The 57,671-nt window shown below is 57.7% G+C and carries 47 protein-coding genes and 1 tRNA gene (1 of these 48 running past the window's edge); 20 read left to right on the forward strand and 28 right to left on the reverse strand.

The annotated features are described in order from the left end of the window. Nucleotides 1–98 precede the first annotated feature (98 nt). The 6 genes from AB1772_03490 to AB1772_03515 all read left to right on the forward strand — a co-directional run bounded on the left by AB1772_03490 (nt 99) and on the right by AB1772_03515 (nt 3,451). Nucleotides 99–404, forward strand: a complete 306-nt coding sequence (locus tag AB1772_03490; GenBank protein MEW5795404.1) for a hypothetical protein — start codon at nt 99–101, stop codon at nt 402–404. A gap of 205 nt (nt 405–609) precedes the next feature. After that, on the forward strand, nt 610–1,080 hold the full coding sequence (locus AB1772_03495; GenBank protein ID MEW5795405.1) for a cyclic nucleotide-binding domain-containing protein: 471 nt from the start codon (nt 610–612) through the stop codon (nt 1,078–1,080). Between the two features lie 270 nt (nt 1,081–1,350). Continuing rightward, complete coding sequence (locus AB1772_03500; GenBank protein MEW5795406.1) at nt 1,351–1,845, forward strand: hypothetical protein; 495 nt, start codon at nt 1,351–1,353, stop codon at nt 1,843–1,845. A gap of 272 nt (nt 1,846–2,117) precedes the next feature. Beyond that, nucleotides 2,118–2,531: a hypothetical protein gene (locus tag AB1772_03505; protein ID MEW5795407.1), complete on the forward strand. Its 414-nt coding sequence runs from the start codon at nt 2,118–2,120 to the stop codon at nt 2,529–2,531. A 152-nt stretch (nt 2,532–2,683) separates the two neighbouring features. After that, nucleotides 2,684–3,340, forward strand: coding sequence for a cytochrome c biogenesis protein (locus AB1772_03510; protein ID MEW5795408.1), 657 nt, complete (start codon nt 2,684–2,686; stop codon nt 3,338–3,340). Continuing rightward, nucleotides 3,341–3,451, forward strand: coding sequence for a CcmD family protein (locus AB1772_03515; protein ID MEW5795409.1), 111 nt, complete (start codon nt 3,341–3,343; stop codon nt 3,449–3,451). It begins immediately after the preceding gene. A 158-nt stretch (nt 3,452–3,609) separates the two neighbouring features. Here the strand turns inward: AB1772_03515 and AB1772_03520 are convergent, their stop codons facing one another. From AB1772_03520 to AB1772_03550, 7 genes are all read right to left on the reverse strand, one after another. Beyond that, nucleotides 3,610–4,977, reverse strand: a complete 1,368-nt coding sequence (locus tag AB1772_03520) for a DUF4340 domain-containing protein (protein MEW5795410.1) — start codon at nt 4,975–4,977, stop codon at nt 3,610–3,612. Between the two features lie 3 nt (nt 4,978–4,980). Next, nucleotides 4,981–7,689, reverse strand: coding sequence for a Gldg family protein (locus AB1772_03525; protein MEW5795411.1), 2,709 nt, complete (start codon nt 7,687–7,689; stop codon nt 4,981–4,983). Then, entirely contained in the window at nt 7,686–8,429 is a 744-nt protein-coding gene (locus AB1772_03530) for an ABC transporter ATP-binding protein (protein ID MEW5795412.1), read from the reverse strand. The genes AB1772_03525 and AB1772_03530 overlap by 4 nt, the downstream gene beginning before the upstream one ends. 366 nt (nt 8,430–8,795) lie before the next feature. Next, entirely contained in the window at nt 8,796–9,266 is a 471-nt protein-coding gene (locus tag AB1772_03535; GenBank protein ID MEW5795413.1) for a hypothetical protein, read from the reverse strand. A 183-nt stretch (nt 9,267–9,449) separates the two neighbouring features. After that, nucleotides 9,450–11,750: a fibronectin type III domain-containing protein gene (locus AB1772_03540; GenBank protein MEW5795414.1), complete on the reverse strand. Its 2,301-nt coding sequence runs from the start codon at nt 11,748–11,750 to the stop codon at nt 9,450–9,452. A gap of 306 nt (nt 11,751–12,056) precedes the next feature. Further along, the gene (locus tag AB1772_03545; protein MEW5795415.1) at nt 12,057–12,641 is read right to left on the reverse strand and encodes a flavin reductase family protein; all 585 of its coding nucleotides are present in this window, start codon (nt 12,639–12,641) and stop codon (nt 12,057–12,059) included. Continuing rightward, nucleotides 12,638–12,991, reverse strand: coding sequence for a n-acetylglutamate synthase (locus AB1772_03550; protein MEW5795416.1), 354 nt, complete (start codon nt 12,989–12,991; stop codon nt 12,638–12,640). The genes AB1772_03545 and AB1772_03550 overlap by 4 nt, the downstream gene beginning before the upstream one ends. A 181-nt stretch (nt 12,992–13,172) precedes the next feature. Between AB1772_03550 and cysK the strand changes: the two genes are divergently transcribed. Next, nucleotides 13,173–14,090, forward strand: coding sequence for a cysteine synthase A (gene cysK / locus AB1772_03555; GenBank protein ID MEW5795417.1), 918 nt, complete (start codon nt 13,173–13,175; stop codon nt 14,088–14,090). 29 nt (nt 14,091–14,119) lie between these two features. After that, a complete protein-coding gene (gene epsC, locus AB1772_03560; GenBank protein ID MEW5795418.1) occupies nt 14,120–14,683 on the forward strand; it encodes a serine O-acetyltransferase EpsC in 564 nt (187 codons plus the stop codon). Nucleotides 14,684–14,698: 15 nt separating this feature from the next. Here the strand turns inward: epsC and AB1772_03565 are convergent, their stop codons facing one another. The 8 genes from AB1772_03565 to AB1772_03600 all read right to left on the reverse strand — a co-directional run bounded on the left by AB1772_03565 (nt 14,699) and on the right by AB1772_03600 (nt 26,814). Continuing rightward, the gene (locus tag AB1772_03565) at nt 14,699–17,635 is read right to left on the reverse strand and encodes a M14 family zinc carboxypeptidase (protein MEW5795419.1); all 2,937 of its coding nucleotides are present in this window, start codon (nt 17,633–17,635) and stop codon (nt 14,699–14,701) included. 211 nt (nt 17,636–17,846) lie between these two features. Continuing rightward, nucleotides 17,847–21,014, reverse strand: a complete 3,168-nt coding sequence (locus AB1772_03570; GenBank protein ID MEW5795420.1) for an efflux RND transporter permease subunit — start codon at nt 21,012–21,014, stop codon at nt 17,847–17,849. Next, on the reverse strand, nt 21,011–22,066 hold the full coding sequence (locus tag AB1772_03575) for an efflux RND transporter periplasmic adaptor subunit (GenBank protein ID MEW5795421.1): 1,056 nt from the start codon (nt 22,064–22,066) through the stop codon (nt 21,011–21,013). Before AB1772_03575 ends, AB1772_03570 begins: the two co-directional genes overlap by 4 nt. Further along, complete coding sequence (locus AB1772_03580; GenBank protein MEW5795422.1) at nt 22,063–23,436, reverse strand: TolC family protein; 1,374 nt, start codon at nt 23,434–23,436, stop codon at nt 22,063–22,065. The genes AB1772_03575 and AB1772_03580 overlap by 4 nt, the downstream gene beginning before the upstream one ends. Beyond that, nucleotides 23,423–24,040 carry a TetR/AcrR family transcriptional regulator gene (locus AB1772_03585; protein MEW5795423.1) on the reverse strand — a complete coding sequence of 206 codons (618 nt, stop codon included), beginning with the start codon at nt 24,038–24,040 and terminating at the stop codon, nt 23,423–23,425. The genes AB1772_03580 and AB1772_03585 overlap by 14 nt, the downstream gene beginning before the upstream one ends. 119 nt (nt 24,041–24,159) lie before the next feature. Next, nucleotides 24,160–25,164 (reverse strand): NAD(P)-dependent alcohol dehydrogenase, encoded by a 1,005-nt coding sequence (locus tag AB1772_03590; protein ID MEW5795424.1) that lies wholly within the window; start codon nt 25,162–25,164, stop codon nt 24,160–24,162. Between the two features lie 13 nt (nt 25,165–25,177). Further along, nucleotides 25,178–26,395 carry a hypothetical protein gene (locus tag AB1772_03595; protein MEW5795425.1) on the reverse strand — a complete coding sequence of 406 codons (1,218 nt, stop codon included), beginning with the start codon at nt 26,393–26,395 and terminating at the stop codon, nt 25,178–25,180. Next, on the reverse strand, nt 26,395–26,814 hold the full coding sequence (locus tag AB1772_03600) for a hypothetical protein (GenBank protein MEW5795426.1): 420 nt from the start codon (nt 26,812–26,814) through the stop codon (nt 26,395–26,397). Before AB1772_03600 ends, AB1772_03595 begins: the two co-directional genes overlap by 1 nt. Nucleotides 26,815–27,088: 274 nt before the next feature. Between AB1772_03600 and AB1772_03605 the strand changes: the two genes are divergently transcribed. Beyond that, a complete protein-coding gene (locus AB1772_03605; protein MEW5795427.1) occupies nt 27,089–28,153 on the forward strand; it encodes a 4Fe-4S binding protein in 1,065 nt (354 codons plus the stop codon). Between the two features lie 486 nt (nt 28,154–28,639). Here AB1772_03605 and AB1772_03610 read toward each other — a convergent pair whose 3' ends face one another. From AB1772_03610 to AB1772_03620, 3 genes are all read right to left on the reverse strand, one after another. After that, the gene (locus AB1772_03610) at nt 28,640–30,844 is read right to left on the reverse strand and encodes a S46 family peptidase (protein MEW5795428.1); all 2,205 of its coding nucleotides are present in this window, start codon (nt 30,842–30,844) and stop codon (nt 28,640–28,642) included. Between the two features lie 153 nt (nt 30,845–30,997). Beyond that, a tRNA-Leu gene (locus tag AB1772_03615) sits at nt 30,998–31,081 on the reverse strand. Between the two features lie 118 nt (nt 31,082–31,199). Beyond that, nucleotides 31,200–33,368 carry a PBP1A family penicillin-binding protein gene (locus AB1772_03620; protein ID MEW5795429.1) on the reverse strand — a complete coding sequence of 723 codons (2,169 nt, stop codon included), beginning with the start codon at nt 33,366–33,368 and terminating at the stop codon, nt 31,200–31,202. A gap of 189 nt (nt 33,369–33,557) precedes the next feature. Between AB1772_03620 and tyrS the strand changes: the two genes are divergently transcribed. From tyrS to AB1772_03635, 3 genes are all read left to right on the forward strand, one after another. Further along, nucleotides 33,558–34,820, forward strand: coding sequence for a tyrosine--tRNA ligase (tyrS, locus tag AB1772_03625; protein ID MEW5795430.1), 1,263 nt, complete (start codon nt 33,558–33,560; stop codon nt 34,818–34,820). Nucleotides 34,821–34,898: 78 nt separating this feature from the next. Continuing rightward, nucleotides 34,899–36,524, forward strand: coding sequence for a tetratricopeptide repeat protein (locus tag AB1772_03630; protein MEW5795431.1), 1,626 nt, complete (start codon nt 34,899–34,901; stop codon nt 36,522–36,524). Beyond that, nucleotides 36,521–38,257, forward strand: a complete 1,737-nt coding sequence (locus AB1772_03635) for an Ig-like domain-containing protein (protein ID MEW5795432.1) — start codon at nt 36,521–36,523, stop codon at nt 38,255–38,257. Before AB1772_03630 ends, AB1772_03635 begins: the two co-directional genes overlap by 4 nt. 225 nt (nt 38,258–38,482) lie before the next feature. Here the strand turns inward: AB1772_03635 and AB1772_03640 are convergent, their stop codons facing one another. From AB1772_03640 to AB1772_03655, 4 genes are all read right to left on the reverse strand, one after another. Beyond that, the gene (locus AB1772_03640) at nt 38,483–39,067 is read right to left on the reverse strand and encodes an OmpA family protein (protein MEW5795433.1); all 585 of its coding nucleotides are present in this window, start codon (nt 39,065–39,067) and stop codon (nt 38,483–38,485) included. A 106-nt stretch (nt 39,068–39,173) separates the two neighbouring features. Then, nucleotides 39,174–40,001 carry a carbohydrate ABC transporter permease gene (locus AB1772_03645; protein ID MEW5795434.1) on the reverse strand — a complete coding sequence of 276 codons (828 nt, stop codon included), beginning with the start codon at nt 39,999–40,001 and terminating at the stop codon, nt 39,174–39,176. After that, nucleotides 39,995–40,861, reverse strand: a complete 867-nt coding sequence (locus AB1772_03650) for a sugar ABC transporter permease (protein MEW5795435.1) — start codon at nt 40,859–40,861, stop codon at nt 39,995–39,997. Before AB1772_03650 ends, AB1772_03645 begins: the two co-directional genes overlap by 7 nt. After that, nucleotides 40,861–42,126: an extracellular solute-binding protein gene (locus tag AB1772_03655; protein ID MEW5795436.1), complete on the reverse strand. Its 1,266-nt coding sequence runs from the start codon at nt 42,124–42,126 to the stop codon at nt 40,861–40,863. Before AB1772_03655 ends, AB1772_03650 begins: the two co-directional genes overlap by 1 nt. A gap of 106 nt (nt 42,127–42,232) precedes the next feature. On the opposite strand from AB1772_03655, the gene AB1772_03660 reads away from it, so the two are divergent. The 8 genes from AB1772_03660 to AB1772_03695 all read left to right on the forward strand — a co-directional run bounded on the left by AB1772_03660 (nt 42,233) and on the right by AB1772_03695 (nt 49,535). Then, nucleotides 42,233–43,048 (forward strand): DUF6754 domain-containing protein, encoded by an 816-nt coding sequence (locus tag AB1772_03660; protein MEW5795437.1) that lies wholly within the window; start codon nt 42,233–42,235, stop codon nt 43,046–43,048. Next, nucleotides 43,045–43,671, forward strand: a complete 627-nt coding sequence (locus AB1772_03665) for a hypothetical protein (protein MEW5795438.1) — start codon at nt 43,045–43,047, stop codon at nt 43,669–43,671. Before AB1772_03660 ends, AB1772_03665 begins: the two co-directional genes overlap by 4 nt. Then, on the forward strand, nt 43,668–44,477 hold the full coding sequence (locus AB1772_03670; protein MEW5795439.1) for a hypothetical protein: 810 nt from the start codon (nt 43,668–43,670) through the stop codon (nt 44,475–44,477). Before AB1772_03665 ends, AB1772_03670 begins: the two co-directional genes overlap by 4 nt. Continuing rightward, the gene (locus AB1772_03675; protein ID MEW5795440.1) at nt 44,477–45,091 is read left to right on the forward strand and encodes a hypothetical protein; all 615 of its coding nucleotides are present in this window, start codon (nt 44,477–44,479) and stop codon (nt 45,089–45,091) included. Before AB1772_03670 ends, AB1772_03675 begins: the two co-directional genes overlap by 1 nt. Nucleotides 45,092–45,291: 200 nt before the next feature. Then, nucleotides 45,292–46,095 (forward strand): DUF72 domain-containing protein, encoded by an 804-nt coding sequence (locus AB1772_03680; GenBank protein ID MEW5795441.1) that lies wholly within the window; start codon nt 45,292–45,294, stop codon nt 46,093–46,095. 268 nt (nt 46,096–46,363) lie between these two features. Then, entirely contained in the window at nt 46,364–47,296 is a 933-nt protein-coding gene (locus AB1772_03685; GenBank protein ID MEW5795442.1) for an ATP-binding cassette domain-containing protein, read from the forward strand. Continuing rightward, nucleotides 47,289–48,611, forward strand: coding sequence for an ABC transporter permease (locus AB1772_03690; GenBank protein ID MEW5795443.1), 1,323 nt, complete (start codon nt 47,289–47,291; stop codon nt 48,609–48,611). The genes AB1772_03685 and AB1772_03690 overlap by 8 nt, the downstream gene beginning before the upstream one ends. A 21-nt stretch (nt 48,612–48,632) precedes the next feature. Then, a complete protein-coding gene (locus AB1772_03695) occupies nt 48,633–49,535 on the forward strand; it encodes a serine hydrolase (GenBank protein ID MEW5795444.1) in 903 nt (300 codons plus the stop codon). An 11-nt stretch (nt 49,536–49,546) separates the two neighbouring features. Here AB1772_03695 and AB1772_03700 read toward each other — a convergent pair whose 3' ends face one another. The 6 genes from AB1772_03700 to AB1772_03725 form a co-directional block, all read right to left on the reverse strand. Next, nucleotides 49,547–51,052, reverse strand: a complete 1,506-nt coding sequence (locus AB1772_03700; GenBank protein ID MEW5795445.1) for a tetratricopeptide repeat protein — start codon at nt 51,050–51,052, stop codon at nt 49,547–49,549. Nucleotides 51,053–51,098: 46 nt separating this feature from the next. Further along, nucleotides 51,099–52,631, reverse strand: a complete 1,533-nt coding sequence (locus AB1772_03705; protein MEW5795446.1) for a tetratricopeptide repeat protein — start codon at nt 52,629–52,631, stop codon at nt 51,099–51,101. Between the two features lie 322 nt (nt 52,632–52,953). Continuing rightward, the gene (gene leuS, locus AB1772_03710; protein MEW5795447.1) at nt 52,954–55,455 is read right to left on the reverse strand and encodes a leucine--tRNA ligase; all 2,502 of its coding nucleotides are present in this window, start codon (nt 55,453–55,455) and stop codon (nt 52,954–52,956) included. 94 nt (nt 55,456–55,549) lie between these two features. After that, nucleotides 55,550–56,329 carry a polysaccharide deacetylase family protein gene (locus AB1772_03715; protein ID MEW5795448.1) on the reverse strand — a complete coding sequence of 260 codons (780 nt, stop codon included), beginning with the start codon at nt 56,327–56,329 and terminating at the stop codon, nt 55,550–55,552. Between the two features lie 14 nt (nt 56,330–56,343). Continuing rightward, complete coding sequence (locus tag AB1772_03720) at nt 56,344–57,627, reverse strand: pitrilysin family protein (protein ID MEW5795449.1); 1,284 nt, start codon at nt 57,625–57,627, stop codon at nt 56,344–56,346. A gap of 20 nt (nt 57,628–57,647) precedes the next feature. Further along, on the reverse strand, nt 57,648–57,671 hold the final stretch of the coding sequence (locus AB1772_03725) for a polyribonucleotide nucleotidyltransferase (GenBank protein ID MEW5795450.1). Its footprint extends 2,136 nt past the window's final position; only the last 24 of its 2,160 coding nucleotides appear in the window; its start codon lies beyond the right edge, outside the window — the gene reads right to left on this strand; the stop codon is at nt 57,648–57,650.

Here is a 57,671-nt window from a genome sequence, read left to right on the forward strand (position 1 = left end):
CGGGGTCTGGTATCCGAGCCGGGCCAGTGGCGATGGTCGAGTTACAATTGCTATTGTGGTCGAGACGATGTAGCTTTGCGGATAGACAAGATTGAGCTATGAGGGATCTGCCCGTGAATGGAACGACTGGTGAAGTACTTGAGCATATGGGAGCCGGGTGCCCCAGCCGCTTGCAGTGGGTTGAGATTGTGCCGCAGGTGCCGGGCTTCTCGGCACCCGCCTTAGGCGATGATTTAGGCACTTCGACCTACTTCGGGGTAGACGAGGACACCGGATCATGTCCGGGGCAAGCGTCTGCCGCCCACCAGGCGGAGATCGCCATGTCCGCAAAAGGCGGACTCGTGATGACGTTTTGGAGCGTGCTCAACAAGCCTCAAGGGGCGGGCATTCTGGATGGTCCGTAACAACAAATGTCTTGTATGTAAGTGTCGACCACCTTATCTTCTTAATGAAGGATGCCTTTATTCACCGGTGACCTTTCGTCACTGACCCGACAACGGCAATTGCCCGCACCTCGGATCACCACGCCTCTGCGTGTATATAAAGGTATCCTCGAGAAGGATGCAAACGAATGGGATAAAAACTACTCCGGAGAAAGGAAGGAAGACCATGAGCCTTGATGGAATATTGAAGGGTCACGACCTGTTCCGGTCGCTTAGCGTGGACCAGGCGCACGGAATAAGTGACTTTTCGACGGTGAAGAAATTTGACGCCGATGACGTGATCTTCTCGCATAATGACCCGGCCGGTCACATCTACATGTTAATGGAAGGAGCAGTCGATCTCCGCCTTCCATCTGAAGGTCAGGACTTCAGCCTCGTGATATCGAAGATTGAGAAGGGAGAGCTGTTCGGTCTATCACCGTTGCTTGATTCTCCTCGCTACACGGCTACAGCGCAATGTGTCGAGGCAACAGAGGTTCTCTCAATAGAGGCCAAGCCCCTCCGGGAGCTGCTCAAGAGGAACTCTCTTGTCGGCTTCGAGATAATAAACCAGGTTGCCCACATTTATTTCAAGCGCTATATCGAAATACTCAAGAGGCTACAGGGGGTGGTGGGGCAAGTGTCTTTGATCCGCTGAGAGACCGGCAGCAAGAACTTAATGTCTGCGGTACATTGAGCAGTCAATTCTTCGCTCAAGGCGATGCCTGGTGCCCCGCCCCTCGCGATGGGTTGAGACTGTAAAAAGACCCAAGGGGTGGGGCACCAAGTAGATGACTCCGCTAAAGTCCTTGCGCTCTGATTCAGCAATGGCATAAGTTAGACAGAAAAGTACAGGATAATCCTCGCGGGACGGGGAAGCGTCGTCCGCAAGATCGAAGATGGCTCAAACCCATAAGGAGAGAGACAGATGCGTAAAGCGATGTTCGTGTTGCTACCGTTGGCGGTTTTCACCCTGATCGGTTTCGCGATTCAGGCCGAGGAACCCGCTGCTACCAAATGGCTGGACATGACCAACTGCTACTTCTGTCAGCCGCTGCCCCAGTCCGAAGGGTTGATGGAAAACCTGGCTTGGGAAAGCCTCAAGATTAAGAATGGTATCGTCCAGGTGGTTACGTATAAGCCGGAGTGGGAAGAGAAATACAGGGCCGCCTGGGCCGAGTCGCAAAAGCGCCGGAAGGAATTCGATCCTGCCAAGCAGCTGTATGTGTGCGGGCTATGTCAGGCATGGCAGCAGATACCGTTGGACAAGGTAAGGTGGGAGGATGTGAAATTCAGCGGCGGTGAAATAAGCATCGGTGAATCCGAGGACTCCGCGATCGTGGTTCAGATACACACGATTGTTGAAAAGACCGGCGCCGCCATGGACGAGATGAAGAAGGCGGAGGAGATTCAGAAGGAATAGCATGCCCGCTGCTCACTCCGCCTTCGGTGGACGCAGGAATTATTTTTCGAGTCATCGTTAGCCGGGTACCGCATCGGCTTGCGATGTGGTGAGATTCTGATATGAATGTCGGGTTTCTCGGCCCGCCTGTGGCTGGCCTCGGAACACCGACCTACCTGTCTGTGGGGCCTCCGGTGCGGTGACCACGCTTCGGGCGGTCTCTCGGCGCTCAAGCGATAACTCCCGTTGACTAATTTGGTCGCGCTCGGTATATTGGTTTCAGGAGGCCCATTATGGCTGTCCAAATCAAGCGTGTCGAATACTATTACTGTGCGGTCGAAGATAAGCACGGCACCGGCTACTGGCTGCTGGAACACCTTCGCCAGAAAAATGTCAACCTCATTGCCTTCACCGCCTTTCCGACCGGCGGCGGTCGATCTCAACTCGACTTCGTGCCCGACGACCCCAAGGCGCTGGTTGCCGCGGTCAAAGAGGCAGGCGTTAATCTGGTCGGTCCCAAGTGGGCGTTTCTCGTGCAGGGGCAGGACGATGTCGGTGCGATCGTGGAGCTACACCGTAAACTGGGCGTTGCAAGCATAAACGTTCACGCGGCCAACGGGGTTGCGGACGGCAGCGGGCGCTTCGGCTATGTCCTCTGGGTGAAGCCGGAGGATTACCAAAGAGCGGCGCAGGTCCTGGGCGCATAGCTTAGGCGAGTGTCCACAGCTGCGGCGGACCGGATTTCGAGCGGGTTTCGCCGCCCCTTGAGTGCACCGGTCTGGTCGTCCCCAAATCTTGTTGCTTTTCTCCGCTCCCCGAATACCTTCCTGAATCGACTGAAGCGGTCGATGATTCGATCATGTGGTGGAAACTGCTCATATACGTGGCGATGTCGGCGATGATTGTCGCCAGTTTTGTCACGCCCGCGCCGCAAAGGCAGATCGGCGAGGCCAGCCGTATCTTCTACTACCACATCCCCCAGGCGTGGGTCTGCGTGATCGCCTTTGCGCTGTCGATGATTTTCTCGATCCGGTTTCTACGACGCCGTCAGATAGTCGAGGACGATCGGGCCGTAGTTGCGGCATCGCTGGGCTTCATCTACTGCTTCCTGGCGACTGTGACGGGCGCGACTTTTGCCAAGGTCACTTGGGGATCATTCTGGAACTGGGACCCACGAGAGACTTCGATTTTCGTGCTGCTGCTCATCTACGCCGCGTATTTCGCGCTGCGCAACGCGATTGACGAACCGGAAAAGCGGGCGGCGCTCTCGGCAGTCTATTCGATATTCGCCTTTCTGACCGTGCCGTTTCTGATCTTTGTTGTACCAAGGATTATGCCGTCGCTGCACCCCGCCGACTCGGTGGTCGACCAGAACCTGCGGTTTACTATGGGACTGACTGTCGGAACCATCTTCGGAGTATCACTGGCGCTGTATACGGCGCTCTTTTGGTGGATGTTCAGCCTGGCGCTCCGGGTGAAGCGGATCGAGCGGGCGCACTTGGAGAGGGAGTTTTAGATGGACGGAAATTATGTTGCTTTAGCAGTTACCCTGCTGATCTGGCTGGGGCTGTTCTTCTATCTATGGCGGTTGGATAAGCGGGTTCGGGAGCTGGAGAAGCGGTCGTAGCTCGATCGGAACCCGTAAGATCCGAACAGGCATTGACTCAAAACCGGTCTCTCGAACCGAGGGGCCGGTTTTGATGTATCAAACGCAACCCAGGGGACAACCTCGGTGCTTCCACCACGCACGCCTGGCTCCGACGCAGTCAGTGTCGGCCAGGGAGGCTAAATCTTCGTCAGCTCCGCCCTGCTCAGGTGGATATTCTTAAAGCTATCCTCGGAGATGACATAGTACCAGTCGGCGAAACGGGCGTTGAGACGCGCGGCGAGGTCGCGTCCGGCCTGCACCTTGCGCTCCCATTGCTGGTACTTGCTGTGCTGCTCCTTGCAGGTCTTGTCGAAGTCCGTCAGCGCAGAATCCGGCTTGTTCTGGAAATCCATGGAGGCCGGCTTCGGCGGCTGAGGGAAGTAACCGGCATCGAACTCGCATGTGAGGAAGAGGTAGCGATTTGCCGCCTGTTCCTGCCCGCCGCCCGCCTTACGGGACTCCTCCGACGAACCTGCGGTCACTTCCAGACCGGAGCCGTAGAGCACTTCGCCGAAACGGAGTGTGTACACGATCCCATCGGAGCTGTAGACCTTGACATCACCCTCGTTAGACAGCAGGCGCCCGTCCTGGCGAGCGATGTAGAACCCTTTGCTCTGCAGCGAATACTGATCCTCCTGGGTCATCTCCAGCGAACGGCCCGCACCCTTGAGGCCGGCTGACAGAGCCGCCGGCTTGGGGCGGACTCCGACAATAGTCAAATCCTGCAGCGTACGGGCCAGCGTCCGAACTTTGGACGTATCCAGCTCGGCTCCTTTGTTGAGCGAGCGGGTGGACCAGACGTTGTCCGTGAACACCAGGTCGATCTTCTCACCCGGTACGAGCGAGAGCGTGCGCTCGTTTATGGAGTAGCTGTCAAGCAGGATGCGCTCGATTTTGGGCGCCTGCACCTCCAGCAGACTCGCCTCGATCCAGTCTGTAAACCGGGTCGATATATCGAGGTTTACGCGCGAGGCATAAACGCGATTCTCGCCGGGGACGCGGACGAATCGGAATCCCTCGCGTTCGGGCACGTTCTTGCCGATGATGAAGTCGGCCAGCGCGCCTCCGTCTTTGTCCTTAAGCGAAATTCGGCTACCGCGCCCCTTGAGTCCGGGCGCCGATTGGTCGGTGGGATCGATCACGCCGCAGGCTTCGTGATCCGATACGAGATTGGTTCGATAATCATCCTTTTTGATATCGATCACTCCTGCAGCCGTCTTAGCCAGTCGGTCTTTGCCGTCGGCAGGATAGTCGTGGTGCGACGGAATCGTCCAGCGGCCGTCCTTGAAGGTGACTTTGAACGGTCGTGCGGAGCCGGATTGTTCGTCGAATTCGACCACTTCCAATGTCGTGGCTTGGTTGGGATCAGTAAACATCGGGAAGAATGGTTCGCCCTGGTCGCTGAACGCCTCGGGGGTAATCCTGCCCGGTGACAGCAGGAACGCCAAGAGACCCAGTATCAATGCGGTCCCCGCAAATAGGCCGGTGATTTTCAGTTCGCTCATGGTTTAGCTCCTCAATCTCCGCGCGGCGATCGCGCCCTCACGTTCACGTCTGCGCCTTTTCACCGCAGTGACGATACCGATGACCAGCACCGGGATCGGCGGCAACGCCACGGCCAGAGTCTTGATTCTGGTCTGTATGCTGCGAAGAGCTGATTCCATGTTCTCTTTGCTTGCCTGAATGGTAGCTTGTTTTTGCGATTCGATATTCGCTTTAACGACTTCGAATCGGCGGCTTTCAACTTCCTGCAGGTTGCGGGCCATGATCTGCTTGGTCTGCTCGTCGAGGTCTTCCCGGTTGCGCAGCGCGGCGACTTTGGCGTCCAGTCTGCCCTGGGCCTCGGCCAGAGCCTGCTTTGCCTGTTCCTCAGCCTGGCTCTCTTCGCTAAGCCGCCGTTCGACAAATTCGCGCGTACGGTTCTCGACTTTTTCGAGCGTGCGGTGCTTTATACGCTTCTTGCGCAGATCGATAAACGATAAGTCATCCACCAGAAAGTCCATACAGTTGAGCACGAAAGATACATTATCAAACTGAAGGTTTCCAAGCCCCTGCTCGCGAAGCATGAAGAACTGGTCGGAGATCAGGTCTATATCGGCGATGACAATCGCATTCACCTTCTGAGTGACCATGCTGTCGGCCAGGGGATTGGCACCTCCCAGCAGTTTGCCGGCTTGGGTCGTATCAAAGGGAACCTGCCGCTCACCACTGATGTGGGCCGCCAAAATAAACGACTCCGGCGACTGCTGGCGCGGCGGATTAGGATTCATGCGCAGACCGAAGAAGCTGCGCTGCACCATTTGATACCAGGACGCCGTTCCGGCGATGCGCCCGGTGTGCAGCAGCGGCTTGAAAGTGAACTCGCTCCGGGCGCTGAACACGTGGCCGGGGTACATGGCCACCACTTCCTGCAGGCCGGCGCTGGCGGCGTTGCCCGAGGCAAACGGTTCGCTCGCTCCGTTGCCTTGTCCAATAAAGACGATGTCCGGCGGCACCGCCCCAAGATCGGGATGCGGGTTGTAGGTGTCCCAGACCAGGCTGCTCGGATCGAAGCGCACGCCGATCGCGTTCATCAGCTCGCCGATGTTCCCTTTTGGATCGGGCGTAGGACCGCGATTCTGCTGGAACGGGTTGGTTTGTGCGTCAGCGGGAATCAACGGCGAGAGGTTGATATTGACCACCGGTAGAGGATCGTCGAGAATCAAAGTTGGCTTGCCCGCCAGTATATGCTTCTTGAGGTTGTCCATTTGCGGCTGGCTGAGCGATGACGGCAGCACAACGAGCAGGCCGTCGATATCCTCAGCGATCTCGGTATCGGCCGCGATATCCACCACCTCGTACTGCTTTTTCAGCTCTCGGACAATGCCCCACGGCGGCGACTGGCTCATCGCCTGAAAATCAAAGCCACCCGACAGCTTGGCCGCTGTCGTCAGCACGCCGATCTTCTTCCGTGCCGTGGCCGCCGCCACGCGAATGGACCGTATTAACTCGTACTCCACCGGCAGGCCAACGTCGAAAAACGGGATCACTTCTTCCGCGGCCCCACTGGTGAAGGCAAGGCCCATGAAGACCTGCATTGTGCTGGTTCGGGCGCTCTCCAGGCTCATCACTTCGCGCGGCGTAATGCCGAACTTCTCACGGGCGTCGCGCGCCTCCTCGCTGAACGGCTCGGTGTCATGGATAAGCACCTGCACCTTGTCGCCGGCATCTGCGGAAATTTCATTGAGTGCCGATAGCAGGTTCTCCCTCGTCTCCACGTACTGCCGGGGCACCTCGGGGCTGATAAACGCCTGAACGAGAACAGGTCGATCTTCGCTCAATTCGTCAAGCAGAAACCCGGTCTTGTCGGAAATAGAGTGGAGGCGTTCTGCGGTAACATCCAGCCGTATTCCTGTGCGGCCAACAATCGATACCAGGCTGACCGCGGCCACCACGACGGCAATTCCTCGCACCAATTGGTGGACCCAGTAGCGATAACCGTCGGCAGCCAACGGCCAATGACGCCTCCCCAGCAGGATTATGTTGAGATACAACATCACCGCGACCGTGAACAGGAAGTATAGCAGGCCGGAAAAGCTCACCACGCCGCGGGCGAAATCGGTGAAATGCGTGGTAACTCCCACCGGTCCCAACCACTCCTGGAGCGCTTTGCTGAGGGTCCAATTCTCCGAATTGACAAAAACGAAGAACGAGCAAAACAGCGCCCCGAGAATGAAGCCCACAGTTGCGTTGGAGGTCAGCAGCGACGCTAACATGCCGACCGCTATCAGTGCCGCACCGATCAGCCAGTAGCCAAAGTAGTTGCCGAACATCAGGCCAAGATCGGGCCGCCCCAGCCAGAACAACACGATCACGTGGCTGAGCGAGAAGGCAAGCGATGTCGTATAGATACCTAGTCCGGCCAGATACTTGCCGAACACAACCTCGATATCGGTAGCCGGCAAGGTCAGCAGCAGTTCATCGGTGCCATGCTTGCGCTCATCGGCCCAGATATTCATAGTGAGGGCCGGGATGAAGAAAAGCAGGATGAGCGGGAAGAAGTAGTTCAGTTGCCCGAGATTGGCCAGGTTGTCCGCGAAAAACCGCTGCTGCCAAAAGGCCGCCGCGGCGCTCAGAAAGATGAACAGAGTGATAAACACGTAGCCGGTGGGACTCGAGAAATAGCTGCGTAAGTCGCGCTTGCAGATCGCCCAGATCACTTGCCAGTTGAGCTTCATACTGCACCTCCCGCCGTGGCAACGGAGGCCACCCGCCCGTAGTTGGTCAATTCATAAAACGTTTGTTCGAGCGATTTGCCCACCTGCAGCTCCGTCGGGGTGCCATCAAAAACCAGACGGCCGTCATGAATCAGGAGCACCCGGTCCGAAACTGCCGTCACCTCACCAAGAATGTGTGTGGACAGCAGTATCGTCTTGGTTTCTCCAAGCTTCCGAATGTAACCGCGGAAGTCGCGAATCTGGTTCGGATCCAGTCCGGCGGTAGGTTCATCCATAATGAGCACGTCGGGGTCATGGAGCAGCGCCTGGGCGAGACCGACTCTCTGGCGGTATCCGCGCGAGAGCTTGCCGGCCGGCTTCTCCCAGACCTCTTTTAGTCCGCACTGCTGGGCAACCGCCTCCATCCGGCTCTTGAGTGTCTCTCCGGTTATGCCGCGAGCCTCGCCGAAAAACCTCATGTGTTCGTAAGGCGTCATGTCGTGATAGAGCGGGCCGTTCTCCGGCAGATAGCCCAGATGCCGGGCAGTTTCAAGACGGTGCGTGCGCACGTCGTGTCCCGCGATCGCTGCCGTGCCTTCACTTGCGGAAAGGAAACCGCTCAGGATCTTCATGGTCGTCGATTTGCCGGCGCCGTTCGGCCCCAGGAACGCGACAATCTGCCCCTTCGGGATCGAGAAGGTGATATCCTTGATTGCAACGAAAGAACCGTAGAACTTACTCAGCCCGCGGGTTTCAATCATAATGGGTGGAGAACTTGCAGTCATTTCTTCCTCTATGTCGAACTCTAACAAACCCTTGCCTTGAAAAACGGTCCGCCATAATAGGCCGGCCCGCCGTTTATGTCAAGTTGCCGCCTGGCTTTGTCTTTAGCACGAATGGCGGAATAAACCGGGCCGGATTTCGCCGCTGGGCGGGACCGGCGCCATGCTCGGCTATCCTACAGAACGATTATAGGCAGGAGAGTCCGCCAGGTTCCCGACGGAGCAACCGTCGGAGACCAAGCCGGGTGCCGGCGTCGATGTTGTCGGACGAGGACGTAAGCCAGCGACTATCCGCGTGAGGTTGTGTTTGCCCCATCCGTCACTGGCGGAGTGGGCCACCAGACGCTAGTTCGTAACCGCCATTTCGGTTTTGAAAAGAAGCGCGACCCAGAGGATCGTCACGATCCCGCGAATATCGACCGGCCAGTGGGAGCCGACCATGTAGAGGTAGCACATCAGGGTCAGTCCAAAAAACGTCTTGATAAGCCCCTCGCGGGCATCGTAGCGAACGAAACTGACTATGGCCCGGGCAAGGAAGAGAACGATCAGGGCCGGCGCGACCAGTAGCACCAGCCAGCGCCAGAAATCGAGATTGTTCAACTGGGGAAGGAGCGGATCGCAGGTGATCGCGTTTTCCAGAAGTACGCCGTGGCCGATCGCCAGGAACAGGGCGATGGTCACGTATAGGTACCCCTGGGAACTGTGGTCCCTGATCTCCTGGATTCCCATCAGCACGAAGAACATGGCGAGACCAGCCAGCGCGGAGAGCTGGTAGATCGTAGCGTTGGCGAAAATCTCGGCCAGGGTCGGGTCCATGTGGAGTCCTCAAAGAGGTCCAAAAGTAACCCGCGTGCCAAATGCCGCCAAGCGCCGAGGGGCAGCCTAAGCGGCCATGATACTTTATGTTAGAATAGTATACTTGAAGTCACTGTTGAAGTAAAAAGGAGTGGATGAGTAGCTTATTGCAATCGCCTTCACATCGTTGATGTGTGCGTAGACTCAGTTGATCACAATCAGCTTCCCCTGGGCGCCGCTGTCGGGCAGGAACCAGAGGTAGGTGCCGGACGCCACCCGGTTGCCGGATTCGTTGGTACCGTCCCAAACGATATCCTGGCCGACCAGGTTAGTCCAGCGCCTGATGATGGAACCGGAGATGGATGTCAGCAGCAGTTCCCCGTCGGCGGGCAGATCGGTAAACGTAGCGGCGTCGACTTCGGAGAAGCGAACCGGGTTTGGATAAGCGTGAGCATAGGGGTCAACGAAGAAGCTCGACGTTTCGCTGTAGCCGTCGGTGTTGGTCGCTACGCGCCAGAAGTACTGCTGCTCGGACACAAGCGGAAGGTTGACCTGCCACGAGGTCGTCGTACCGATATGCTGATCAACCACACCGCCGGCAACCAACCCGAAAAAGTTCGAGTCGGTTGCCAGTTCGAACCGGTACACGTTATCGGGCGAGGGGTCGGCGTTTTCGACTACCAGTACCGGCCGGGCGGTGGGGAGGACAGCCAGGGGAGGCGGGGAGGTAGGTTGGGCCAGGTTGCCGTTGTTAAGGACGAGGATAAACCTGGCCTCGCAGGAAACGACATTGGACAACGCCGCCGGATTGGCGGCGTCGTCATAGGCTTTGATACCGACATAGTAGGTCTCACCCGGCACCAGCGAGGAGAGCGTCGTGCTCTGGGCGGTGCCGGCGGGCGTAGGGTTTGGCGGCGAACTCCATGGCAAGGCCGAACCCCAGTTACCGGAGGTGATGTTATTGAGCGAGTATCGAATCTCGTAGGCAGTCGCCGTACCGGTCATACCATCGTCACCAGGGGCAACCCACGTGAGATTGATCTCGCCGTTGTTCTCGCCTGGAACGGCCACGAGGTCGTTAATCGGCGCCGGGGGCGTGTTGTCCTGCGCGGTGATGTTGTTCGGCACGTTGGATATAGCCGACCAGTTGGTGCGCTCGTCCGCACTCTTCAGCGCAAAGTAGTACCGCGTATTTGCTGTTAATCCAGCAACCAAAAGCGTCTCTGGTGTGCCCGACGCTCTGGGCAGCGGTTCGCCGGTCACCTGGGTGGCCGACGCAAAATTAGCGGCTGTGATTACCGACGTGGAATAGCGAATGTCATACTGAGAAGCAGTCCCGATAGAACCGTCGTCGCCCGGAGCCGTCCAAATCAGAGTCAGCGAGGATGTGGTCGGCAGAATCAGACTGAGGTTGGCAACCGCCGACGGAGCGGTGGCGTCGTTCGACGTTGAAAGAGTGGCGTTGTTCGAGATCGCCGACCAGTTGGGGACCTCGTCGGCGGTCTTTATGGCGAAGAAATAAGTCGTGCCGGAGTTCAAGCCGGTAACCACGTAGCTCTGGAAACTGCCTCCTGCCAGTGGCGCGGGGGGAGAGGCGACCGGCGTGGCAGCGTTGAAATTCGCCTCGGTTATGAACGCGGTCGAATAACGAATCGAATACTGGGCTGCCGTGCCGGCCATGCCGTCGTCACCAGGGGCAGTCCAGCTCAGCTCGATCGTATGCTCGGTCGGCGCCCCGGCGCCAAGGTTGGCGATTGCCGACGGCGGCGTGGTCTCAGTGGACGTCGTGCCGCTGGTTACGTTGGACATGCCCGACCAGTTCGGGACCTCGTCCGCGGTCATCATCGCGAAATAGTAGGTCGTGTTTGGATTCAATCCGGTGACGACAAATGATTCGGCGCTCCCGGCCACCCGGGGGGCGGGCTCGCCTGTAATCTGGGTCGCCGAGGACCAATTCGCCGCGGTGATAGTCGATGTAGATCGACGAATGTCGTATTGTGCAGCCGTGCCGGTAGAGCCGTCGTCGCCGGGTGCGGTCCAGGTCAAGGTAAGCGACGTGGCGGTCGGCGAGCCGGCGCTCAGGTTGGCGATCACCGCCGGAGGAGAGTCCTCGGGCAAAGTGGCTTTAGCCACGACGTTGGACAAGGTTGACCAGTTCGGGACTTCGTCCGCAGTCTTAATCGCAAAGTAGTAGGTCGTACTTGGCTGCAGGCCGGTTACTTCGAACTGCTGGGCGGTGCCGGCCGGACCGGGTGCCGGTTCGCCGGTCACTTGAGTAGCCGCACCCCAGTTGGCGTCAGTAATCGTGGACAACGAGTACCGGATGTCATACTGCGACGCCGTACCGGTTGTGCCATCATCGCCCGGAGCCGTCCAGTTAAGCGTCACCGAGGTAGGTGTGGCGTCTGCGGCCGTCAGCGACGCCTGACCCTCGGTTGCCAAGAACACTAAGGCGAGACTGGCAAGGACCGAAGCTGTGAATCTATGAGCCCCACCAAACATCATAACGCAAAGTCTCCTTTAATCGTATGTACAAGGCATCTGGGCCGGGGCGGGCAATTCAAACCTTGGGCCAACTAAAGAAGGATTGTAGGAGCTCTGCCGCACAAAGACTTACGTGGCGCAATCTCAGCCCGCACTTCAAGGGCGAGGGCTGTTTTGTTCCGTAGTGAAACAGGCTGGTCAGCGATTGAGCAGACTAGACCGGTGTTTGCGGACCTGCAAACGTCTGCTCGGTAGGCCTCGACTGAACCAGGCGGCACACGCGGGATTCTCGCGCAGATTCGTCCGACACCACTTCTGGAGTCGCCTCTACTTGAGGATCTTACCTATCGTGTAACGTCGACCGAGTGGCTTGCCGATGGCGTGGTAGGTCTGGGCACCGGGGGAGTAGATGATCGGGCGAATCTTCTCGATATCAGGATTGCCGTCGCCATTTAGCTTGTCCGAGTCGACTTTGACATCAAGTATCTCCCCGATAAACTGAGTATGCAGACCGATCTCGTGATAATGAATCAACCGACACTCCAGAATCATGGGGAATTCATCTATGTACGGGGCGTCGACTAACTGGCTGCGGACTGGGGTGAGGCCGGTGTCTTTGAACTTGTCCGTGTCTCTTCCCGAGGCGATGCCGAAGTAATCGGCCTGGCGGGCATGATCTTCGGACGGTACGCAGGCCGTGAACGCCCGGCGATCGAGTACACACTGATAGGTATAGGTCGCTTTTCGGAGTGAAACACCAACCGCAGGCGGCCGCGAACAGACGACGCCAGCCCAGGCGGCGGTCATAGCGTTGGCCTTCCCCTTAGAGTCGTACGTACACACGACCCAGGTGGGCGTAGGGTAGATGAGAGTTCTGGCGCCAAAGGACTTTTTCCCGACAGGGGTGGTTATCTGATTTCCTCAATTACGGAAGTGCCTGATTCGTCCTGATTGGGGCCAACCGTAACGGTCCAGCTTTCGTGCAGGCGGTAACGGCCGTCGGGGAGCAACTCGGGAACTGATCGGCAAGTACCTGCGATCAGGATACCATCGACGTTGAGGTACTGCCAGGTCATCTCCAGCGAATTGTCCTGCGTCACGCGGGCCAAAATCTGGCCGTGGCGGATGCGTCCGCCGGAATAGGTGGCGGTGACGATGTCGCCGCTCTGATCGTAGTTGAAAACGGTATCTCTCCTGGCGTCTCCATCGTCATAGTTGTCGACTCCTACAAAGCGGCGGTTGCGGAGGTCGAGTAACTGCATGGCTTGGGTCCTTTCCTGGGCTGCCCCAATTTAGGGGTCTGGGCGATTTTTCACCAATGCCGATATAGTCAAAGTCGAATTGCCGTTTCGACAAGATTCCGATAGCATCTGAAAGCGAAACGGGTTAAATTGGACCCGATATTCGTCGGGCGCCGACCCCGCCGGACGCATTGAAGAGAGCATGAGATTTAGCAATATCGTTGAAGCGATCGGGCGCACGCCACTAGTTCGCTTGAACAGGATTCCAGCAGCCGACTCGGCGACAATCTATGCCAAGTTGGAGAGTTTCAATCCCTGCAGTTCGGTAAAAGACCGGATTTGCGCGTCGATGATTCTCGCGGGCGAGGCCGACGGCCGTCTCAAGCCGGGTATGACCATACTTGAGCCGACCTCCGGCAACACGGGTATCGGTCTGGCGATGGTGGCCGCGGTCAGGGGGTACCGTTGCACCTTCGTAATGCCTGAAACGATGAGTCTCGAACGACGAGCCATACTGAGAGCATTCGGCGCTGAGCTGGTACTTACGCCCGGCCCGGAGGGCATGAGAGGCGCGATAAGGAAGGTCGAGGAGATGGGCCAGTCACCGGGGTATTTCGTACCTTCCCAGTTCGACAATCCGGCCAACCCGGAGATCCACCGCAAGACAACCGCCCCTGAAATCATGAACGATCTGGGGAACATCAACCTCGACGCCTTCGTAGTCGGGGTTGGCACTGGAGGTACGGTAACTGGCGCAGGGCGGGTACTAAAAGACCAATACGGCTGCAAAGTCATCGCTGTCGAGCCGGATGCCTCGCCGGTGCTTTCCGGCGGCCAACCCTGGCCTCACCCAATACAGGGTATCGGGGCGGGCTTTGTGCCTAAGAACTATGACCCAGACGTGGTGGATCAGATCATCCGGGTCAAAAACGCTGACGCTATTGAAACCGGCCGGAGGATGACTCGCGAGGAAGGGATCCTTTGCGGGATTTCCTCCGGGGCCAATGTCTGGGCTTCGCTCCAAGTGGCCCGGGAGCTCGGCGCCGGAAAAACCGTGGTGGTGGTAGTTCCCGATACGGGAGAGCGGTATCTCTCGACGGCCCTTTTTGCTGAGCAGTAAATGATTGTTTCCGCCGATATACATCGAATATGGTTGCGCTGATCGAGGACATCCGGGCCTGTTATCGTAACGATCCGGCATGTCGCAATATCGAGTTCCTGCTTTACCCCGGCCTGTGGGCAATAACGTTCCACCGGGGGATTCACCTCATTTGGAAACTCAGGATTCCATTCATACCGCGGCTCCTGTCGCAGATGAACCGCTTTCTCACCGGCCTTGAAATACACCCCGGCGCCACCATCGGGAAAGGTTATTTCTGCGACCACGGTGCGGGCGTCGTGATCGGCGAAACGACCGAGATCGGCGAGAATTGCGTCATGTTCCACAACGTGACCCTTGGAGGCACCGGCAAGCACGTCGGCAAGCGACATCCGACAATCGGAAACAACGTGCTCATTGGCACCGGTGCAATCTTGCTGGGGCCGATTACCGTTGGTGATAACGTCAAAATCGGCGCCAACAGTTTTGTAGTGATGCGGGATATCCCGTCAAACTGCACCGTCGCAGGCAGCCCGGCTACCATCACCCGCCGTAATGGCGACTACTGCCACGAGGAACTCCCCCTGACACGCTACCGCATGGAAGCGACTTAAGCGGCTGCATCCCGGCTACAGGCATTCCGGCAAGGGGACGCCGGAGATAAACAGGTTGTCGATGAGCAGGGTCACGTCGCCGATCGATATATCTGTAACAGTCGGATCTGAGCCTCCGGACTGGTTGACATCGGCCTCGGCAAGGCAGACAACCGGCTGGGTCGTGATAAAGAGCATGTCGATAAGAGTGGTCACGTCGCCGATTGTCGGTTCATAAGCGCCGTCGTTGTTGGCATCGCCGACAATCCCGGTGCAGCAGCCGGACAGGATCGAAAGTGTCAGAGGCTGATTGTCCTCGGCTCCGGAGGCATCGACTAACGCCAGGTTCAACTCAAGCGTGGCGGCTATCGTTGGCGTCCCCGAAAACAACCCACCGGATGTCAGTGTCAGCCCTGTTCCGGAAAGGTTCCCGGTGTTTTCGGTCCAACTATAGGGGGATGTTCCGCCGCTGACTTCGAGTTGAAAAAGAAACGGTGCATCGCGATGCGCCGGCGGCAGGGATTGTGTCAGAATCTGTGGTCCGGGGTTCACGGTGACGGTCATCGGCTTTTCCACTGGTGAACCGGCGGCATCCTCGACCTGGGCGGTAAACTGTGTCGCGCCGGTCATGGTGGGAAGGCCGCTAAGCTGCCCACCGCTCGAGAGCGTAAGCCACGAGCCCGCCAGGTCGCCGTACTTGTCCGACCAGGCAGCCGTTCCCATGCGGCCTATGCTTTCCAACTGCAAGCTGAGCGGTCGATCAACTGTCCAGCCGATTGCGCCGTTCGTGACGATCTCGAGATGGCTAATCACCGCAGGCAGCACGATCCGGTCGAGCAGTGCCCGGTCCTGGCCGTCGGAAGCGAATTCATCTTTAGTGTACGACCAGGCGACGGAGTGTAAACCAGGAGTGATATCAAAGCCGACCTCGCTCCAGCCCTGATTGCCTGACCAGGAGCCTTGCTGAACATCATCGATGTAGAAGCGGAGGAAGTCATAACCGGCTTCGCTGGACACTTTGTAATCGAACCAAATCTTTCCCGGCTGGGCGACGTCAATCTCGAGTTCCAGTTTGGAACTCTGGCTGTTGCCGATCACTCCGGAGCGAGCCGAAAAAACTCCTTCGCGGACATCAACCAACTCAAGCCACCAGTCGGCATCACCGCCCCTCGTCCACGGCACAGCTGTGAAATTCGCGGTTTCGAAGTCTTCAATGATCGGTTCGACCAGAATAGCAAGCGCCTCAGTGCTCGAGTACCCACCCGACGCAGAAACCTGGAGCTGCATCTGGGCGACATAATCGAGAGGACAAGCGGGAGACACTGTGAAAGCGTAATCCGTTACTGACATTGCTGTACCGCCGAGTCCGGGGATGGTCGAAAAAGTCGAGTTGGGTTGAGTTATCGTCACGTACGGGTCAGATGACTGCAGCACGCCTGAGACACCAGTAGCATTGCCATTGCCGACATTCTTCAGCATCACAGCCATGTCCACGCTTTCGCCGCGCTGGGCAAACTTGACATTGTGCTCTTCGAGTACCAGGTCCGGCTCCCCAGCGAGAGGCTGGAGAGCGACATCGACTCGCGTGGACAGTCCGTCAACCGCTACAACTCCGTACACCGTATCCGGCTGGTAGCCGATGGAGCTGAATTCGACGTTATAGGTACCCGCTGCGATCATGCGATGAAAATCGCCGACATCCGGATCGGTGTATACCTGGCTGTTGTCGACATCGTGTCCCAAAACGCGCACGGTCGCGGTCACGGGGAAGGTGGTCGAGGCATCGGTGACAATTCCGCGAATACCGTAAAGAGCGCTCTCAAGAAAGCCGAGAAGGCCTTCGCGGTTGTAGTCCCAGTGGGCGGGGAGCTGATCGGCAGGCAAGAGCTTGGTGTTCGATAACTCTGCTGTTATCTCGCGGCCGCCGTGCCAGTAGATCATGAAGTCCTGGCGTCCGCCGGTCACCCGGTACCAGGCGTAGCCGTTCGTGATGCCCTGCGGAAATTGGAAACTCTGCATATAGTTCGACGGGCTTGCTTCCTGTGCGAGTTGCGCCCAGGCGAGACAGATATCGATATACCAGCCCTCATCAGCATGCGACCTGCTCCAGGTGTCCCACGGGTAATTCAATACTTCAGCGCCGCCATGGTGGTTCGCCGAGATGACAAAACTGTGATTGGCGGCCAGATTCATCATGGCGATCGTCTCCGGTTGCCAGGAACGGCCATCGGGGTGGTCCCCTTCGGCCGGGTCGGGGAAATTGCGATTCAGATCAGCGCCGTTGGCGTTGTAACGGCGGGCCCCATAAATGGTGTTGTCGCCGGAATAGTAGGCCCCGTCCGGATTGGCCAGTGGATTGATCCAGATTTCGAGACTGTCAACAAGCCGGGTGATATACGAGTCGGTACCGTAGGCGCTCAGGAGCGAGTCAATAAGCCGAAGGCAGAGAATATACCCGGTGGTTTCGTCGCCGTGCATGGTGCTGGTGTGCATTACCTCCGGTTCATCTTCCTGCAACGAAACATTATCGGAAATCTTCGCGAACAGAATGTCCCGGCCGTTGACCGATGTGCCGGCGTTCACGATCTGACAGAGACCGGGGTAATCCGCCTGGGACTGATTCATCATGGCCACGTAGGCGCCGTACGTGGGGTAATTATCCCATTCGGCGGCCTCGGCTTTGTTTGCAGCCATGCGCGGCACTAACAGGGTGCCGGGGTGGGGGAGGATTTCATAAGGAATGCCAAACTCCTGGAAGCGGGCGAGTTCGGTCTCGTTGGCGTAGGCGCGGATTTCATCGGCTGTGACGTTGTCTATTGAGATCACCCGCCCCAGCTTCTCAATCAGACTGACCGACGGCGTTTTGAACTTAAAGTAATACTCCTGCGAGTCCGCGGACGCGCTCGATGAGATGATGGCGAAGATCAGCAGAAAGAAGAGTAGTCGAAGCGGGATTGCGGAGCGTTGTTGCACGACGAGAACCTATGCCGGTAAGTGATCAGGTAATGATCCGACCGTCAGGGAGACCGAATCCAACTCAATATAGGTGAGACTGAGGTTAAGTCAACAAAGTACTTGCTGGGAAGTGTTGGCCAACAATGTGCTGTCGGGCGACCCTGCCCGACAATCGTCGTGGTTCTGAGACAACGAGGAGTCGCCTGACAGTACTTTCCCTCAAAAGCTCCTACGCGGCTTTGGTGGCCGCTTCCAACTCGATCTGGGCCTTTTCTTTCTTGCGCCGACGGAACAAGCCGACAAAGTCATCGATCAGCGTGTATACCACCGGCACGATTACCAGCGTGAGCAGGGTCGAGGAGATAATCCCGCCGATTACCGCTCTCGCCATAGGCGCCCGAAGCTCCGCGCCGGGGCCAAGGCCAAGGGCCAGCGGCAGCATACCGAACACGGTGGCGAAAGTTGTCATCAGAATAGGTCTGAGCCGGATCGGTCCGGCCTGCAGGATTGCCTGCGTGCGGTCCATGCCGGCCGCTCGTCGTTGTTTAACAAAGTCGATCAGCAGGATGGCGTTTTTCGTGACCAGACCCATGAGCATCACGATACCGACCAGGGTCATGATATTAATTGATGAACCCCAGGCGTAGAGGCCAAGAATCGCACCGATCAGTGAAAGCGGCAGCGAGAGCATGATCGAGAGGGGATCAAAAAACGACTCATACTGAGAGGCCAGCAGCAAATAGATGAATATGACTGCGAGGAGCAGGGAGCGGCCGATATTCTGGAACGACTCCGCCATGATCTCGTATTCGCCAACCGGCTGTATCGAGTAGCCGGGCGGGAGCTGCACCAGGCTGTCCACCTGGGCCTGAATGGCTTCCGTCAGCGTGCCGGAGAAGTACCCGAATTCAGGATTCGTGTTGACCCGCACTTCGGGCAGACGGTCATAACGCGAGTACTCGCCGATGGCCACCTCTCGCTCGATATGGGCGACCCGGTTCACGGGAACCAGCAGCGTACTGTAGCCGGGCACGTCTTTGCTGCTTGCCACCAGAATTCGTCCGACTGCATCCTCGGAATCGCGGAAGCGCTCGTTGAGTCTGATACGCACGTCGTAGTCCTGGTCACCTTCTTTGTACTGCGTAACCACATCTCCCTCGACCAGCGTGCGGATCGTCTGCGAAATGCTGTAGACGTTGATCCCGAGATCGTCGGCTGCCTGACGATCGATACTGAGCTGCAGCTCCGGTTTGCCTTCCTCCAGCGAGTTGTCAACGTCGGCAGTCCCGGGAGCATGCGAGACAATGTCCTGCAGACGGTGAGTGAGACTGACCAGTTCGTCGCGGTTCTCGCCCCTTATCGAGAACTCCACCGGTTTTTCGCCCCCGCCCTCATGGCCCTGGGTTGAAACCGCGAGCTTGACTCCGGGCACCGCTGAAAGCAGGTGACGAACCGAATCGACCAGCTCCTGCGATGAAATCTCGCGCTCGTCGGCGTCGGCGAGGATGAGCATTATCTGACCCTCGGTCACCGGCGTGTTGACGCCGCCGACCGTCACGAAGATGTTGCGGACCTCCGGCAGCTTGCGGGCGATGGCTTCGAGATTGTCAATTCGTTCGGAGGTCTCCTCGAGTGTGGTGCCAGGGGGAGTCATGACGTTTACAAAGATCTTGCCCTCATCGGTGGCGGTCATGAACTCCGAACCGAGCATGCCGGCACCGACCATGCCGATCGCGACCACAAACGACACTGTCGCCACCATCACGACCAGCCACCGTCGTTTTAGCGAGTAATTGAGCGTTCTCACGTAGTACGGCTTGACGCGCTCAAACGTGCGGTCCCATAAACTGAGGGGGCGGCGAAGGCGCAGCCAGAGCCTCCAGAGACCGGTGGCGCGATCCGGATTCAGGTACTCCTCGTCCTCGCGAGGTTTCTGGGTGCGGGACGCCAGCATCGGGACGAGCGTGAAGGCTACGAAGAGGGACACAAGAACCGCAAAGGCCACGGTCATTCCGAACTGGTAGAAGAAACGTCCCACTATGCCGGCCATGAAGGCGACCGGCAGGAACACGACCATAATCGAAAACGTGGTCGCCATGACCGCCAGGCCGATCTCCCGCGTGCCGGAGAAGGCCGCTTCGTACGGAGTCATCCCCTCCTGTACCTTCCGATAAATATTCTCTACCACGACAATCGAGTCGTCGATCAGGATACCCACCGCCAGTGACAACCCCAGTAGCGTCATGAAATTGATCGTGAAGCCGAGGAATTTCATGATCGTGAAGGTGGCAATCACGGAAATCGGGATTGACAAGCCGGTGATAATAGTCGGGCGGATATCGAGCAGGAACAGGAAGATGACGATTACGGCAAGAATGGTACCGAACTCAATGTTGAAGATGATTTCGTGAATCGAGTCCTCAATCCAAACGGAGTTGTCATTGACGATCTCGATCTTAATATCCGGCGGCATCTCGGCTTGGAGATTGGCAATTGCGGCGCGGACACGCTCAGCCAGATCCACGATGTTGGCGCCGGACTGCTGCTTGATCCCGATCGCCACGGAGGGGGATCCGTTGTAGCGCGAAAGTGACCGCTGTTCGACAATGGTGTCTTTCACTTCCGCAACATCAGACAAGAAGACCGGAGTCCCCTGCTTGTTCAGGATGACTATAGAATTGAACTGCTCGACCGAGGTCAGCTTTCCCTTGACCCGCACCATGTACTCGCGGGCGGCCTCGTCGACTCGTCCGCCCGGGATTTCGAGATTGGACATCATCACCGCGCCGCGGATGTCGTCGACCGAGACCTCGTAGTTCTCCATGAGTTGCGGATTGAGGGAGATGAGGATTTCCCGTTCCTTGCCGCCGATCAGATCAACCGCGCCGACACCAGAGACCGCTTCGAGCCTCGGCTTGATGCGATCCTTGGTCAGTTCCGTAATCTCGCGCTGGGTTCGGCGGCCGGAGACGGTCAGCGACATGACAGCATCGCCCATAAGGTCGAACTGGCTGATGATCGGTTCCTCGATCTCTTCGGGCAGGTCGCCGCGAATGCCCGCCACCTTCTCACGCACGTCCTGAGCCGCCAGCTTGCCGTCGATCTCCAGCTCAAACTCGATGAAGGTGTAAGTGAACCCTTCCATCGCTTTGGAGACGATATGGCGAATACCGGAGATCTGATTGACGGCTTCTTCGACTTTCTTGGTAACGTCGGTCTCGATGGTCTCCGCCGATGCACCCGGATAAACGGTCTGGACCACCACAAAAGGGAAGTCCATCTTGGGGAACATCTCGACTGACAGCGAGGTGTATGAGAACCAGCCCAGCACGAGTAGGGCAGAGATCATCATGGTCGCAAAGACCGGGCGGCGTATGGAAATGTCTGATATCTTCATGGCCGGCTCGCTTCGACTGCCGTCACATTCAGCGCGACGCCGTTTTCAAGGTAATCCTGTCCGAGCGTGACCAGCGTGTCACCCGCCAACAAACCGGAAGTAACCACTACCTGGCCGGACAGCTCGGAGCCGAGCGTCACGGGCCGAAGCTCGGCCCGTTTGTCCGAGACCACAAACACCGATGCTTGATTGTCCAGGGTTAACACCGCCTTGCGAGGGACGGCTATCACGCCCGAGAGGTTCTGCAGCACGTAATGGACATGCACGAACATGCCCGGATTGAACCGGCCGTCGCTGTTGTCAATTATGGCTTCCACCGGGAAGGAGCGGGTGTCGGGATCGGCCGATGTCGCCACTCTGACGACCTGCCCGGTTGCGGGAGTATCGGCGCCTTCGCTTCGGACGATGATCTGGTCGCCGTCCTTGACGAAGGCGATGTCATCCGAATTCACCGCGAATTTCACTCGCAGGCGATCAATCGTGGCGACGGTGGCCAGGGGCTGCCCGACCTGAACCAGATCTCCGGGGGAGACGTTTATGGCCGTGACTACCCCGGCGATGGGAGTATGTAACTCCAGCATCCGCCGGACTGAGTTGAACTGGGCCTCAGTTACTTCGAACTCGGTCCTTGAGGCGTCATGTTGTGACTCGGAGATCGCCCCCTGGGCATACAAGTATTTCATCTTGTCGAAATTCTTGCGGGCGTTTTCGAAGACCGAGTAGGCTTGTGGGTACGACGAGCTTGGCCCATACTTATCCAGGGTCAGAATGATGTCGTCGGCTTTGACACGGCGGCCGGTGGCCGAGACAATTTCTTGAACTGCCTCAGGCAGTCGGGCATACAGCACCGCCTGCCGCTCACCTTCGAGCGAGCCGGTGTAGGTGCGGGTGAGCTGCCGATCCGACGGCTGCACGAGCATCGCTTTGACTGCGACCACTCGCTCAGTGTTGTTTGCCGACTGATTCTCGCCGCTGCAGGCGGCCAGGGCCAGAATTACCAGAAAACTCGGGAGGAGTCTCCAACCGTAGGGGAGTAAGTCTTTCTTCATCATAGTCTATCCACATCGATTGTTGTTGCCAGTTTGAGACCTGCCTTGGCGGCGCGAAAAGCGAAAGTCGCCTGGGCGAGGATTTCACGAGCCTGAGTTAGAGCAGCTTGCGCCGAGAGAACTTCCAGAAGCGTGCCGACCCCGGACTCGTAACGCAGATTGGCGATACGCAAGCCCTCCTCGGCAAGGGCGATCGTGTTCTGATGAGTTTCGAGTGATTGCCGCGCCTGCAGGAGCCGGTCATAAGCCTGCTCGACTTCAAGTCTAATATCGTCGCGGGTCTGTTGCACTTCCAGAAGTGCCTGGTTGTGCTCGGCGATAGCCTGTGTCACGGCGCCTCGCGTGCGACCGCCCTGAAAAATCGGTATGTTCAAACGCAACCCCGCGGTGAACGCGCGGCTGACATTCTCTTTCAGAGTATATTGATCCGACTGAGCCTGCCAGTCATAGCCGGCGACTGCGCTGAGCGACGGCCAGTAGTCGGCGCGGGCGATCCTGATCGCTTTGCGGCGCATATCCCGCGTGTACTCAGCCTCGCGCATCTCGGGCCGCTTATCCAGCGCCGTGGTTACCAATTGATCGGGGGAGGGGAGGCCCTCGATCGTCGCCGAAAGGGGTTCCTCGATCAACAGCACGGTATCTTCGAGCGGAATCCCCAGGAAAGACTTGAGGCGCTGGTCGGCCAGGCGAAGGTCGGACTCGGCCTCGAGAATCTGCGGCTCAAGGTTGGACTTTTCCACCCGCGCCCGCAGAACCTCGAATTCCGATACCACCCCCTGGTCGCGCTGCTTCTCGACCACGTCCAGACTGTGGCTGGCGGCTTCATATGACTTCCTCAGTACTTCGAGGCGGGCACGCTGGAGCAAGGCGCTAAAGAAGAGCACGTCGGAATTGTAGAGCACGCCGGCGGCAGCCCGCTCCTCGACCGCAAGACTGTACTTGCGAAAGTCCCGGGCAATAGACCAGGCAGTGAATACTTTCCCGCCCTGCCAGATTGACTGCACGATGGAGAGATTGGCCCCGAAACTGTTCTTAAACCCGGTCTGGAATTCCAGAGTCTCGGTTTCGCCCTCGTCGTTTTCCACCTGCACGAAAAACGAGGGGATATTGAAATTGCGAGTATAGGCGCCGCCGACGTTGATCTCAGGGAACGCTCCGGCGCGGGCGATCATCACGTTGGCATCGGCCACATTCACCGCTTCCCTGGCCTGCAAGTACGTGCGGTTGAACTGCAGCGCCAGTTGGCGGGCCTCCTCGACCGTCAAACTATGCGTCGCCTGGGTACTGTCGCCAAGGGCTACCGCCGCTATCAGCGCCGGCACGAATAGTCGAAACTTGCTCCAATACATCATCATAGGATCAGTTAATCTCACGGTTGTCCGTCCTGCCGCGAATCAGCGCGGCAAACAGCCTGAGTTGTCTGGGGAAATCGACCTCGGTGTCACCGAGCATCTTGCGCACGGTGAGGCCGTCGTTCATTGCCAGGATCATCACGGCCAGGTCCTCGCGGTCGCGCTGCGTGGGAGCAAAGCTGTGATCGATCCGCTCCACGAACACCTTTTGGTACTCCTCGTGGCAGCTTCGAAGAAACCGTCGAATCCGGGGCACCTTCGATGCCTGCGACCAGAAGTCCAGGTAGTTGTCGAATTCGGCGGTGGAGGCCTCGGGGCTGGCGCCCAGCAGCGCCCGCAGGAGCATAACCGGACTGGCCTTGGCGCCGGGAACGCGCTCAATAGCGGCGATCATCTCCCGGTGCATGTTCTGAACCAGGTCAAAAAGGATTTCCTCCTTGTTGTGGAAATGGAAGTAGAGGGCGCCCTTGGTCAGGCCGGCCTTGCGCGCAATCTGCTCGGTGGTGGTTTCTTTAACCCCCCGTTTCATGAAGAGATAGCGGGCCGCTGCCAGGAGCTGCCGCCGTCGCTGCTCGGCCGGTCGCTTGGGGCTTTGCTTTATCTTGCCAGTCAGGGTCTTAGTCACGTTTACTTCTATGTCAACGAGTCCGATTAAATACCTACCGGTAGGTATCTAACATAAGCCGTTAACGAGGCTTGTCAAGCGCAGGTTTCAGTTTTTTTTGGGAATTTTCCCGCGCGAGTCTAATTCTGGAGCACGACGCGATAGCGGGCCTGGTTTGCAGCAACCTTGGCCAAAGCCTCGTTTACCTGGCTCATGGGCATCAACTCGGTGCGGGCTACAATATTATGGCGGGCAGCGAATTCCAACATGTCACGAATCGCCTGGCGGCTGCCTATCGGGCTACCGGAGACCGACTTGTTACCCACAATAAGAGCCATCGCCGGTATCGAAACCGGTTTTGGCACTGCGCCGACAAAGCACAAATGCCCCATCGGGCGCAATACATTGATACAGGCGAGCCAGTCGAGCTCGACATTGGCGGTAACGATCAATACGTCCTGAGAACCGGCAGCCACACCCAAATCTTTGGGATCAGTTGAATTCACGAAGTGATGAGCGCCGAAGTGTCGGGCGTCGGACTGTTTATCCGGACTAGAAGAAAAGGCGGTGACCTCGCAGCCAAAGGCCCGGGCGAACTGCAGGGCCAGGTGCCCAAGCCCGCCGATTCCCACCACGCCGACCTTCATGTGCGGTTGGACATTGAGCTGCCGGAGGGGTGAGTAGACAGTGATGCCGCCGCACATCAGCGGGGCGGCACTGGCAGAAGTGAGTCTGTCGGATAGGAGGAAAGCATAGCGGCTGTCGACCACAATGGCATCCGCGTAGCCGCCGTAGTTTCCCACGCAGGTGGCCGCGCCATTTGGGCAGAGGTTGTCGTGACCCGACGCGCACCACTCGCACTCCAGACAGGCCCCGCACTGCCACCCGACACCGACCCGGCTACCGACATCCAGCCCGCGGACCATGTGGCCGAGGTCGATTACCGTTCCGGCAATCTCATGACCCGGTACCAGCGGGTATTGGCTGAGTCCCCAGTCATTGTTCCAGAGGTGTATATCGCTGTGGCAAATGCCACAGTGAGAAATGGCTATCGCCACGTCGTGCGGTCCCAGCGGCCGGGACTCGTATTCGAACGGCGCCAGCTTGGCTTTTGGCTCGCCCGCGGCATACGCCCTTATTATCATATCGCCTCCTGTATCAGAAGCGAACCGTCGCGCCGACGCTGAGCGAAAAGTCGTCGTAATCGTAAACCCGAACGATCGAGTTATTGTCGGTGTAGTCCGCCTGGAGACTTGGTTCGAGCACCACGCCGCTACCCAACAGAATCGGCCACTGGAGTCGCAGATCGACACGGCGACGCCAGTCGGTCCGCTCCTGGGCATAACGTAGATTGACAGTCGAAATAAGCTGACCGAGACGATTCGGTCTCAACTCACGCTCCACGGTTCGTATATGCTCTCGCTCCCAGAAGCCTGCCGAAATACTGGTTATCAGACGTGGAATCAGGTAGGTCTTGATTTTCAGCACAGCCGCCTGGCCTGCGAATTCGCCCAGCCAGGGTGAAAGATAGCCGCTCGAATAACCGTAGATAATGGCCGCGTCATTGCGATCCAGAAACTGGCGATAGGAGTACGTGAGACTCAGGCCGGTTTTTCTGCCGAGCGATCTCGAAAGGCGCGGGGAGACATAAAGCGATTTGAGACGGTCCGTCAGCAGGATCGAGTACTGCTCGCCCGAAAGGATCGCACGCCGGGGGACCGGCATCGGCGGATCGCCACCGACGTATGTGATCGTGTCGATGTGCTGATACCGCCCCGTTGAGTATCCAATTTCCAAATCCAGCGCATACGCATCAAAGAGGGTGGTATTGGCGCCGGCAGTAATGACCAGTTTTTCGCGATCGATCACGCCATCGACATTGTACTGGGTGGAGGCGAAAGATACGCCGGCTCGCAGCTGCGTTCGGGAACTTAAACGATAGCCGATACCGACTATGGCGTCGTACTCGTCGCCGGTGAACTCATTGGCGTTCAGAGTAGTCGAATCGGACTCGATATCGCGGTACTCCCGCTTCCTCAGATTGCCTTCCAAATAAGTGGATATGCGGGATGAATCCGAGGTCGGGATAAGAGTCAGCCCGCCACCGTAAACCAGATTGCTGAGGTTGAAGTAGTTTCCATAGTAGCTGTATTCGCTGACCAGGTTCAATCTGGCCACAGAAAGGGGATACCAGTTTAGGTCAACCGAAGACGTGCTGTACGTATCTTTCTTTTCGGTGGAGTCGGAGAACAGGTTGCTGGTGGAGCCGCCGGATGCGGTGGCCTCGACATCGATATCGACAGCGAAGCTGTTCGTCGACACGAGACCGAAGACAATCGTGGCAACCAGCGGGAAGAAGCGCTGCAATCTTGTCATCAGAAACATACCCCGCCGGCGCAGCCGCCGCCGGCGCCCAGACCGCCGCCAAGACCGAGACCGGAGCCAAAACCGGTGTCGAAGTCGAGCCGGTTCTCACAGACAGCGCGGGTGGCAAACCGCCTTCGACTGAAGCCTTCGCCGCAGCGAACATGAATGGGCGCGTGAACATGTGCCTCGTGTCCTGCGAACATCTGCGACACCTGGAGCTGTCCGCCCGAGGCGGAGATGTAGCCGTGGCGCTCGAATTCATCGGGGATACCGTCGGAGTCGTCGTCGGGAGCGTTGTCGTCGAACCCGTCACCGTCGCAGTCGACAAAGGCCATCGGTTCAGACGCGTGCGCGCAAGGAGCGCAGGCCATGATTGCTGCAATGGTGAGCGAGACGAGACCGAGAATAGGGGAGAGGCGGCTGGTCATGGAAAACCCGTCCTGTGCTTAGTTGCCAACTGGATTGGGCCACATCGCTTAAATCTACACAATTTGTCGTTACTGTCAACCAGTCATCTCGGGTCTTATCAGTCCCGTTACGGACCGTGGCGTGAAAGTGCTTTGACCGAGAAACTGGTATCATCTTGACTTTGGGGCGAAATCGGCCATCTTAGGCGGGTTGACAGGGTACGGCTGTCTAGAACAGGCTGCGCGTGCCCACCCCACAACCGGATCCGACACCGGACAGGAAAAGGACGAACTGATGTTACTTCTAAGAACCGCCGTTCTTATGTGTGTCTGTCTGGGCGCGTTTATCGCGCCTGTTATTGGACAGGATACCTCTACCACTGTAGTCGACAGCCCCGCCGAGGCGGCGACTGTTGAAACCGCGCACCAACACGAGGAGGCCGAGGTCGCCGCCCCGGTTGAGACGCCGCGTAAGCCGCCGACCACCCTCGATTTTCTGCTGACCCCCAAGTACCTGACCTGGATAGGCTTTACGATAATTGGGCTGGTGCTGTTGCTGGGGCGCTGGATTAACACGTGGGTCAGACTGATCGGTCTTGTGGCTGTTTTCGTAGTGTTCGGTCTCGACTACTTCTTTCCACTCCACCCGAGTCCGATGTGCGGTATCACAAAGCTCTTCATGTTCAAGTTTACTCAAGGGGTCTTCTTTCCCGCGTTTCTCGTCATCTTCCTGGCAATGATGGTCCCCAGCCTGATCGGGCGAAAACTATTCTGTGGCTGGGTGTGCCCGTTGGGTGCGCTGCAGGAACTGGTGAATAAGATCCCGTCGAAATTCCGCTGGAAGCAATTTAACTTCAAAGCCTTCAATTCGATTCGTGTGGCTTTGCTGGTCATGTTCTTCCTTACCTTTTTTCTCGTGAAAGAACAAATCGGAATGCTGGCCGGGCAGGTGGGGAGCGACCCGAGCCAGGGTATATGGCGGGCATTTGCGGCGTACAGTGTTTACGAGCCGATCAACTTCTTCGAGCTGCTGCACTGGGATTTCGCGGCTGTCGATACGGTCTGGGTCGTGATGTTCCTGGTGCTGCTGGTTTCGAGCTACGTACTGTATCGGCCGTTCTGCTACCTGATTTGTCCAATAGGCGCACTTACCTGGCTTCTGGAACTGATCGCTCCCGGGCGGGTCAGGGTTGACCACGAGTTGTGCAACGACTGCGGCGTGTGTGTTATCAAAAGCCCGTGTCCGACTATAGCAAAGTTGATTGACAAGAACACCAAAGTCGCGCCGGACTGTACGAGTTGCGGAGAGTGCCTGAGTACCTGCCCGACCGATGCCATAAAGTTCGGGTTTAGTAAATAGGCGCAAGTAGTTAACTGTCAAGGTGTTAGACGACCTAAGACACTAGTCCCAGTGTCCGGCTGACCCACCAGCTTGCCTTGGTGGCCCACCCGCTTGCGGGTGGGATTGAGGTAGCGCTCGCATTTAGACTTAATAAACCTGTGCTTGGGGAACGCCCAGAGGCTGTGCCAATAAGTCGAGAGAAATTGCGGCAGGTCCTTGTCCGGACCCGATGAAAGAAGGGCCGGGTTGAGACCTCCCGCCGCGTTTCATGAGTGGGTGGTGGACGACCGCGTCCACGCCAATCGGTGTCAGGTTCTGCTCTGAGGTCAACTCGCTGAGCGGGTCAACCTCCGTGCAGGATTTGACACAACGGCTCACAGGAGCGGGCAATGACGGGTGGCGAGAGTTGGCGCACGAGGACGTACGCCAACTACGAAATAGAACGTGGGCCAACCACGAATTCTGTCGGGCGGGGTCACCCGACAGCACGGTGCCGTCAGGACTTTATCTCGACGCCTCCTGCACGTGGAATGACATCCCAGTCGGATCCAGGTTCAGTTCCCGAACCAGCGATTCCAGGTGATAGACCCGGTCGATCACGAACATAATGTACCTGATGTCTACCGATATGGTTCGGGTCACGGGAGGATTGAACAGATAGTCCGAGGCCACTCCCTCCCAGTTGCCGTCGAACGCGACTCCGATCAACTTGCCCTCGCCGTTGATTACCGGGCTGCCCGAATTGCCGCCGGTTATGTCATTCGTGGTCAGGAAATTTACCGGCACGTCGCCCAGCAGGGAATCGACCCACGGACCAAAATCTCGTTGTTCGAACGCGGTCTTCAATGAATCGGGAACAATAAACGGGTCGGCCCCGGATTCTTTGTCGATCACGCCGTGAAGGCCGGTCAGATAGAAGTAATCGATCGCGTCGCGAGGCGAGTACCCTTTGACTTCGCCGTAGCTTAGGCGCATGGTGCCGTTGGCATCAGGGTACATTTCGGCCTGTCTCCATTCTGCCATCGCCTGAATCAGGAGCGGGGTCAAACGGGTCTGGGCACCCGAAAAGGCTTTGTCCCGTTCGCGCATGTCGTCGGCCTCGGGCTTGAGGTCCCGCGCCAGATTGATGAAAGGATCGTCGAGCTTCTCAAGCTGTCCTCGACTCATGGCAAACATGGCCAGGCGGTCGGCGGCGATGCCGATCCGGGTGCTTCGGTACCACTGTTCTACCAACTCCGCCGCCGGTGATGACTCACCGACGCCTTCAGCAGCGAAACGGCCCAGGCCGCTGATCTGCTGTTCCTGAGGCAGCCTCCGTGCCTCCGCGAGGAAGTACTTGAGGATTTCCTTATCGACCTCAGGTACCAGGTTGATCTGGGCGTTCTTGAGACGCTCTTTGGCGGTGAGGGTGTCGCGATTCTGGTAACCGCGATCACGTTCGAGATCCGATTTTTCACGCTCGCAAGCCCAGCGGTATATCGTCGTCGCCAATGACAAGTAGTCACACTGGCGCGTCATCCGGCCCAAAACGAAGTCGTGCAGCCTGGTGCGCTCCTCGGCACGGTACAGGCTGTCAAGCGACGAGAACACGTGCCCGTACCGAGTCATCAGGTTGTGATTCTGCCGAAGGAACTCCGCGAGTGCCCGTTCCGTCTCGCGCTTTTGTTCGAGCGTGCCCCCTTTCGCGAACCCTTCAACGATTGCATAGCTCTTCTTGAGGACGTTGTTCAGTCCCTTGAGGTCCCGCGACAGACGCAGCCCGATGGCAGAGTCTTTCTGGCCAGCTTGGTTAAGAATCTCGATCTGATCCTCGTTGACCCGAATCGAGTTGGGATAGTAGAACTCAGAGTAGTGGGCGAGTTCGTACGAACTGATATGCCGCGACGTGCCACCTGGGAAGCCGATGGTCATGGCGAGATCACCATCGCGCACGCCGTCGGTTGCTATCGGCAGAAAAACTTCCGGTTTGTAGGGTACGTTGCCTTCGGCGAAGTCAGCCGGTTTGCCGTCCGGGGCGACATAAGCCCGCAGGAAGGCGAAATCGCCGGCATGGCGCGGCCACATCCAGTTGTCGATATCGCCGCCGAAGTCGCCGATTGCATCGGGCGGCACATAGACTATGCGTATGTCGCGGAGCTCCAGCGTGGTGTATAGCACATACTGCTTGCCGCCGAACATCGACGCCACCCTGGCTTTTATTTCGCGACCTTTCTCCGTGTCGCGAATCAGCTTTTTGATATTCTTGTCGATCACCTGATAGCGCTTCAGATCGGCCATGCCGTGGCCCACGCCGCTCAGAATCTGACGAGTTACATCCTGGGCGGACAAAGTGACATAGACTTTGTACCCGATCGCCGGAATTTCCTTGTCCCGTGTCGCAGCGTAGAAACCGTCGCGCACATAGTTGTGTTCGACCGTGCTTTGCTCCTGAACAGCCCCGAAAGCAACATGGTGGTTGGTCAGGATCAACCCGTCGGCGGAAACAAACGATCCGCTGGCGCCGCCGACCTGGACTGCGGCATCCGCCAGGCAGGCGCCTTCAGGATTGTAAATCTGCTCGGGGGTGAGTCTCAGTCCCCGCTTCTGCAACTGTTCAAGCGGCAACTGATTGATGCTGTAAAGAGGCCACATGCCTTCGTCGGCGGAGCTTGTTATTGGTGTGCCGACAGTCATACAGACAGCCAAAGCCAACCACGGGGTGTATCGCATAGTCGTATCTCCAGGAAAACAACTTGTATTTCAAACTGTACGGTCTTGCAGAGTGGGCCCTGTCAGGGGTCAACGTATATCGATTTGGTGGTGTGAGCAACGGTTCTTTGCGGGATCGGTGAAGAATAGCCGGAGGCAGCTGTCCTGAATTTATGCCGGAGGCCGGAATCGAACCGGCATGGTATTGCTACCGGGGGATTTTGAGTCCCCTGCGTCTACCAATTTCACCACTCCGGCAGGAGCGAATGTCCTTCGTTGTCATTTAAGGTGACCCGACAGGACGAGCGAAAGTAAGACGGCCCGTGGTACAAGTCAATACCCCGGCGTAGGGCCGCGGCCGCTCTGTGCGGCTTCGTCAGAAATGCACCCGGTCGTCAGACGTGTCTTTATCCTTCGGCCGGAAGCGCATCTGGTGGTCGCCGCGGTGAAGGCCCGCCGACGGGTGCAGGCGGCAGGTAACGGTCGGCTGGTTGCCGTCGATAAACACCTCGCTGCGCACTTCGAGACAGCGGTCGGTGGCGATCTCGCCGGATTCTACACACACGTCGATGTGAATGATGCCGTCGGGTTCCTCGAAATCCATGATGGGGAGCGAATCGTGGGCCTGGATCATGTATTCGGTCCAGATGGGCACGGCGTTGTGGGCGCCGTCCTGGCCACCGCCGATCGACAACTTGGTATCGAACCCGACCCAGACGCCGGACGTAATCTGCGGCGTGAAACCGACAAACCAGTTGTCGCAGAAGTTATTGGTGGTGCCGGTTTTGCCGCCGGCCGGCCGGGTGAAGCCCATCCAGCGGGCTCGGTACGCCGTGCCGCCCGGCTCCATGACCGACTGAAGCAAACTGGTCATGATATGCGCCGTTTGAGCAGAGAGGACCTCTTCCTTCTGAATCGCCGTGTTGTTCTCCAGCACGCGGCCGTAGCGGTCCACAATCCTGTGAATGTAGCGGTATGGAATATGTATGCCGCGATTGGGAAACGTGGACATCGCAGAGACCATCTCGACTACTTTAACCTCGCAGGCGCCGACTGCCAGCGAGGGAATCGGCTCAAGCGGTGTAGAGATGCCCATACGGTGGGCGTAGTATATGGCCTCTTCGGGGCTTACTCGAAGTATCAGGCGCACCGCCACCAGGTTGCGTGAGAGGCGGATAGCGTCGCGGATGGTCAGCGGCCCCAGGAATTCGTTATCGAAGTTGTGAGGGCGGTACTGCTCGGTGCCGGGGATGTCCAGAACAATCGGATTATCGTCCATGATGTCGGTCGTGTTGATGCCGTTGTCAACCGCGGCCGTGTAGATGAAAGGCTTGAAGGCCGAGCCGGGTTGACGGTTGGCCTGGACCGCGCGGTTGAACTCCGATTGGTCAAACGAGCGCCCGCCGATCATGGCCAGGACATCTCCGGTGGCGTTGTCGATCGACACAAACGCGCCCTGCACCTTGCGATAAACACGGATCGAATCCCCATGCTCGTTGACCGTGTCCGGTAGAAACATGGTGTAATTCTTGTCGAACCTCGGGTAGGTTCGTTCTATATGGGACTGGAGGGAATCGAGTTTCTTGTATACAGCTTGCTCGGCTATCTTCTGCAGCCGGGCATCGAGCGATGTGTATACTTTCAGTCCGCCGGAGTAGAGCACGTCCTCACCGTACTTGGCCAGGATTTCGCGGCGGATGGTTTCGGTGAAATAGGGGGCGATACCGGGATCCTCGACCGGCGGGGACACGTCCAGCGGTGCCTGGCGGAGCGAATCATACTGGGCCTCGGTCAGGCCGCCCCAGTTATAGTATGACATCAGCACCCGGTTGCGTGCCTGGCGGGCTTTCTCCGGGTCTTTGAGCGGGGAGTTGATATTCGGCCCTTTGAGCATGCCGATCAGGATAGCGCAGTCGTTGATGGACAAATCCGCGACCGATTTGTTGAAAATCTGACGGGCTGCCGCGGCAACCCCATAAGCCCCGCGACTGAAGTAATGCTGGTTGAGATACATCTCCAGGATTTCATCCTTGGAGTAGGTGCGCTCCAGCTTAACCGCGGTCATCGCCTCCTTGATCTTGCGCTCCAGGGTCTGGCTCTGAGTCAGAAAGAGCATTCGGGCCAGTTGCTGGGTGATGGTCGAGGCCCCGCCCTTAATATCCCACGCGATCATATTGCTGATGGCGACTATTCCCAGGCGGCGCACATCGATTCCCCAATGGTCGTAGAACTTCTGATCTTCGGAGGCTATCAGCATGCCGCGAAGGTGTTCGGGCATTTCCTCGAGCGGCACCAGGACCCGGTTTTCCGAATAGAACTCCTTGAGCAGGACGCCATTACGGTCGTAAATGCGGGTGTTGATGCTTGGTTCGATATTGTGCAGCCGCTCAAAGGAGGGGAGCTGCTCCCGGTATACGGTATAGGTGTGGGCGCCGACAATCGCTGCCAGGACAACGATCAGAACCATCAGCGCGATAATCGAGTAGCGCAGACGATTGTTGCCGCCTTTCTCAGTGAACACCGGTTTACGGATTCGGAATGACATGGTCTTGTATTTTCCCTGTCTGCGGGGAGTACGTCAACATAAAACCCGGTCCATTGGAACCCTTTGACTGTTGCCCCCCGGCCACTAACATCCTTATACTCTGCAATCCGGGCAGCGGCTCAGCCTCCCTCAATCGACATGGGCCGTGGTCCGATAAGACCCGGATGGAGCAGAGAGGCAGGTAAGGTCTTGAATCAGGTTGAGTTCAACCCCGCGGTTCTCCGGGAAGTGGACCGGCAGATGGAGGTAATCAGCCGTGGGACCGTGGAAGTGTTGCCGCTTGAGGAGATGAAGCTCAAGCTGGCGCGATCCGTTCAGAGCAACAAGCCGCTTCGGGTAAAACAGGGTTTCGACCCGACCGCGCCCGACATTCATCTGGGCCACGCGGTATGTATCCGCAAGCTAAAGCAGTTTCAGGACCTGGGACATCAGGTGGTCCTGATTGTAGGCGACTATACCGGTCTGGTAGGGGACCCGTCAGGCCGCTCCGCAACGCGCCCGCAGCTCGAATACGACGAGATCATGCGCAACGCCGAGACCTACCAGCGGCAGTTCTTCAAGATCCTCGACGCGTCTCGCACCGAAGTGGTCTTCAATGGCGACTGGTTCAAAAAACTTGAATTCGCCCAGGTTATGCAACTGGCGGCGCGGTACACTGTCGCCAGGATACTGGAACGGGATGACTTCGCCACTCGCTTCCGCGAGGGCAACCCAATCGCCGTCCACGAGCTCCTGTATCCGCTGATGCAGGGTTACGACTCGGTGGCAATTCGCGCCGACGTGGAAATCGGCGCAACCGAGCAAAAATTCAACCTTCTGGCAGGTCGTACAATCCAGGAGGCTTACGGGCAGGAGCCGCAGTGCATCCTCACCATGCCGGTCCTGGTCGGGGTCGACGGCGAGCGCAGGATGTCCAAGTCGCTCGGCAATTATATTGGAATCGACGAGTCCCCGCGCGAGATGTTCGGCAAGATCATGTCAATCCCTGACAAGCTGATCTACAACTACTTTCTGCTGGCGACCGATGCCGGTGCCGACGAACTGGCTTCGGTGAAACGTCGTCTAGAGGACGGGACGACCAACCCGATGGCGCTCAAGCGCGAGCTGGGGGTCAGAATCGTTGACGCGTATCATCCCGCCGGATCGGGACAGGCCGCCAGTGACGAGTTCACGCGGATGTTCTCGGAAAAGGAACTGCCCGACGACATCCCGGAGATGAACCTGGGAGACTTGCGCCGCCTTGAAATCGATCCGGACAGAGTCTACCTGGTGCACCTGATGGCGCGAGCCAAACTGGCGCGCTCGAGCAGCGAGGCAAGACAACTGATTGAGGCCGGGTCGGTGCGTCTCAACGGCGAGCGGGTTTCCTCGGCGGACCTGGAGTTCAGGGTGGATCGCGAAGTTGTCCTCAAGGTGGGCAAGCGGCGGTACCTTCGCCTGCGGCCGAATTAGGCGGCAACTTTCGGTAACTTTCGGTATTACAAGCTTTGGGCCAAGGGCCAGGATACTAAGTGTGACTGAGGTGATCTGTTGCTATACCAGCTTGTGATATGGGGTGGGCTTTTGGCGCTGCTGGCCGGATGCGCGGCCACCGCTGTCCGTGAGGAAATTGTTCAGGTGAGCGCCGAGCGCTCGGGTCTGCAGGCGGTAGTCACTCCGACCCGATCGCCGCTTGAAGATATCGATCAGCGTGCCTACCAGAATTTCGTCAACGGGCTGCTGTTGGAGGGGGAGGGCGACCTGCCCGGCGCGGCGGAAAGCTTCCGCCTCGCCTGGAAATATTGCCCCTCGTCAGCGGTAATCGGTACCACGTACGCCCAGGCGCTTGTGCATCTGAGACAGTTTCCGCAGGCGCTGCAGGTTCTCGAACGTGTAACCCCCAAGACTGCCGAAATGCTGGCGCTCGCTGCCTTCTGCTACCGTCAGACCGGCGATAGCGAGCGCGCCAAGGAAACCTACCTCGAAATGGTAAGCTTGGACTCGACCAAGAACGTGGGTTACATGTACCTGGCGTCATACTATCGCCAGCATCAGAACGCGGACTCGTTGCTGTGGGCGCTGAAGAACCTGGCGCGCACGCTTCCGGAGAACCATGATGTCCAGAACGAACTCGCCCGCGCCTACGTAGCCAAGGGCGATTTCGATTCGGCCCGTGACGCATTCCGCCGCTCAATGGAGCTGCAGCCGGTCGGGCGCAATGCCGAGACGATCATGAACCTGGCCGATCTGTTCGAGCGCAGCGGGCAGCCGGATTCTGTCAAGGCTCTGTTCGAGGACGCCATCCGGAAAGACCCCCACAATGCAATCTGGCATCGCGAACTCGCCCGGCGGTACCTTGTCAATGATTCGATCGCCCGGGCGCTGCCATATCTGTGGTCGGGCGCCCGGCTGAGTCCGCAGGACTTCTCGGCCCAGCGGCAATTGGCTATCGTGCTCATTTCGACGGATTCTCTGGCTGTTGCTGACTCGATTCTGACTTCAATTGTTTCAGCGGGTGATCCCGATCCGGCCACTCATTTCTACCTGGGTCGAATAGGTGCAATCCAGCAGAACTACCCTCGGGCGCGCGACGAATTTCGCCTCGTGACGGAAAGGGCGCCGCTGCTGCCGGAAGGCTGGTTGTCCCTCGGATTTGCGTATCGCCGTCTCGGCCAACCTGAGGCCGAGATTGAAACCTATCAAAACGGTCTCCTGCACATGCGCGAGGAGAAAGACGCGGTTCAGTTGTACTTCTCGCTCGGCGCCGCGTATGAGCAGGCCGGGATGGTCGACTCGGCAGTAGCCGCATTTGAGACAATTCTGGAGCACAACCCCGAACATGGCCCCTCTCTGAACTATCTCGGATATACTCTGGCGGATCGCGGCCTCCGTTTGGAGTACGCTCGTGATCTCTTGTCGCGAGCGGTGAAACTGGAGCCGAACAACGCCGCGTATCTGGACAGCTACGGCTGGGTTTTCTATCGGCTGGGAGCGTATGACGAGGCAATCCATTACCTGCAGGCCGCCGCCGCGCTTGACAGCGACCCGGTTATATACGATCATCTTGGCGACGCTCTTCAAGCGATCGGTGAAACTGACCAGGCCCGCGAATGGTGGAAGAAAGCTCTCGAACGGCAGCCCGACAACGAAGCCATCAAACAGAAACTGAGCCGTTGAGCTATTCCCGCGTCAAGCCGATCCGCCCGGTCCATCTTTTCTCAGTAATCACATTTGTGGCAGCAGCGATCCTCTTGGCATGTGCCGAGGTCGCTCCGCCGCCGGGGGGAGAGGTCGATCGCACCGGCCCGCAGCTTATTGAGTCGTACCCGGCCGCCGGGGCGCTCGGAGTCGAGGTCGGATACCAGATCAGGCTTACGTTTTCCGAGACCATCGTCAAGCCGGAGCAGGGAGGCGCGGTGTACATATCGCCCCGCCCGGCGCAACCGCCGCAGATAAAATGGGAAAAGGACCGGGTAGTTATAAACCTGGCAGAGGGCTTTCTTTCGAACCAGACGTATGTTGTTTCAATCAGCACCGCGATCAGCGATCTCAGGCGCAATCGCTTGGATAGCGCCGTGACGCTCGCTTTTTCTACGGGCCAGAGCATTGACAGCGGAGTGGTGACCGGAAGTGTGGCAACCGCTGAAAACAAACCGGCAGCGGGTTGGACGGTTGCGCTTTTCGACCAGGGCACGCTGGGAGATTACCACCTGATTGATTCTGTGTATCCCGATTATCTCACCACCGTAAGTGGAGCAGGACAGTTTCGCTTGCAGTATCTTCCGGACCGCAGCTTTGATTTGATTGCATTCGAGGACAAGAACCGCGACGAGCTATTTAACCCGGCGGCTGAGTCATTTGCACTACCGGATCGCGAGATTGCTGTCGGTGTTGACGTGCGGTTGGACCGGCTTCACTTGGTTGGAACCGACTACGATTCACTGGCGCCGGCGATTCTATCGGCCACGGCCACCAAAGATCGGCTGCTCCGAGTGAGGTTGAACCGCAAGATCGATCCTGCCTACATGCTGTCGCATCTTGGGGAAACCATTATGAGCAGTCTCGCCAACACGGCCGGTCCAGCTTTGGCTTGTGAGGGCATCGCCGAGTCCGGGGTTGAACTGACCGACATCGTCACAGCGTATTTTCCCGGTCTTGCGGACGGGGCCTATCGACTGTCGCTTACTTACCGCGATGGTATGCCGCCGCTTACACGGGATTCGGTGCTCATTAAGCTGCAATCAGACGACGTACTTCCTGAGATAGTCTCGTTCCGACCCGGGGACAGGCCCGTGTTCGTCAACCAGGTCGAGGTTTCACTGGCCTTTTCGGAGCCGGTCGCCCGTGATAAGATCGGCGATCAGACTTTCACGCTCTGGGAAGGGGAAGCGACCCTATCACTCAGACAGACGTGGGACGATCCGTTTCGTCTGAGACTGGATCCCGAGCGCCTCAACGCGGGCAGCAAATATCGACTCGATGTCACGGAATTTGATATTCGCGACCTCAGCGGCAACGCGCTCGGGGACTCGCTCAGGTCATATAATTTTGCGACCCTGGATGATGACTCGGTCGGTTCAATTTCCGGTCGCATCGTTGTAGCGCTGCCGGACAAGAATAGACAGACGGCGAGATTGTCGTTCGCCGAGGTCGAATCCAAACGCGAGTTCCCGCTGAAAGTGGAGGCCTCGCAGACACCTGGGGTGCAATCAGAGAGCCGGGACTTTGCGATAAATGTCCCACCGGGGATGTACCTCCTGAGCGGCTATCTCGATTCAAATGGCGATGGCAAGTTGACGCCCGGCTCAATTCGGCCGTATCACCTCGCTGAAACGGTGGCGATTCTCACGGATACGATAACGGTCCGCGCGCGGTTTGAGACGGCCGAGATTGAGTTGAAATTCGAGTAGAGGGACCGCGGGAGGTGTGGGGCCGTCGGGCAGGGTCGCCCGAGGGCGCACAAGCCGATTCGTGCGTGGTGGACGTCCTCGCCCACCACGGCCCCCGGTTCAGCAGAGCATCCACTTCGCCCCCAGTGCCTGGGCGCACCGGGAGGTACGCCTGGCGCTGTCTCGACCGTTCAGTTAGGGCTTATGGGTCGCCCGACGGCACGCCGTATCAAGAGCTCGCAGGACTTACTGAGGCAAACCCCAAATCGAAAGCATCACCCGGCGATTCCTGGACGATGCATTCCGCTCGTCGGGCATCGCCACCGGTTTCTGCTCGCCGAACGAGTTGATGAACATGCGGTACAGCGATATGCCGAACTTGTCAGCCAGGTATCGCTTGGCGGCATTAGCCCGTTTTTCGCCCAACACCAGGTTGTAGGAGGCCGAACCGGTCTTGTCGGTGTGGCCGGTGATTTCGATCAGGGCGTGGGGTATCTGTTCGAGTTTGGTCCCGGCCTCGTTGAGAATCGATCCGGCAATCCCGTCGATATCGTAGCTGTCGAAGGCGAAATTAATCTCACCCGACCAGATCACCTGGTAGTTCTCAAATCCGGAGGCCTTGTTGATGGCAAGATCGGCCTTGGCCTCGAGTTGCTGGGCGAGTTGTTGAAACTTGGCTATGTCGGCATCGGATTTCTCCTGCGCGGCCTGGATTTGGCTTGTGGTTTTGGCCTCGGACGCCGCTATCTGCTCCGCCACGTAATCCTTGTTTACGCCGCAGCCGGCTAAGATCAGAAAAGCCGGAACGATAAGAATGATTGAAGCTCTCATACCTCTCTATCCTTTCGTTTTTACACTCTTCTCTCAACGAGTTTGATGGCTGTATGCTATCCGGTTCGGACAGACGGCGCAAGCGAATTACTTTGTCTAACCGGAGTCACTGTTTTATCGCGCCGGCCGTAATGCCGGAAACAATATGGCGCTGCGTAAACAGAAACACGATAAGAATCGGCAGCACGGCGACACTGGAACCGGCCATCAGGTGGGGCCAGTCGATCGCCTGGTGGCCCTGGTACATGGCCAGCGCCACCGGCAGCGTTCGCAGCGACTCGCGCGAGGTCAGAATGAACGGGAACAGAAACGAGTTCCAGTTCGTGAAAAATACCTGTATCGCCAGCACCGCCAGGGCCGGCTTGCACAGCGGCATAACGACACCGAAGATAATCCGCAGTTCGCCGGCGCCGTCGACTCGCGCCGCTTCCTCCATCGCTACCGGCATCGAATCGATGTACTGTTTTACAAGAAAGATCCCGATTGGATTCACCAGCCAGGGGAGAATCAGGGCCCAGTAAGAGTCGTAAATGCCCGCCTTCAAACAGATTAGATAGAGGGGAATTATCACGATGTGGGCGGGGATCATAAGTACGATCAGTACCGCGCCGAAAAGCAGCTTGTGCGTGATAAGGCGATAACGCGCCAGTCCGTAGGCCGCCATGAAGCAGAAGGCGATGTTGCCCAGTGTCACTACGGTACCCACGAGAACCGAATTGAAAAGCGCCCGCCCGAGACCCGCCTGCGTGAACAAGTCACGGAAATTCTGGACTGTCCAGGACGCCGCGGCCAGGGCGCCAAGACCGAGACTGTCGCCGGGCAGCATAAAAGCCACTCGGAACATCCAGGCAAGAGGGAAAAGCATGACAACCGCTGCGAAAACGAGCAAGGCGTATCGCCCCATCGCTGCCACAGGATATCCGCGGGTTACCATGCGGTCGATCTCCTGCGCATGAGAAGAAACTGGGGGATTGAAAACAGACCGATTATCACAAATAACACGTAAGCCGCCGCCGAGGCATAACCGAGACGGAAGGCTGTAGTGAGACCCTGTTCGTAGATGAAATAGACGCCGGTCGAGGTATCAAACTTACCTTTGGTCATCACGAAGATCTCCACGAACACCTGGAACGACTTGATGGAGTTGATTACGATTACGAACAGAGCCACCGGCCTGAGAAGCGGGAGCGTGACCGAGAAGAAAGTTCGGACCGGTCCGGCTCCGGCGATTTCCGCCGCCTCGTATAGCTCGTCCGGAATGCTCTTGAGACCGGCCAGAAAGATCAGCATGTAGTAGCCGACCGACATCCACACGTCCATGGCCATAATCGCGTACAGGGCTGTCGAGTCGCTGTACAAGAAGCCGTGCTCGGGAGGTGAAAACCCGGCCATCTCTGCCAGTAGGGCGATGTAACCTCCGCGCGAGAGAAGATTCGTGAAAACCAGCGCGATGACGACCATCGATGTAATCGACGGCAGGAAGAACGCCGAGCGAAAGAAGGCCCGTCCCCGGAACTGCCGGTTGACCAGGAGCGCCATGGCCAGGGCGAGCACGGTGGTGACAGGAATCGTCCCCAGTACGAAGACGAACGTGTTCTTCAGAGCACCGAGAAAATCAGGATCGGCAAACAGTTCCTGATAGTTGGGAAGGCCTATCCAGTTGGATGCGCCGGACAGCAAGCCGTAGTCGGTAAAACTCATCGCCAGGGAGTACAATACCGGGAACGCCCAGAAGAGAGCGAATGTGACTGTCCACGGAGAGGACAGGACGAGGCCGGCGTAACGGGCGCGCATTATTTTCGGCGCAGTTCGGTGATGGACTTTTGGAGTCGGTAGAGGGTCTGTCCGGGAAGCGAGTCGTGAAACAGCACTTCCTCGACCGCTTTCTCGATCTCAGCTTCCATGTACACCCAATCCGGGTCGACCGGCGGATGCTCAGAGAGATTTAGCTGTTTGATAAAAGTCTGCAGGTACAGGTTGTCCTGGAAGTACCGGTCCAGTTGCGCCTGCAAGCTCGACGGATTCGCCGAGCGATTGGCCTTACAGAAGCTCACCTGGTTCTCCGGCGAGGCGACGAATTGTATCAGTTTCAAGGCGGCGTCTTTGTTCGCGGAGGCAGCGTTGATCGCAAGAAACTCACCGCCCCCGAACGACCTTCCCGGATACGGTGTGCTCCTGAGCATCGGCGCCGACGGTCGACTGAGGTTTACGGCCGGATCGGGGCCGGGGATCATGGAGGTGGCAAAGTCAATTTCGCGCTTTTCCAATTCAATTCTCTTCAGCAGCCAGTCTCCGGATATGATCATCCCGACCTTGCCCTCGAGGAAGGCTTCCTCGATACCCCGCTGATCGGCAACATAGCCGCAGCAATCATGCAGGCGCTTGTAGAACTTGAGAGCGTCGACCGCAGACTGCGCCGAGACCACGCAGTAGCGGCCATCGTCAGAAAGCACGTGAGCGCCCGATGACCAAAAAAACGGCATGAACTTTTTGTAGAGGCGGTGTTTTTCAGCCGTATTCGAGCCCCAGCCGTACACTCCAATGGGGAGCGACTTGACTTTTCTGGCTGCTTCTTCCAGTTGTGCCCAGGAGACCGGTAGAAAGTCCTTGTTGTAGCCGGCTTTGGACAACAATTGTCGGTTCAGGAAGAGCACTCGTGTTCCCAGTATCCACGGTTGGGCATAAATGCGTCCCTGGTATGTGGCCATCGACCAGCCATGATACTCCTCCAGTCTCGGAGTTACCGAATCGGTCAGGTCGGCCAGGTGCCCGGAGGCCGCGAACTGCGCGATCCAGTCGGAACCAAGTTCAACCACGTCCGGGGCCGAGCCCGACGCAAACGCAATGGCGATCTTTTCATGGCCGTTGGCCCAGGTGAGATCAGTCACGATTACTTCGATGTCCGGGTTCTGTCGCTGAAACTCGGCGACGATTGCGTTTATGGTCGGCTTGATTTCCGGATCGGTCCAGAACTGCCACCACCCAATAGTAGCTTGAGCGGCGGGACACGGCGTCCGCCACAGAACAAGGACAAGGCAAAGTGACAAAATCAGGCGCATGGTTCATTCTCCGAGCAGGAGATAAAGAAAACGAGGATTCGCCCGCAGGGTCAATAAAAATATCTTTTTGTTGATCGCGTCGGTTCTTCCGTGAATCAGTGGCGGCGTGACAATTGCTAGTGCACTCATGCTGTGGGCATTCTCCGAAGGGCTTTGGATCGACCTCGCCAAAGTGCCGGTATTGGTGGGCACCTGTATATGTGTTATAGTCGTTCTTTATACCACTTACCACCGCAAGAGCCGGCTGGAGTATCACATCAGGGAAATCCAGGGGCTCAAGGCGATCGAGGAGGCGATTGGCCGCGCCACCGAAATGGCCCGCCCCCTGCTGTTCACGCCCGGCTGGGGGGGCGATATCCAGCGACCAACCACGATTGCCTCGATGAATATCCTCGGTCACGTGGCGGAGACCACCGCCCGCTACGACTGTCCGCTGATATATCCCACCCATGATCCGGTAATCATGTCGGTGGCCCAGGAAGTAATCAAAGAGAGCTACGCCCGTGCCGGATACTCCGATCGCGTTCGCCCGGACAATATCACCTACGTATCGTCGTCGCAATTCGGCTACGCCGCCGCAGTCGATGGCCTGATCAGCCGCCTTGAACCGGCATCGGTTTTCCTGCTCGGCACTTTCGAGGCCGAGTCTTTGATTCTGGCCGAAACCGGGAATTCGGTTGGGGCGATTCAAATCGCCGGCACCGACTCGACCATTCAACTGGCGTTTTTTATCGTTGCCTGTGACTATACTCTGATAGGGGAGGAGTTGTTTGCGGCGTCCGGATATCTTTCGGACGACCAGACAATCAAAGCATCAGTCAGGGCGCAGGACATGCTCAAGATCGCGATTGCAGCGCTCCTGATTGTCGCAGTTGTCTGGGTTACGGTTGATCCTCTTTCGACTTGGTGGAGATTCGAATGAGACGCCGCCTGCCCCAGATAATCTGCGGCCTCTTTGGCCTTGTCTTACTCGTACTCTATTTCTCAAGCCATGCGACGGCCAAAACTCTCAATCTGCTCATATTGGTGGAATACTACCAGATCATATTCGCTTTCACGCTGCTGGTCGGTGTAGTGAGTTTTGTTCGGGTGAATCTCCAGTCGATCGAGCGCGGCCAGGACCGGCCTTATCGAGTGATTTCGCTTCTCGGTCTGGCGGCTATGCCTGTCACTGCTGCGCTCTGGGGAATCGGCGGCGGCTCACCATTCATGTGGCTGTTCGGCAACGTGCAGGTGCCGCTGCAATCTACTGTCTTTGCGTTGCTGGCGTTCTTTGTGGCATCGGCATCGTATCGCGGTTTCCGGGCGCACTCTGTTCCCGCAGCAGTGTTGCTAGTCTCGGCGGTGCTGATATTGCTCAGCCGCTCCGATCTCGGAGGATTTGTATCGACATACATTACTCCCGTGGCAGAGTGGGTCCGCAATAATCCGTCGATGTCTGCCCGCCGCGCGATACTGATCGGCATCGGTCTGGGTTCGCTCACCACGTCATTGCGCGTAATTCTTGGGATCGAGCGCACCTGGCTCGGAGGGGAGAGCCGGTGAAAATCGCCGCCCGACACTACTGCTTCATCGGCCTGGCGGTTGTCGTCGTGATCGCCATGCTGATCGACTACCGTCCGGAACTCGAGGTCTCCGATGAAAGCCGTCGGATGTTCGAGTACCTTGACAGCCTCCCTGAGGGATCGCTGCTCCTGATCTCATTTGATCATGAAGCCTCGGCCATGCCGGAGATCAGGCCGCTCGCCCTGGCGCTGCTTCGCCATGCATTCGCCAGGCGCCATAGACTTATAGGTATCGCTCTTATGGCTGAGGGAACCGGAATCGGCTACGGCCTCATGAACCAGATGGCGAAAGAGTACAATTGCGAGTACGGTTCAGACTACGTGTATCTCGGCTTCAAACCGCAGTATATCGCCGCGATACTATCGATGGGCGAATCACTCCCGCAGACTTTTCCTGACGATTACACCGGGCGAGCCTGGGCTGACCTGTCGATGCTGGCCGGTGTCCGAAACTACGGCGACCTGGCCGGAGTGATTTCGATTGCCGACGGCTCCATGGTCATGCACTGGGTCGAGTATGGCAAGGGGCGCTACGGGGTACCGGTCTCAGCGTTTGTTGCTGCGGCGATGGTGACCACGTTCGATCCATACCTGGCATCAGGGCAGTTAACCGCGATGGTAGGTGGGCTGCGGGGTGCAGCCGAATACGAACAACTGATCGGGCGCCCGGGAGCCGGGGCGCGGGCGATGCTCGCCCAGACCAGCATGCATATATATGTGGTAGCGCTTATAGTCATCGGCAATGTTGTCTATTTTGTTGGTCGACGGAAGGGGAGAGGACGCTGATGGACTGGGCTACCATTCTTGCCGGTCTCCTGACCCTGGCGGTACTCTCGTTTCTTTACCGCGACAACCCGGTTTACAAAACGGCCGAGTCGCTTCTGGTCGGCCTTTCGATTGGGTACTTCTTAGTCATTACCTGGAACAACTCCCTCCTGGCCCTGCTGGTTGCGCCGCTGTTCGGGCAGGGACGTCTGAGCCTGGTGGTTCCGCTGGTGCTCGGCCTGATGATGTTCGGGCGGTTCCACTCCAAGACGGCGGTCTGGTCCAGAATTCCTATCGCGGTGCTTATCGGCTCCGGCGCCGGGGTGGCAATTCCCGCGATGCTGGGCGCTCGCACCATGGCCCAGATCTCGGATACGGTTCGGCCGCTGTGGAGCGAATCGGGTGTTCCTGACCTGTCGGTTCTGGTTGTCCTGGTTGGGGTGCTGTGCACGCTCGCCTACTTCTACTTTAGCCGGGAGCATCGCGGGTGGTTTGGTCACACGGCGAAACTGGGCACCTGGTTTCTGATGATATTTTTCGGCACCACTTTCGGGTACACGGTCATGTCACGGATGTCGACGTTGATCGGTCGTGTCGAATTCCTCCTTTGCGACTTCCTGCGCCTCACCCGTTAGACTATGGCCCTTCACTGCCCGCGGTGTCATATTGCCATGAAGGAGCAGAAGCGCAGTTTTCATAAGTGTCGCAAGTGGATCTGCCCGAAGTGCCGGTTTGTCCGTTTTCAGACTGTCAGGAAGTGATGGCATCGAGCGGATTTCCTGCGTAAAAGTAGGGTGTGACCGGTTGAATACGTGGGCGTTTGCCGAGTAGTAAGGTGAAGCGGAACATTCCGCAGACGGCTTCAGTGAATATCAGAGTCGGAACATCGGGTTACAGTTTCGAGGACTGGCGCGGCTGTTTCTACCCGCCGGACATCGACAAAGGCAAGATGCTGGATTTCTACGCCGGCCGATTCAGCACGGTCGAGATTAACAGCACCTACTACCGCATCCCGCATCCGCGAGTGTTCGAGAATATGGTGCGCAAGACATCCGAGGACTTCGATTTCATGGTTAAAACGCCGCAGTCGTTCACGCACCGCCGCAATGAACTGGGCAAAGACCGTCAGGCTTTCGCCGATGCCCTCAAGCCGCTGGCGGAGTCGGGACGGCTGTCAGGACTGCTTGCGCAGTTCCCGTACTCATTTAAGTTCACTCCGCAGAACCTGGATCATCTCAGTATCTGCCGCGACGCGGTCGCGCCGCACCCGCTCTTTACCGAGTTTCGCCACATCAGCTGGGTGAACCGGGCGACATATGATCGCCTGAAAGCTGAAGGGATAGGGTATGTCTGTGTCGACGAGCCGGAGCTGCCCGGCCTTCTGAAGCCGGACTGCTTTGCCACTACGGACTTCGCCTATATCCGCCTGCACGGGCGCAACGCCGAGCAGTGGTGGGACGGAGGCGCGCTGCGTTATGACTATTCTTACTCTGAGGAGGAGCTGCAATACTGGCGCGACAAAGTGAATAAGATCGCCGCCAAGGTTCGATCCACGTACGTGTTCTTCAACAACTGCCACATGGGGCAGGCGGTCAACAATGCGGCACAGTTCGCAGCGATGCTGAGACACGTTGAATGAGTCACCCTTCGACAGGCTCAGGGTGACCTTGTGACCCGCGGACTTTGGTGACGGTGGGATTCTTAATGTGCACTTGTGTGCTGCCGGCCTCGCCGCGGCGGGCCGTCCGGAGGACGTGCGGTCGCCGGCGCTGTCGGGCGGGTCGCGGCTAAGAACATCACCCTAGCGAAAGCAAACTGACCCGTTACGAATCGATTAACCTACCCGATTTTGGTTGACTCTCTCTCTGAAAACTCTTAACCCTACCGCCTGTTTTTGAGGAAATGTAATGTATTTAAGGCTGGAAGGCATCACCAAACGGTACGACGGCAAGACCGCTGTGGAGAATCTTTCCATGGAAGTGCCAAGGGGCTGCATCTACGGCATGATTGGTCCCAATGGCGCCGGCAAGACGACCACGATCCGTATGGTTATGGACGTAATCGCGCCCGATTCCGGGCGGATACTCATTGATGGGAAAGTGCCGGACGGTTCGTTTCGAGATCGGGTTGGCTATTTGCCGGAAGAGCGTGGCCTTTATAAGAAGATGACCCTTCGCGAGGTGATGACCTACCTGGCCGAACTCAAAGGCTATCCGCGAGGCAAGATAAACCGGTCGGTTGGACCGTGGCTCGAGCGGATGGGACTCAGGGAGTACGAACTCAAAAAGGTCGAGGAGCTTTCGAAGGGAATGGCCCAAAAGCTCCAGTTCATTACCACGATTCTGCATGAGCCGGAGATGGTCATCTTTGACGAGATCTTCTCCGGACTTGATCCGCTGAATATCGAATTGGTGAAGGACGCTCTTCTGGAATTGAAGCGCCAGGGCAAGACGATACTGTTCTCCACCCACGTGATGGAGCAGGCCGAGAAGCTGTGCGACTATATCTGCATGATCTCACGCGGACACAAGGTTCTCGATGGGCGTATCGGTGATGTGAAGGCGAGGTTTGGACGGAACACTCTGCAGATGTCATTCGAGGGTGACGGCAGCTTCATTCGCGGTCTGCCCGGTGTCGATGACGTGATCGAGTTCAACAACTATGTAGAGGTTCGCCTGTCGGCTAAAACGCAGGCTCACGATATCCTTCAGGCTGTGGTGGGCCGGATCAAAGTGAGCAGGTTCGAGGTGGTGGCGCCGTCGCTGTACGACATCTTCATAGACCAGGTCAAGGTCGACTCGTCTGAGCTGGCCAGTCAACCGGGGGGACAGCATGTCTAAGTTTCTGGTCATCTTGCGCCGGGAATACGCACAACTGGTCAAGAAGAAGTCCTTCCTGATAATGACGCTCCTGACACCGGGTATCATGGTGGCGTTCATGTTCCTGCCGGCGTTTTTCATGCAGCAGGGATCGGACCGGGTAGAATCGTTTGCGGTGATCGACCGTGACGGCCACGGCCTGGGACAGCAGTTGGCCGACGCCATGGAATCGTACCTGCTGGCCGATTCTGTAACCCAAGCCTATCGGCGTGACAGCGTGGTGGAGATCAGCGCCGAAGATGCAGAGCTGTACAATCAGAACTACGAGCGATTGGTACAGCGCATCCGTGAGCGCAAGCTTCAGTATCTCATGGTGCTGAACCGCGACGCATATCTGGCTGATTCTGCCCTGTTGCTCGTAACCAATTCGGACAACATCCGCACCCTCAATCGTCTGGAATCTCAGGTGAGCAAGGTGCTGGCCAAGCAGCGGGTCGAGATCAGCCGCCTCAACATTCCGGTAGATTCTGTGATGGCGCTAACGCGCACTGTCGATCTACCGAGGCGCGATACGAAAGGCGAGGTGGTCAGCACCGAGGCCAAGTTTATCACCGGCACGGTCTTGATGATGCTGATCTATATGCTGATCCTGATCGACGGCCAGGCCATGATGCAGTCGGTGATCGACGAGAAATCTGGGCGGATTATGGAAGTGCTGGTGTCATCGGCAACACCGTTCCAAATCATGGCCGGGAAGATAGTCGGCACCGGGCTGGCGGCGCTGACCCAGGTGGGCATCTGGATACTGGGCGCGGTCCTGCTGATGGCCTATTCGGCGTCATCCGGCACTCAACTCGACAGCTCCATTACGCGGAGCGTATTCAATCCCGCGACCGTGGTCTGTTTCGCCTGCTTCCTGGTGCTCGGTTACCTGCTGTTCTCGACCATATTTGCTTTTATCGGCTCGCTGGTTAACAGCACAAAAGAGGCGCAGCCTCTAATCATGCCGGTCATCATGATCTTGTTCGTGCCGGCGATGATGATCGGCTTTGCCGTGCTCGAATCGCCCGATGCCGGGTGGCTTCGTGTTGTCTCGTTCTTCCCGACCTATACGCCGCTCGTAATGATGATGCGGGTATCGGTGGTAGCGCCGACCGTCGACGGCAACCCGCTGCTTTCACCCATTATGGGCGAGGCGGTGTTGAGCATGATCGGCATGGTGCTGGCGCTGTTCATAGCGGTCTGGATTACGTCGCGAGTGTTCCGCGTGGGCATATTAATGTACGGCAAGCGCCCGACCCTGCCGGAAATTGTCAGGTGGGTCAGGCACGGATAGGTGTATCGGAGTTCGGAACAGATGGTTGATCGGAAAAGACTAGGCCGGACATTGGTGCTGCTCGCAGCTTTCGTTTTCTTCTCGGCCAACAGCATCTACTTTCTCGAACGGCCGGGCGGGCCGCTGATGGCCGCGGGGGAGAGGACCATCAGCTTTGATTTCGATCACCTCCGCGACGGCTCCAAGCTCAAGCTGGGCGCCAAAGCCGCGTTGCTGGTCAACTACGAAAACGGCGAGGTACTTTACGCGCGCAATGCCGATGTGCAGCGACCGATTGCATCGATCACTAAACTGGTCACGGCAATGGTGGTGATGGACAGGCGTTTGGATTTGAGTACGGTAGTTACGGTCACTCAGGACGACGTCCGCAACTCATCGCGCTCGCGACTGCGGGCCGGGTATCAACTGACCGCCAATGATCTGATGTACGCCGCCCTGCTAAACTCCGACAACCGGGCGGCGCGCGCCCTGGCACGCGCCGCCTGCGGCTCAGTTGAGTCGTTCGTGAAAGAAATGAATCTCAAAATGAAGAAGCTGGGACTGAGGAATACCGAATTCTTTGAGCCGACCGGGCTCGACTCGCGAAACGTCTCCACAGCCCATGAGGTCGCCAAGATCCTCCATTACGCGTACGAGTACGAACTAATACGCAAGATAACGTCCGAGAAATCGCACCTCTGCCGGGTCGTCAACAGGAAGAACAAACAGATTCGCATGGCCAATACGAACATGATAGTCAACTCCACCTACAAAGTGTTGACCGGCAAGACCGGCTATATCGACGCATCCGCATACTGCCTGACCACTTTGGTGCAAAACAGGGGAGGGGAGAAGCTCACCTGTGTGGTTCTGGGCGTGCCTGGAGATCGCCAGCGGTTCCGCGAGGCGCGCAAGCTTGTCGATTGGGGATTCAGTCGGATCTGACGGGTACGCCGCTACGGCACCATTTTGGCGCGCAGCTCGTCGGCACGGCGTCCGGCGTCCTGTCTGATGAGCGCGTAGGTAATGCTGTTAAGCTGATAGGTCCGCGCCGCCCGGTCGAATAGCTCCGCCGCGCGGGTAATGTCTCCAAGACCTTCGTAGGCCTTCGCCAGATGATAGAGCGTCCACGCCTGTAGCAAGTCAGACTGTTCGAGATGCGATATGGCCTGGGCATAATCGCCCTCCGCCAGTGAGACTAATCCAAGGGAGAGATAAGCGCTTCTCGTTCTCGCGGGATTGACCAATGGTTCAACTTCGGTCAGGTAAGCTTCCGTCTGCTGCCGGGCCTCGCTCAACCGTCCTCGTTCGCGGTAAATAAGGGACTGATACAGGTAGGCGTTTTGGCGGGCATTTCGCTTGATGCGGGGGAAGAGTTCCGACTTGTCAATGATCTCAACCGATTGTGCCAGCCGCTGCTGGGCCTCGTCGAACCGCCCCAGACGGGCAAGCAGGAAAATCATCGTGTTCAAATCGTCGGACATGGCGGCTGGATCGGACATAGTCGAGTCAAGGCGATAAAGCTCTTCGAGCCTGGCCAGCCCTGTCTCCAAGTCACCCTGGTCCACGTAGGTGACGGCAAAGCCCACAATTGCAGCTCGGCGGTGCCCGATGCCCGCGCCGGATTCGAACAGCTTCTCGAGCTCCATTCTCGCCTCGTCATGTCTGCCCATGAACACGAGGTTGGCGGAGATCCCGATTCGCGACGCGCCAAACGACGGGTCATGCGCGAGGGATTTTCGGTACTGCTCTATTGCCGCCTCAAACTGCCCCTGGCGGGTCAGCAGCTCCGCATAGGAGTCGTAGGGCTTGGGATCGTCCGGGATGAGCCTGATATACTCCTGGAAAGCACGCCCGGCAGCCTCATAATCCTCGAGAAAATTGTAGGAGTAGCCGAGAACGTTGTACGGCGGGGCGTAGCCCGGGGCAATCCGCACGATATCCTCACAGACGCTGACGGCCGAGTCGTACTCCCGTTGACCGAAATACTCGGCGGCCAGAAACATCAGCGCGCGAGGATCGCGAGGGTACTGTCGGGCGAGTTCCCTGAGCAGCTCAATCTGAGTGGCAGGGTCGCCGTTAGCTCCGGCTAACATCGCCTCAATCAACAACTGTTCCCCCTCTGATGCCCGCGCTGCGTACTTTCCGGCCAATTGAATGTGCTCGAAATAACCTTTGGCGCTCTGCTCCGAAATGGCCGAGTAGAGGTAGGCCAGGGCGAACTGAGGATCAGCGTCGATCGCCTTATCGAAATACTGCTGGGCTTCATGGAAACGTAGGTTGTCACAGAGCTCAGCACCGGCCAGGAACGCCTCCCGTGCTGCAGATGAAGAGGTCGATATCGGAATTCGGCCATCGCCACCACCGCCGCACTGGCACAACCCTAATAGACCCGCCACGGCGGCGGCCACTACGAATGTAGGGTAACTTTTACTGCCCCAGTTCAAATCACGGCTGCTCACGGCAGATTTCAAGAAACGGATTTACGGAGCCGAATCAAGCGGTTTGTTACCGTGAATCGGAACTGGCAGCTATTTCCGACGACCTCTCGGAGGCGCCTGGTCCGGGCCTGCCGGCCAGCGCCATAGAACCGACTTTATCACGGGCTTTCGCGCGGACGAAAGCCTGTGTTAATTGGGTGAATTGATCGTACTCGGAGGCCTGGCGATAATACTTGATCGCCTGGGTGATATCGCCAATGGCTTCAAGTGCGCGCGCCAAGTGGAATTGGTTATACGCCTGACTTAGGTCGGACTGCATGAGTTCATCGGCTGCGTCGCCCGGACGGCCCTCCGCAAGGGCGATCAGGCCCAGTGTCTGATGAGCCAATTGGAGCCTCACTGGATCATCGAGCGTTGCCACCCGGCTTAGGTAATCCTTGGCGCAGGCGAGGGCCGCGTCAGTTTTGGATCGGCCCAACCAGACAAGAGCTTGTCTCCGAAGGTGGTCTATCTGACGACTTTCCAGCAGGGTCGGATGCGAGATACACTTCTCGGCAGCCTGTAGGGCCCGGGTGAACGCTTTTGAAGCCTCGTTGGGTAGTCCGGATTCAAGCAGTACCAAACCCAGGTTGTCCAGATCGGAGACCAAAGCGGCGAAGTCACCTGCCGCCCTGGACAATTCGCACGACTTTGTCAACTCGGACGCCGCGCTCGCCAGATCGCCCTGGTCCGCATAAGAAGTCGCCAGGCCAAGCAACGCCGTTCTGCGCTGACCGTCGTCGTCGGCCAGTTCATAGAACTGCCTGAGTTGATCTCTCGCTTCAGCGTATCGACCTAACAGATTGAGGCCGCGCGCGATGCCAAGATGGGACAAGTCGAAGTCAGGCCTGATTTCGAGCGCCCGGCGGTAGAACGTGATGGCTTCGTCAACCCTGTTCATCTGGGTTAGCAGATCGGCATAGGAATCATAGGGGTTGGGATCGTCGGGAATAAGCTCCATGTACTTGAGGAAACATCTCTCGGCCGCCGGCAAATTCCCAAGAAAGCGGTAACAGTACCCCAGGCCGTTGTAGGCCTGCGAGAACCCAGGATCATACGAGATTGCGCCGAGGTACTCGTCGACTGCGCCCGGCCAATCCTTCTTGTAGAACAGCGAATTCCCGAATTCGTTATGTGCCCGAGGATCGGTTGGATAAAGCTCGACCAGACGCTTCAGCAGATTCTGTTCCTCGACCGGCCGGCGCGCATAGAGCGCTTCAGCCGCCCGTATCAGCAAACACTCGCCCTCAGAGACCCTGTCCGCCAATCCAGCGGCACGAATTCGGGCGGCGGCGCGCCCCTCCAACGACGGGTGCGTGCGAGACAGATAAAGATAAGCAAGAGCGAAACCGGAATCTTCGCCCACCGCCCGCTCAAAGTGCTCATACGCCTCCGGCATGCGTAGCCGCTCGAAGAGATCCCGACCCATTATAAAATGTGAACGCGCGACGGTGGAATTTGTGGTGACCGGGATGACCAGGGCGGCAGGAGTGTCACCAAGCAAATAGATGGCGGCCAAGCCCAGGGCAATAACTAAGATAGCGGAAACCAGTATCTTCATGACTAATGCTGATTAGTTGACGACTTTTCGGGGGAATCCCCGGTTATCGACACTATTAGCATAGGTCGGCTTTCCGGCGGTGAGCTTGATTGGAAAGATACACTACCGAGGGTGTCCTCGGCTCGACAGGGCGACCTGGCGGATAATAGCGAGCTTCAAGCGGCGGTCTTTGGGCACTGCTTGGAAAGCGATACGGGCAGGGAAGTGCGAAACCAGGAGGTTAGAGGAGCGTGAGGACAGAGCAAGTAGAACGTCCTGTAATATATATTATGTTAACTCTCCGAAATACTAAACCGCCTCTGAATCATCCCAAACCGCTCCGCTACCCCTTGACTACAATATTGAGGAGTCTTCCTGGCACGAACACCTCTTTAATTATGGCTTTCCCGGCGGTGTGCGCCTGTACTCTGGCGTCGGCGAGTGCCGCCGCCTCGGCAGTCTCCTGGTCGCAGCCAACCGGAACGGCTACCGATGCCCTGAGTTTGCCGTTGACCTGGACAGCGATTTCGATCGTATCGCCCACGACGGCAGACGGATCGAATTCAGGCCAATCGGATTTGAAAACTGACTCCCGGAACCCGGCCAGTTGCCACATTTCCTCGGCGAGATGCGGGGCCATCGGGGCAACCAATTGGGTTGTTTTCAAAATGATTTGGTCGTTCAGTTGCTGGTTGGAAATCACATCCGGCCTGAAATCCCGCACCAGCTCCATGAGCGCGGCGATTGCGGTGTTGAACTGGAGCTTTTCGAAACTTTCGTCGACACGCTTTATGGTCTGGTTGAGCTTGATGTAGATTTCACGTTCGGGAGCGGTGAGCTCGCCCGGCTTAAAGTAACGCTTTAGGTCGGGACGGCTGTCGCGAAGGTGTTCGACCAGCGGATACAGTTTGGACGACACGAATTTCGCCGGACCGGTCAGGAACTCGGTCGTGCTCCAGGCCACCGGTTTTTCGGACGGCGCCACGAAATACATCGCCAGGCGAGAAACATCGACCCCGTAAGTGGCCATCAATTCGACCGGTGAGACCACGTTGCCGCGCGACTTGGACATCACCTGACCGGTCGCATCCGAGACCATCCCGTGATTGAACATGCGCGTGGCCGGTTCGCTGCACTTAAGCCAGCCGATGTCGTACAGGAACTTGGTGAAGAACCGAAAGTAGATCAGATGTCCGGTGGCGTGCGTGATGCCGCCGACATATAGATCGATTGGCATCCAGGCGTCGGCTTTAGCCGGCTCGAAGGGTTTGCTTGCGTTTGCCGGGTCGATATAGCGGAGGAAATACCACGACGAACAGACAAAAGTGTCCATCGTGTCGGGGTCACGTTGGGCCTCTCCCCCGCAGTTAGGACATTTGACGTTCATAAACGACGGCACGTCGGCGAGCGGCGAGCGGCCTTTGGGCAGATAGTTTTCGACATTCGGCAGCATCACCGGCAGATCGGATTCCAGGACCGCCACCTGGCCGCACTTCCCGCAGTGGATGATCGGAATCGGGCAGCCCCAATACCTTTGGCGTGAGATCGACCAGTCCTTGAGCTTGTAGTTCACTCTACGGCGGCCGATACCTCGCTGTTCGGCGTATTCACTGAGTGCGTCAACAGCCTCTTCCCCAGCTAGTCCGTCGAACTGCCCGGAATGGACCATCGGCCCGTATTCCACGAAGGCCTGCTCCATGCGATCAGCCGATAGAGTCGTGCTATCATCGGGGTGAATTACCACGCGAATCGGAATCCCGTACCTGCGGGCGAAGGCAAAGTCTCGTGTGTCGTGCGCCGGCACGGCCATCACCGCACCGGTACCATAGCCGGCAAGGACATAGTCTGCCACCCATAACTGCACCCGTTCGCCGTTAAAGGGGTTGATCGCGTACTTGCCGGTGAATACGCCGTCTTTGTCTTCGGTAATCGAGGCGCGCTCTATGTCGGTGCGCGCGGCAGACTTTTTCTGGTAGGCGGTGACCTGCGCGGAGAATTCAGGCGAGAGATCGAGCCGAGACAGTATTTCCGCCTCGGGCGAGATCGCCATGAACGTAACCCCGAAGATAGTATCCGGCCGAGTGGTGAAAATGGGCAACTTTTCGCCGGTGTCTTCGATTGTGAAGTCCACTTCGAGTCCGTGCGATCGGCCGATCCACTCGCGTTGCATGGTCTTGACGTTGTCGGGCCATCCTGGGAGCGTGTCCAGATCGTCAATCAGGCGATCGGCGTAGGCAGTGATTTTGAAGTACCACTGTATCTGCTCTTTCTTTTCGACCGGGGTGTCGCATCGTTCGCAGCGGCCGTTGACTACCTGTTCATTGGCCAGAACCGTTTTGTCTTCGGGACACCAGTTGACAAACCCGCGGCTGCGGTACGCCAGTCCTTTCTTAAAGAGCTGGATGAACATCCATTGAGTAAACTTGTAGTAGTCGGGTTCGCACGACGAGACCTCGCGCGACCAGTCAAACGAGACGCCGACTTTCTGGAGCGTGGTGCGGCTGACCTTGATATTCTCGCGGGTCCACACCGAAGGATGGATGCCCCGCTTGATGGCTGCGCGCTCTGCCGGCAGACCAAAAGCGTCCCAACCGAACGGATGCAGCACGCTCTTGCCCTTCATCATCTGCTGGCGGGCGACAGCATCCCCGATGATGTAGTTGCGGAAGTGGCCCATGTGGATGTCGCCCGACGGATAGGCGAACATTACCAGCATATAGAACTTGCCGGCGGGATCCGGCATATCGGGTGCGCGGAACAGCTGCTGTCCTTCCCAGAGTCGCTGCCACTTGTTCTCAATAGCTGCAAAGTCGTAAGCCGGTATGGTCTTAGTCTTGTGTGTCATCGCGATGCATCCAATGCCGCAGATAATTGGCGGATGTTATAATCTTATCGGCTCTTTGGCAACAGTTTTACAGGGTGCGGATTGAGGACAGGGCTCAGCGGCGAAAGCGGTTGAGCCAGATCGTCCCGCTGGAAAGCGTATTGACCACTTGCGATTTAATGCGCTCGACATCGTGAAAGAAGCCGGGGGCAAGTTTCCAGCGAACGGTTACAGGCGTGTCAAAGCCCCAGACCGGCACCCTGCCGACCGCAAGAGGATTGTCCGAACTCTCCGGCAGGCGCATCGTGAAGCCGCGCACGTAACCGACCTGTGCGGCGGTATCTAGCACGCGACGGTCGTATCGACCGAAGGGGTAACTTATTTTATCGACGCTCTGGCCGCTAAGATCCTGAAGACGCTTGCGGGAGTCGCCCAGCTCGCGCTCCAGTTCGGCGCGGCTGCACGACATGAGGTCACGGTGCGATGCGCCGTGTGAGCCGAACTCTACTCCAAGCCCGGCCAGGCGAGTAATAGACTCTTGGCATAAGTGTGGGCAGGCCCTTATGCGATGACTGTAATCCCAACTATTTGATTTGCCGATCCAATCGCTGGGCACGAATACCACAGGTTCGAACCTGAAACGCTCCATTATGGCCGGAAGCACTATGGTCAGATGTTCGTATCCGTCGTCGAAACTCAGCGTCAGTTTGCCTCTCCCCTGCCCTACTGGCGTGTCCCCGATGCCTGCCTCGCCGAGGTTCCAACCGTCGCCTCGCAGGCTGTCCAGTAGCCGGACCAGCCGTTTCGGTGGGTAGTTCGAAACGCCAAAGGTACATTTGTTGGATAGCTTGTGAAATACGAGAATAACAAGCCGTGATTCGGGCGAGCCGGACATGGCGTCAGGACGAGCTATCCGAGACCGGCGAACTGTTTGGGGTCCGAGGGACCGAGAGCCGCGACTGTCATTTGGCTTTCGTCGAAGATCGTCTCGGCTACCCGCTGGATGTCGGCGCTCGTGATTTTGTCAATCTCTCGAATAGTACCGCTGAGCGGCTGGTACCTCTCGAGGAGTAGCTCCTGGCGGCCGATCCGATTCATCCGCGTAGATGTCGATTCCATCGCCAGCATGAGATGGCCCTTCATCTGCGCCTTAACAGAGGCGAGAACCGCACTGTTGAGCCGCCGCGAAACGGTTTTTCGGCACTCCGCGAGAATCAGATCAAAGGCCTGCTTGAGGTGTTTCTGGGCGGTGCCAAGGTAAACCGAGAACACTCCGGTATCCACAAATGAGTCATGGTACGAGTGCACAACATAGACCAGGCCACGTTCCTCACGGATTTTCTGGAAGAGCACTGACGACATGCCCCCGCCCAGGTAGGTTGAAAGCAGCACTACCGCCATTCGGTCTCTGTGGCCATAGGGCAGGCCGGGGAAACCAATACAGAAGTGGGTTTGGGCGCTGTCATCGGATTCAAATCGAAGGTGGACTCCCGACTTTCGCCCCGCTGGATCAGGCCGTTTCGAGCCGCCCTCCTCAAGATGGAACTTCGCGCGCACGAGCTTAACCAGTCGGTCGTGTGAGATCGCTCCCGATGCCGCCACTACAACCGATCCGGAGCGGTAGTTATTTGCATGAAACCGCGTCAGATGAGCGCGCGGGACCGAGCGGATTATCTTCATGCTGCCGAGAACCGGTCTGCCCAGAGGATGCCCCGACCAGTGGGTTTCAGCGAACAGATCGTGGATGTGATCCGAAGGATCGTCGAGCGACTCCTTGATCTCCTCGCAAATCACCTGACGTTCCCGATCCATGTTGGTTCGGGTGAGTGTGGGATTGCAGGTCAGGTCGGCCAGGATCTCGACCGCCTGTGGCAAATACTCGTCGAGAATGCGCGCCGTGTAGCAAGTGTGTTCACGCGTGGTGAACGCATTAAGCGACCCGCCGAGCGATTCGAGTGACTCGGCAATCTGGCGCGCGTTGCGCTGTCGTGTGCCCTTGAACACGAGGTGCTCGAGGAAGTGGCAGAGGCCATGTTCGTCCTGCTGCTCGCAGCGGGAGCCGACATCGACCCACGCGCCCAGAGAAACAGAGCGGACCCCGGGCAGTTGCTCGGTGAGCACCCGGAGTCCGTCTTTCAGCGTGGTCTTGCGAAAGACACTCTGGTCGCGTCGCGCCTTCTTCTTTCTAACCACTATGTACCTCTGCGACTAAATCACCGGCGCGCCTTCTGACGCGG

It is taken from the genome of Candidatus Zixiibacteriota bacterium, assembly GCA_040752815.1.
In the GTDB taxonomy this organism is placed as follows: domain Bacteria; phylum Zixibacteria; class MSB-5A5; order GN15; family FEB-12; genus JAGGTI01.

What these genes read in the sequence shown, in the direction of transcription:
- AB1772_03490 (MEW5795404.1), top strand. Translation starts at nt 99, where the DNA reads ATGAGGGATCTGCCCGTGAATGGAACGACTGGTGAAGTACTTGAGCAT.
- AB1772_03495 (MEW5795405.1), top strand. Translation starts at nt 610, where the DNA reads ATGAGCCTTGATGGAATATTGAAGGGTCACGACCTGTTCCGGTCGCTT.
- AB1772_03500 (MEW5795406.1), top strand. Translation starts at nt 1,351, where the DNA reads ATGCGTAAAGCGATGTTCGTGTTGCTACCGTTGGCGGTTTTCACCCTG.
- AB1772_03505 (MEW5795407.1), top strand. Translation starts at nt 2,118, where the DNA reads ATGGCTGTCCAAATCAAGCGTGTCGAATACTATTACTGTGCGGTCGAA.
- AB1772_03510 (MEW5795408.1), top strand. Translation starts at nt 2,684, where the DNA reads ATGTGGTGGAAACTGCTCATATACGTGGCGATGTCGGCGATGATTGTC.
- AB1772_03515 (MEW5795409.1), top strand. Translation starts at nt 3,341, where the DNA reads ATGGACGGAAATTATGTTGCTTTAGCAGTTACCCTGCTGATCTGGCTG.
- AB1772_03520 (MEW5795410.1), bottom strand. Translation starts at nt 4,977, where the DNA reads ATGAGCGAACTGAAAATCACCGGCCTATTTGCGGGGACCGCATTGATA.
- AB1772_03525 (MEW5795411.1), bottom strand. Translation starts at nt 7,689, where the DNA reads ATGAAGCTCAACTGGCAAGTGATCTGGGCGATCTGCAAGCGCGACTTA.
- AB1772_03530 (MEW5795412.1), bottom strand. Translation starts at nt 8,429, where the DNA reads ATGATTGAAACCCGCGGGCTGAGTAAGTTCTACGGTTCTTTCGTTGCA.
- AB1772_03535 (MEW5795413.1), bottom strand. Translation starts at nt 9,266, where the DNA reads ATGGACCCGACCCTGGCCGAGATTTTCGCCAACGCTACGATCTACCAG.
- AB1772_03540 (MEW5795414.1), bottom strand. Translation starts at nt 11,750, where the DNA reads ATGATGTTTGGTGGGGCTCATAGATTCACAGCTTCGGTCCTTGCCAGT.
- AB1772_03550 (MEW5795416.1), bottom strand. Translation starts at nt 12,991, where the DNA reads ATGCAGTTACTCGACCTCCGCAACCGCCGCTTTGTAGGAGTCGACAAC.
- cysK (MEW5795417.1), top strand. Translation starts at nt 13,173, where the DNA reads ATGAGATTTAGCAATATCGTTGAAGCGATCGGGCGCACGCCACTAGTT.
- epsC (MEW5795418.1), top strand. Translation starts at nt 14,120, where the DNA reads ATGGTTGCGCTGATCGAGGACATCCGGGCCTGTTATCGTAACGATCCG.
- AB1772_03570 (MEW5795420.1), bottom strand. Translation starts at nt 21,014, where the DNA reads ATGAAGATATCAGACATTTCCATACGCCGCCCGGTCTTTGCGACCATG.
- AB1772_03575 (MEW5795421.1), bottom strand. Translation starts at nt 22,066, where the DNA reads ATGATGAAGAAAGACTTACTCCCCTACGGTTGGAGACTCCTCCCGAGT.
- AB1772_03590 (MEW5795424.1), bottom strand. Translation starts at nt 25,164, where the DNA reads ATGATAATAAGGGCGTATGCCGCGGGCGAGCCAAAAGCCAAGCTGGCG.
- AB1772_03595 (MEW5795425.1), bottom strand. Translation starts at nt 26,395, where the DNA reads ATGACAAGATTGCAGCGCTTCTTCCCGCTGGTTGCCACGATTGTCTTC.
- AB1772_03600 (MEW5795426.1), bottom strand. Translation starts at nt 26,814, where the DNA reads ATGACCAGCCGCCTCTCCCCTATTCTCGGTCTCGTCTCGCTCACCATT.
- AB1772_03605 (MEW5795427.1), top strand. Translation starts at nt 27,089, where the DNA reads ATGTTACTTCTAAGAACCGCCGTTCTTATGTGTGTCTGTCTGGGCGCG.
- AB1772_03610 (MEW5795428.1), bottom strand. Translation starts at nt 30,844, where the DNA reads ATGCGATACACCCCGTGGTTGGCTTTGGCTGTCTGTATGACTGTCGGC.
- AB1772_03620 (MEW5795429.1), bottom strand. Translation starts at nt 33,368, where the DNA reads ATGTCATTCCGAATCCGTAAACCGGTGTTCACTGAGAAAGGCGGCAAC.
- AB1772_03640 (MEW5795433.1), bottom strand. Translation starts at nt 39,067, where the DNA reads ATGAGAGCTTCAATCATTCTTATCGTTCCGGCTTTTCTGATCTTAGCC.
- AB1772_03645 (MEW5795434.1), bottom strand. Translation starts at nt 40,001, where the DNA reads ATGGTAACCCGCGGATATCCTGTGGCAGCGATGGGGCGATACGCCTTG.
- AB1772_03650 (MEW5795435.1), bottom strand. Translation starts at nt 40,861, where the DNA reads ATGCGCGCCCGTTACGCCGGCCTCGTCCTGTCCTCTCCGTGGACAGTC.
- AB1772_03655 (MEW5795436.1), bottom strand. Translation starts at nt 42,126, where the DNA reads ATGCGCCTGATTTTGTCACTTTGCCTTGTCCTTGTTCTGTGGCGGACG.
- AB1772_03665 (MEW5795438.1), top strand. Translation starts at nt 43,045, where the DNA reads ATGAGACGCCGCCTGCCCCAGATAATCTGCGGCCTCTTTGGCCTTGTC.
- AB1772_03675 (MEW5795440.1), top strand. Translation starts at nt 44,477, where the DNA reads ATGGACTGGGCTACCATTCTTGCCGGTCTCCTGACCCTGGCGGTACTC.
- AB1772_03685 (MEW5795442.1), top strand. Translation starts at nt 46,364, where the DNA reads ATGTATTTAAGGCTGGAAGGCATCACCAAACGGTACGACGGCAAGACC.
- AB1772_03690 (MEW5795443.1), top strand. Translation starts at nt 47,289, where the DNA reads ATGTCTAAGTTTCTGGTCATCTTGCGCCGGGAATACGCACAACTGGTC.
- AB1772_03695 (MEW5795444.1), top strand. Translation starts at nt 48,633, where the DNA reads ATGGTTGATCGGAAAAGACTAGGCCGGACATTGGTGCTGCTCGCAGCT.
- AB1772_03705 (MEW5795446.1), bottom strand. Translation starts at nt 52,631, where the DNA reads ATGAAGATACTGGTTTCCGCTATCTTAGTTATTGCCCTGGGCTTGGCC.
- leuS (MEW5795447.1), bottom strand. Translation starts at nt 55,455, where the DNA reads ATGACACACAAGACTAAGACCATACCGGCTTACGACTTTGCAGCTATT.
- AB1772_03715 (MEW5795448.1), bottom strand. Translation starts at nt 56,329, where the DNA reads ATGTCCGGCTCGCCCGAATCACGGCTTGTTATTCTCGTATTTCACAAG.